Here is a 57,671-nt window from a genome sequence, read left to right on the forward strand (position 1 = left end):
GTCGGTGAGCGAGACGCCCTCTCCCCGAATCGTCACGGAGACGGTGTCTTCGACACCGATCGTTATTCGCGGTCGTGGCTCCTCGGCACCGTGCACCTGGATCGCCTCGGAGAAGAGGTGTTCGAACACCGATCCGAGCATCGGCGTGGCGAGCACCGGGACGTCACTGTCGAGACTGTCGAGCGTGAACGCCACCGACGGATGAGCGGCGGTATACCGATCGACTTCGGTTTCGAGGATAGCGTCGATGGATCGGGCCTCGAGGTCTTCCTCGGAGGTGCTTTCGATCAGCGAGACCACGTCCGCGGCCGCGTCGGCCAGTTCGACGACGATCTCGAGGGAGTGGATCAGTGACTCGGCGACGTCACGGTCGGTGGAGGCGCGGTCGGCGCCGCCGTCGTCCGTCAGTTCGCCGGCCCAGCCCATGGAGACGCTCATCTCCCGCTGGAGATCGTGGCCGATGATCCGCCCGAGCAGTGCCAGACGGCGGTTCGTCTCGAGCAGTTCGAGTTCGTGGCGCTTTCGCTCGATCGCGTAACGAATCGAGCGGCCGACGGTCTCGGCGTCGATCCGACCCTTGACGAGGTAGTCCTGAGCGCCCGCCTGAATGGTCTGTGTCCCGATGCGATTCCCGTCGTGGGACGTCAGGGCGATGATCGGGACCAGTGGCGCCTGACGGTTGAGCGCGGCGATGGTGTCGGCGCCGCGACTGTCCGGAACCATGAGATCGGAGACGATCACGTCGACGGACGCTCGATCCAGGACGGCGATGGCCCCCTCCAGGGTGTCGGCGTGGTGCCACTCGCCGACGTCGACGACGGCGTCCCCGCTGGCGGCCGACCCGGAGCCGCGAACGATTCGCTCGACGAGGGCCGCTTCCGTGGGCGTATCTTCGAGGAGGAGAACGTCGAGCGTTCCGGAGACGACCTCGTCTGCCGTGCTCACGCCACCTCACCCACCATCGCGGGACGGAACCGATTCGACGACTGCCCCACCGAACTGGTCAGTCTCACCCTCGACCCTTGTTCACAGGTGAAACTATCTCTTTCGCAGATTGACCCGTGGACACAGCGCGTCGACCGTTGCAGCCGAGAGCGGTACGTAAGTAGGGAGCCGAATCGGTAGCCCCACTGGTGCCGAAACCGACACCCTCGGTCGATCACGACGTCTCCACCTCGAAACGGGCACCGCCATCGCGGCCGACCGTCACCGCAACGGTCCAGCCGTGGGCTTCGACCACGTCGCGAACGATTGCGAGGCCGAACCCGGTTCCATCGGCGCTGGTGGTGTGGCCCCGCTCGAAAACGTGGGGACGGACGGCGTCGGAGATCCCGTCACCGTCGTCTTCAACGAAGAACCCAACCGGGGAGTCGACCGTCGTCCCGACCATCGTTCGAGTGACAACTGCACCGTCGGCAGTCGCGGTCGAACTACCGGTCACACCGTCGCCGGTAAGCGGTCCGACCCGGACGGTCACCGGCTCGTCGTTGTGAACGACGGCGTTGCGAAAGAGGTTCTCGAAGACGTGACGGAGCCGTTCGCCGTCGCCCTTGACCGTCCAGTCGGCAGGGAGGTCACACACGAGAGTCGACTCCCCAGTGGCGACCGCTTCCCAGGAGTCGAGCGCCACCGAGCGCAGCGAGACGGGTTCGGTCGCCGTGATGGTCGTCCCGGCCCGGGCCATCGTGAGAAAACGGTCGATCATCCGCTCCATCCGGTCGAGGACGTGCTCGACCATCCGGACGTCCTCGGGGTCCCCCGACTCCCTGGCCAGTCGGGCGTGCGTCCGCGCCAGCCCGATCGGGTTCTGCAGGTCGTGGCTGATGACGCCAGCGAACTCGTCGAGACGCTGGTTCGTCCGTTCGAGTTCCCGTTCACGCTCGTTCCGTTCGGTGACGTCCCGGAGACTGATGACGACGCCACCGACGATGTCGTTGTCGAGTAAGTCCGCGGAGACGCCCTCGAGACCGACCCAGGAACCATCGTGGTGGCGCCCCCGGTACTCGAAGCGGTTCTCGTCATTGGGGCCAGTCAGGAGGGCGTCGAACGACTCGACTGCACGCGGCCGGTCGTCGTCGTGGACGTACTCGAACACCGACGAGCCGACGACGTCGTCCGGACGGTAGCCGAGGACGGAACGAACGGATGGGCTGGCGTAGGTGATCTCGCCGGCAGCGGTCACGACCACGACGGCGTCGGAGACGTTCTCGATGAGCGCCTGGAACCGTCGTTCGGCCCGCCGCTGAGCGGTGACGTCCCGGAGCATCAACACCCACCCTTCCGCACGACCGTCGCTGGTGGTCGAGAGGGTGGATTCGCCCACGGCCGAGGAGGCATCGCCCACGGTCGAGGCGGTGGCGTCAACGACGGTCGTTCCCCGGGTTATCGTCTGCTCCTGTCGGTCACCGTCGAGCAGCGGCCGACATTCGGGCAGGACCTCCCGGATGGGATCGCCGACGGCCACCTCTCCGCCGAGGAGTGATCGAGCCGCGGGGTTGTAGTCGACGACGCGCCCTGCGTCGTCAATCACCAGGTAGCCGTCACGCATCTCGTCGACGACCCGGTTGCGCGCGATCGGAACGAGGTCGAGCCACCGGTAGCGGTAGAGCGCGATGGCGATGAGGATCCCGGTCGCGCCGAACGCCCAGACCGAGTAGTTCATCGAGGTCACCTGCCCGAACGCGAGGACGTTCGTCGCGCCAGGGATCAACGGCGCGAGCACGACCAGTCGCGACTGCTTGTGGTAGACGCCGCTGCCACGAGCGTCGACGTACTCGAGGAAAAAGAGGAAGATCCCCCCAGCGGAGAGCGACCAGTTCCAGAAGACGTAGAGCCAGTAGCCGGTGTTCTGGAACTCGACCACCGGTAACAGCACCTGGGTGTACTCCATGGGCTGGTGCATCCAGTGGTGGATCGGATCGGTCACGATGACGACGATCCAGGCGGCGGTCCCGAGGTAAACGAGGCCGAGCCGGCCTGGCCGGAGCCAGTCTGTTCGCCCCGTGTACGCCAGCGCGAAGTGAAAGAGCCCGGTCGCCATGATGACGGCCCCCGAATTGATGACGAGCGAGAGCGCGAGACCGACGGTCGGGTTGGTTTCGACGAGCAACCACCCCTGCGGGATCGTCCACAGCGAGATGCCAGCCAGAAATCCCGCCAGGGGGACGACGTCCTGTTCAGAGCGCGTCCGAAGAACCAGGACGGCCAGCCCCAGGTTCAAGAGACCGATCGCAACGAGCGAGGCTGCGTGCAGGGAGGTGTACGCATCGGCCATTGGTCATAGAGGGACCGTCGCTGGGAAATACGTTCGGGAGCACCTGTGTGATCGGACGGTCGCGGAAGACCGAGGAGGGCGAGCCGAAAACACAACTCGTCATCCACACACATTACGACTGGACAGACCCCGGTCAGAGCCACAAGCGGCGACGGCGTCTCGACTGACGTCGACACCCACCGCTCGTTCTGCGAGGCGAAGGCTGGTTTCGACCCGCTCTCGGATCCGGACGGCCGAGCTCGCCAGGCGAATCCAGATCCGGAGCGAACCGCGGCGCGATAGTCGTATGGAAAGCTATAGGACGGCGACGACTCCTAAAACGAGGTAAGAAATGAGCGACGAGGGATACGATCACGCGGCGGTCGAGCGGCGCTGGCAGGAGGCGTGGGACGAGGCCGAAGCCTACCGCACGCCCGACGACGTCGACGATCCGACGTACGTGCTGGGAATGTACCCGTATCCGTCCGGCAAGCTCCACATGGGGCACGTCCGCAACTACACGATCACGGACGCGTACGCCCGATACCGCCGGATGCGAGGCGACGACGTGCTTCACCCGATGGGGTGGGACGCCTTTGGCCTCCCCGCCGAGAACGCGGCCAAGGAACGCGACACCAACCCCCGCGACTGGACGTTCGAGTGTATCGAGACGATGCGCGGCCAGATGGAGGCGATGGGCTTTGGTTACGACTGGGATCGCGAGATCGCCACCTGCGTACCAGAGTACTACCAGTGGAACCAGTGGCTCTTTACCCGCTTTCACGAGGAAGGGCTGGTCGAGCGCCGCGACGCCGAGGTCAACTGGTGTCCCGAGTGCGAGACCGTCCTCGCAGACGAACAGGTCGAGGGCGAGGCCGAACTCTGCTGGCGCTGTGACACGGCCGTCGAGAGCCGCGAGTTAGAGCAGTGGTTCCTACGGATTACCGAGTACGCAGACGAGCTACTCGAGGGGATCGACGAGCTCGACGGATGGCCAAACTCGGTGCGCCAGATGCAGCGCAACTGGATCGGCCGCCAGGACGGCACTGAAGTCGAGTTCGGCATCTCGGGTCACGGATCGGTGACGGCGTTTACGACGCGTCTCGACACCATCCACGGCGCGACATTCTTCGCGCTCGCACCGGATCACCCGATCAGCCAGGAGGTGGCCGAGGAAGACGAGGACGTGCGTCACTTCGTCGACCACGTTGCCGACCCAGAGGGTGACGAGCCAAACGGCGTCGCGACCGATCTGACCGCGACGAACCCGGCGACCGGCGAGGAGATTCCCGTCTACGTCGCGGACTTCGTCCTCTCGGACGTCGGGACGGGCGCGCTGATGGCCGTCCCCGGCCACGACGAGCGCGACCACGCCTTCGCCGAGAAACACGACCTGCCGATCGAGGCCGTCGTCGCCCCCGAACCCGAGAGTTGGGACGGCGAGACGGCGCCCGAGGCGCCCGACGTTAGCGAGGCAGCGTTCACCGACGATGGCGTGCTCGTGAATTCCGGCGACTACTCCGGACTCGGCAGCGAGACGGCACGAGAACGGCTGACCGCAGATATCGAGAGCGCCAACACGGCCACCCAGTACCAGCTTCGTGACTGGGGGATCTCCCGACAACGCTACTGGGGAACCCCGATTCCGGTCGTCCACTGCCACGATGACTGTGGCGCCGTGATGGTTCCCGAGGAAAACCTCCCCGTCGAGTTGCCGGAGTTCATCAACACCACTGGGAACCCCCTCGATGCGGCCGAAGAGTGGAAACAGACAACCTGCCCCGCGTGTGGCGGCGAGGCCACCCGGGAGACGGACACGATGGACACCTTCGTCGACTCCTCGTGGTACTTCCTGCGGTACGTCTCCCCGGAGTTGGACGAGGCACCCTTCGAGACGGAGCGAGCGAACGACTGGATGCCCGTCGACCAGTACGTCGGCGGCATCGAGCACGCCGTGATGCACCTGCTCTATTCACGATTCTTCACGAAAGTGCTGGCAGACCACGAGGGACTCGAGCACCGTGAACCCTTCACGAATCTGCTCGCACAAGGCATGGTCCAGCTAGAGGGCGAGAAAATGTCGAAGTCGGTCGGCAACGTCGTCTCGCCCCAGCGCATCGTCGAAGAGTACGGCGCTGACACCGCCCGCCTCTTTATGATGCAGGCCGCTCAGCCCGAGCGCGACTTCGACTGGAGCGAGGAGGGCGTCCGGTCGACGAACGCCTTCCTGGGGCGACTCCAGGAGATGGTCACCGACGTCGTCGACGAGCCCCCGAAAGGTACAGACGACGCCGTCGCCAGCTACGTCGCGAGCGAGATCGACGCCACGGTCGCCATCGCAGGGTCGGAGTACGACGAGTTGCGATTTAACCGCGCGCTGCGAGAGACCCAGGACCTGGTCCGAACGCTCCGGCAGTACGCCGAGTACGCGGAACCCCACGCCGAGACCTACGAGCGGGGACTCGCAGCCGTCGTGCGGCTGCTGGCACCGGTCGCGCCACACCTCGCCGAGGAGCTTCACGAGGCACTGGGTGGCGAGGGGTTCGTCGTCGACGCCCCCTGGCCGACCGCGGAAGTCGACCGCGAGCACGTCACGAAACGGCGGCAGTTGGTCCGGAACACTCGCGAGGACGTCCGCGACATCGTCGAGGTCGCAGGCATCGAAGACCCGAAGCGAATCGAAGTCGTCGTTGCCCCCGACTGGAAGTACGACGCCTTAGAGATCGCCATCGAGAGCGACGCACCAAACCTGATCGGCGAGCTAATGGGTGAGAGTCACATTCGCGAACAGGGCGACGCCGCCGCGAGCTACGGCCAGGATCTCCAGGCCGAGCGCGAAGCCCTCGAAATGACGCTCGGTCCCGACGAGGAGTTCGCGGCGCTCGAGGCGGCCACCTGGCTGATCGAACGCGAGTTCGAAGCCGACGTCGACGTGGTGCGGGCGGCGGACGTCCCAGAGAGCGTCGTCCGGAAGGCCGAGCCGGGGCGGCCGGCGATCGAGATCGAAGAATAGGTCCGGCGGCCGTTCGGGTGGGCGCAAGCGCCCGAGATTTTTGACGGTTGCCGTGGTAGGAGGTCAAATCGATGAGACGTATCGTGTCGAATACCGGCTCACAGCGAACCGAGCGCAGACGGGGATCGAACGCTGCTCGAACGCGGTTTCCGCACGTACTCGCGATGACCTGGCGGTATGGGCTGTTCGCCCACTGGCCGGTCGAGCCGGCGGCACTCGCGCCCCATATTCCCGAGCCGCTGGACCTGGAGACCTGGGATGGCCGAGCCTGGATCAGCGTCCTCCCGTTCGCCCTCGCGGATGCAGGACTCAGGGGGTCGCCGCAGCTAACCCGGCTCTCGTTCCCGGAGGTGAACGTCCGGACGTACGTCAGCTACCGCGGCGATCCGGCCGTCTTCTTCTGCAGTATCGACCTCGGACAGCCGCTGCTGGCGGGGCTCGTCGGACGAACGACCAGACTCCCGGTCGCGGCTGCACGGATGCGTGTCCACCCGAACGGAGAGTCTGTCGCCTTCTCGAGTGAGCGAGACGGTGCCCGCTTCGAAGCGACCTACCAGCCGACAGGAGAGTCCACGGTCGCGAGGCCAGGCTCGTTCGCCTACTGGGCGACGGCGCGCCGACGGCTCTACGCGCCGGAGGAGGCGGGGGGCGTCTTAGGCGCGGAGATCGCCCACGAGCCATGGCCGCTCCAGCCCGCGACGGCGGAGATCCGCGAGAACACGCTGTTCGAGGCGAACGACCTTCCGGAGCCGATCGGGGAGCCGACGCTGCACTACTGTGACAAGCTGGGGATGACCGGATCGATCGCCCGGCGACTGCGGGAGTGAGCGCTCGATCGCCCGGCGACTGTGATCGACCCGACCCCCACTAGGGCTACCGACCCAGGCCGACCAGATCGATCGCCACGCCGTCACCGTGCTCTCGGGCGGTCTCGTAGACGACGCGGGCGGTGGCGACGTCCTGGATAGCGAGCCCCGTCGAATCGAAGACGGTGACGCCGGTTCCGTCGGTTCGACCCGGCTTCGCGTCGACGACGAGTTCGCCGATCTCGGCGTGGATATCTGCACCCGTGAGCGTCCCCTTGTCGTAAGGGACGTTGATCTCGCCGGAGTGGGTACACTGCTCGCGGTCGTCGATGACGACCGTTGCGTCGAGCAGGAGGTCATCGGCGAGTTCGTGCTTGCCCGGCGCGTCGGCACCGATGGCGTTAACGTGGGTGTGCTCGCCGACGTCCTCGGGGCCGACAATCGGCTCGGAGACGGGCGTCACCGTCGAGAGCACGTCGCAGTGTCCCGCCTCGGCGATCGAGCCGCTGTGGACGTCGAACTCGTCGCCGAACCGGTCGACGAACGCCTGGACGCGTGCCTCGTCTTTATCTGCCACGACGACTGTCTCGATCGGCCTGACCGCGGCGATCGCCTCAAGCTGGGCGGCCGATTGGACGCCGGCGCCGACGATACCGAGCGAGGAGGCGTCCGGAACCGCGAGGTGATCCGTGGCGACGGCGGCAGCCGCCCCTGTTCGCTGGAGTGTGAGCTCCGTCCCGTCCATAATTGCGAGTGGAAAGCCTGTCTCGGGATCGGAGTAGAGCATCATCCCCATCACCGTCGGTAGGTCACGGGCGTCGGGGTTGTCCGGGTGGACGTTCACCCACTTCAGACCCGCGGCGTCCCACTGGTCAGTCTGTAAATACGCCGGCATCGACCGGAAGTCGCCGTTGTACTGCGGAAGATCGATATAGGACTTCGAAGGCATGCGAACGTCGCCGCGCTCGTAGGCCGCGAAGGCGGCCTCGACGACGGCGATCACGTCGGCCGTCGTCGCGTGCTGTCTGACCGTCTCGCGGTCGCAGACGAGCGTCTCCATACGCGAGTGTTCGGTGTTCATATGCGACTGTTCGTGGGCGGCGTCTTAACGGTTGAAGTCGAGTCCGTTCTGTTGACTCAGTCCTCCTCGCTGAGTGCGACGACGTCGCCGCCGAAAGAGGCTGCGTAGACGGTACCGTCGACGATCACGGGCGAACTTCGGGTACCGGCGTAGACGCCGTCACTGAGATCAGTCCGATCGGGAAGCGCGTAGCGCCAGCGCTGGCTGCCGTCCGCGAGATCGAAACAATAGATGGCGTCGCCGGCGGCGACGAGACCGTCGTCGGCGACGGAGAGAGCGCCGAGGCCGTGTCGGTCTACCGACCACTGCTTCTCGCCCGTCTTGTCAAGGGCGACCAGAGAGTCGGCGGTCGGCACGTACACGCCTTCGGGGGACGCGGCGAGAGGCACTCTCACGTCGGAACCAACCCGGGTGCTCCAGCGCTCGTCGCCGTCGGATGCGTCGAGCGCGTACACCCGTCCGCTTCGCGAGGTAGCGTAGACGGTCTCCTCGACGACGGCCGGCGGAGTCCAGGCGCGATCGTCCGTCTCGTACTCCCAGATCGCGTCGCCGTCGGCGGCGTCGAGCGCGTACACTGCGGATTCGGAGCCCCCAGCGGCGAAGACAGTGCCGTCGGCGACGGCCGGCGTCGGGGCGTTTTCCCCGACCTCGAAGCGCCACCGCTCGCTTCCGTCGGCCGCGTCGAGAGCGATGACCTGGCTGCTGTTAATCGAGCCACCGACGTACACGGTCTCGCCCGCAAGCGTCGGAGCGGACGAGATATCCACGTCGGAGACGGCGCGCCAGTGCTCGCTGCCGTCCGCAAGGGAGAGTGCAGCGATACCGCGGTCGCCGGTCCCGTTCCAGGCGGTGACGTAAGCCGCCTCGCCGTCCAAGGCGGGCGGTGCGGCGATGTCGTGGCCGATATCCGCGTCCCACAGCTCCGCGCCGTCGGCGCGGTCGACGGCGAACAGCGTTCCACCCGCGGCGACGACGATCCGTTCGTCCCCGACGGCGAGGCCGCCGTCGACCGGCGAGAGGCGGGTTTCCCAGTCTGTTGTTGCGGAGTCGGGAACGGATCCGGGCGCAACGCCGGCGTTTCGGGCGCCGTACTGGAACTGGGTTTCGGGGCTCTCGTCGTCAGGGACGGAAGCGGTGCCATCCCAGGAGTCGCCAAGTGAGTCGGAGAGGAGGGCTTCAGCGTCGCTCAGACAGCCCGCGAGCGCGCCGAGGGCGGAGGCGGTTACGGAGGTGAGGGCGGTCCGTCGGTTCATAGACGAAGATACAGTTCCTTGACTGATATTTTTTCCCCGCGATTCAGCGCTGGTCGCGGTCTACAGATCCTTCCGGACGAACCACAGTTGGCTCGCGAGGACGAGGGCGACGGTCATCGCGACCAGGATCGCGGCGCCGGTCAGGTCGTAGGTGCTCTCGAGGAGCACGTCGTTGGGATCGAAGTAGCGCATGGGCGCTACCGCGCCGAGGGACTCGTAGTCGGTTCCCTCGATCACCGACTCGGCCAGAAAGAGCGCGAAGGTGACGCCGAGGGCGACCCGCTGGGCGATGCTGACGCGGTCGAAGACGACCGAGCAGACGATGCCGATCCCGGCACAGGCAAAGAGATACGGGATCGAGAGCAGGTGAACCGCGACGACGTCTGTGACGGGCAAGGACTCGTCGATCAGCCAGGCGGCGCCGAGGACGATCGGCGGAAGCAGGAGATTTACCGTGATGATCGGTACCCCGAGAGCGGCGAAACGCTCGGCAAGGAGTCGGGGACGAGAGACTGGCATCGCGAGCAGCGTGTCCATGCGTCCACGGTCGACATCGTCGGCGATCACGCCCGCAGCGCTGTAGGCGAAGTAGAGTCCGAGGAGAATGATCCAACCGAAGACGTACAGCTCGAAGGCGAGAAAGCCCTCGAGCGAACCCATCGTCTGGATGTCAAAGAGGGCGAGCATCTCATCCGGGTAGGCCTCGAGGAGTTCGTCCCCTTCGAAGGCGTCGCTAAACGAGGGCCAGATCCAGATGATCATCCCGGCCAGCACGGCCATTCCAGCCGAGAGATAGAGACTTCCCTTGAGGCGTCGCCGAGCGTCGTACCGGAGGAACTCAAACATCGTTCTCATCTCCGTAAAATCGCAGGAAGACGTCCTCAAGGGGTGCCTCCTCGATTGCGAGATCCAGCAGTTCGTACTGGGTGAGTCGGGGGAGGAGCGCATCGATGCTGCCGGTGTAGGTGAACGCGCACTCGGTGAACACCGTCGACTCGTCAGTGTTAGCGACGCCATCAGCAAGGCTCGTCTCCAGATCGTGGACACCCTCGAGGTCGAGTGCGTCGACGGGAATCGGTTCGGCGGCGTGAATTCGAACCGCCTTCCCGCTTCTGGTCAACAGTGTCTCGATCGGGTCGACAGTCACGAGCTCGCCCTGCCGGATGATGCCGACGCGGTCGCAGAGTCTGCGGACCTCACTCAATATGTGTGAGGAGAAAAAGACGGTTACACCGCGGTCGCGCTCCGCGCGAAGGAACTCGGCGAAGCGCTGTTTCATCAACGGGTCGAGCCCACTGGTCGGTTCGTCTAAGATCACGAGATCGGGCTCGTGCATGAACGTCGTCACAATCCCGAGCTTCTGGACGTTGCCCCGCGAGTAGTCTCGAACCCGGCGGTCGATCGGCGGATCGAACACCTCGAGGAGCTCCGCGCTGCGCTCGTCACCCTTGACCGAGGCGTGGAGGTCGACGATTTCGGCCCCGGTCGCTTCCTCGTCGAAGCCAGGTTCGTCGGAGAGGTAGCCAATCCGGCGTCTGGTGTCGACGAGCTCCCGGCGATCGTGGATATCGGTCCCGAGCACCCGAGCGGTGCCCGAGGTCGGCGAGATAAAGCCCAGAAGCATCCGGATCGTCGTCGTCTTCCCGGCGCCGTTTGGGCCGAGGTAGCCGAAGATCTCGCCGCGCTCGACGTCGAACGTCAGCGCGTCGTTGGCGAGAACGGCACCGTAGTCTTTCGTCAGTCCCTCGAGTTCGATGACGGCCATACGGTCCCCTTACGCAGGCGTCCCCTTTGATAGTATTGGGCAGGCAACCAGTTTTCGAGGGAAGCTAGCTGAGAGAGCGAACCGAAGAAACTGAAACGGCGATACGTTTGTCGAATGGGATGATACGTTCGTTGGAGGGAGTGGGGTCGGGTGTGGCCGAGCTTACATCATGCCGCCCATACCGCCGCCCATGCCGCCCATGCCGCCGCCCATTCCGCCTGGGCCGCCGGGGCCGCCGGGCATCTCCTCGTCGTCATCGTCGTCCGTGCTGCCGCCTTTGAGCTCGCCGGCGGCGATCACGTCGTCGATGCGAAGCAGCATGACGGCCGCCTCGGTGGCGGACTCGATGGCCTGGGTCTTGACTCGCAGGGGCTCGTAGACGCCTTCCTCGTCCATGCTGATCGTGTCGCCCGTGTGGGCGTCCAGCCCGGCGGCGGTGTCGCCGCCGTCGTGGGCGCTTCGCAGCTCCACGAGGGAGTCGATGGGGTCGAGGCCGGCGTTCTCGGCGAGCGTTCGTGGGATGACCTCGAGCGCGTCGGCGAAGGCCTCGACGGCGAGCTGTTCGCGGCCGCCGACGGAGTCGGCGTAATCTCGCAGCGCGAGCGAGAGCTCGACTTCGGGCGCACCGCCGCCGGCGAGCACCTGACCGTCCTCGATCGTTGTCTTGACGACGCCGAGTGAGTCCTCGATGGCGCGGTCGACCTCGTCGATGACGTGCTCGGTCCCACCACGCAGGATGAGGGTGACGGACTTTGCGTCCTCGACGTCCTCGACGAACAGGCGCTGGTCGCCGGCGATCTCCTTCTGGGCGACGCTGCCGGCGAAGCCGAGGTCGTCCTCGGTGATGTCGGTGGCGTTGGCGACGGGTTTGGCGCCGGTTGCGCGGGCGATACGGCCCGCGTCACTGGACTTGACGCGACGGGCCGCGATGATGCCTTCCTCGGCGAGGTAGTGCTGGGCCATGTCGTCGATGGCGCCGTCGACGAAGACGACGTCGGCACCGACGTCGGCGAGGTGGTCGACCATCTCCTTTAACTGGGCTTGCTCCTGATCTAAGAACTCCTGGAGCTGGTCAGGATCGGTGACGTTGACCTCGGCGTCGATCTCGGTCTCTTTGATCTCGAGAGCGCCGTCGACGACTGCGATGTCAGCGTCCTCGGCGAAGTACGGCATGTTCTCCGAGACGCGGCTCTTGTTGATGATGACGCCCTCGACGAGTTCGGAGTTCTCGATCGAACCGCCGACGACCTTCTCGACGGAGACGTTGTCGGTGTCGATCCCGTCCTCGTCAGCGACCTGCTGGACGGCGTTGACGACCAGTTCGGCCAGCAGGTCGCGGGCGTTCTCTGCGCCCTTGCCCGTCATCGCGGTGGCGGCGATCTGGTTGAGGATCTCCTCGTCGTCCTCGTCGACCTCGATGGCGATCTCCTCTAAGGCCTCGCGGGCCTCCTCTGCGGCCTGACGATAGCCCTGTGCGAGCGTCGTTGCGTGGATATCCTGCTCAAGAAGATCCTCGGCGCGCTTTAAGAGTTCACCCGCAACGACAACAGCACTCGTGGTGCCGTCGCCGACCTCGTCTTCCTGCGTCTCGGAGACCTCGACGATCATGTTGGCCGCCGGGTGGTCGATCTCCATCTCGGAGAGGATCGTGACGCCGTCGTTGGTGACGACGACTCCGCCCGTCGAGTCGACGAGCATCTTGTCCATCCCCTTCGGGCCGAGCGTGGTGCGGACGGACTCGGCGACTGCCTTGCCGGCCGTGATGTTCATCGACTGTGCGTCCTTGCCAGACGTGCGCTGGCTGTCGTCGGAAAGTACGATGAGGGGCTGGTTACCCATCTGCTGAGCCATAGTCAAGGGGAAGATTGATTGTTATTCTATATAAGTGTTTTCGTCTCGGTCGAGGGCGAATCGCCGGACTGAGTCGATGTCACACACCCTCAGCCGACGAGCAGTGAGGGTCAACAAAAGGGGAAACGACGGAAAGTTCGTGTGTAGCAATACCGCTCGCAGAGAGTCAGCTTTCGCCGCCGGGGAACCGGTGGTACTGCATCCCCTGGTGTTTCATCTCGTTGTGTCGCTCCTCTAAGAACGAGTAGACCGAGCCGTGGGGGGCGCCGTCTAGAAGCATCTCGGCTGCGGTCCTGGCGGCGTCGACTTCCGGGGGCGTCCCGATGATACCGAACGTCGAGCCATAGATGACGACCGAAGCGCCCGACAGCTCTTCCATCAGCTCTCGGGTTCGGCCGTTCTCGCCGATCAACCGTCCCTTCTTGCGTTTCATGTCGTTTGTGTTCCGGGCGGCGGCGTCGATATCGACGAGGTCGAACAGCATCATTTCGTCGTCTAACAGCCGGAGGGCGTCTTCGGGCGGGAAGCCGCGACCGATCGCGCGGACGACGTCAGGGCCTTTGAGGCCGAGTACCGGGTCGCCGACGGTTTCGATCGCGACCGACCCGTTCTCGGAGTCGATGTCGAGACGGACCTCGGCTTCCGCCTCGATCTTGCGCATCGTCTCGCCTCCTTCGCCGATGAGAACGCCGATGCGGTCCTGCGGAATCTTCACGTGCTGCATGTACATCCGTACTCCCCGCGGGGGCAAAAGCCCTTGGAACGGTGTGTAAGGAGTGTGCGAAGGGATCTCTGTCGAGACGATAACGGGCAGTAAATCAGCGAGGCGATGAGGGGGAAGCGAGAGTCAGTCGGCGACTGAACGAAATCGCACCGTCTCCGCGCGGGTGTCGAGGATCGCCACAGTTCGGTGTTCGTCGGGGACGGTACCGAAGTGGGCACCGGGATTGAGTAGCGTCGTCCGGCCGTCTTCTGTTAGTTCACGCTCGTGGTGGTGACCGAAGCAGACGTAGTCGAAGCTGTCAGCGGCCGCGAGCGCCTCGACCTCGGCGCGGGACTCGCCGTGGAGGACAGCCACCGAGAGGCCGTCGAACTCGAGGGCTGCAAAGCGGCCGTGGAGTTCGCTTCCCCGCCCAAGAGAGTCGAACGCGGCGTGGAGTCCCGCGATCTCGCCGTCGTTGTTTCCGAGGACGCCATGGAGTTCGAAGCCGTCGAACGCCGAGAGCAGCGGGGGCGCGACGAAGTCGCCACAGTGGATGACGACGGAGACGCCCGCCTCCGAAAACAGCTCTGCGGCGCGCTCGGCCGCCGCGACGTTGTCGTGGGTATCGGAAATGATGCCGGCGTGCATGGTTGACAGCGCGGGGGCGAGACAGAAATGTGTTCGGGGCTGCCAGGTTTTCGGTCGGTGAAAAGATAGCGCCGAATCCATACCCGATGAGGGGTCGCCGCGTTCGATTCGGTTCGGTTAGTCTCGCGACGGATCCGGCTCTGGATCCGTAACGAACTCAAGGAGGTCGTCTTCGGTCGTCTCGAGTCCCTGGCGAGAAAAGAAGGCCGCGACGTTCCGACAGTCTCGCTCCAGGAAGTCCCGACTGTTGGGGTGGTGGACCGTGACCGCCTGTCCGAGGTCGATGACGACGAGTTGGCCCTCGTCCTCGTCGAAGACGACGTTGTACTCACTCAGGTCTCCGTGGATGAGACCGGCCGCGTAGAGTCGGCGCATGTACTCGCGCATGACCTCGTAGGCGGTCTGTGGGTTCTCGATGTGAACCTCGCCGAGGCGCTTTGCGCGGCCATCGTCGCCGCCGATATACTCCATTACGAGGACGTTTCGCTCGGTTGCGATCGGCTCCGGAACCCGAACTCCGGCCGCTGCGGCCCGCCGAAGGTTCGCTAGCTCCTTTTTGGTCCACGCGAGGACGACGTCTTTCTTTTTGCCACCCAGCCCTTCGAAGCGTGGATCCCCCTCCAGATAGTCACGCATCTGCCGGAAGTTCGAGGCGTTAATCCGGTAGACCTTCACGGCGACCGTCGTCTCGTCCGGCCCCAGGGCCTGGTAGACGTTTGCCTCCTTGCCCGTCGAGAGGGGGCCGCCGAACGCCTCGACGTGGCCGTCCTGAACGAGTTTGTACAGCGCAGCGAGCGTCGCGTCGTCGAACACCGACTGCTCGACTTTGAACTGATCGGCGTCTTTGATCCGTTCTTCGAACTGCTCGAATTTGCGGTCGCGCTTGCGGGCGATCCGGTCGGCCTCGGTATCCGAGACGTCGATCTCTTCCCACTCGTCGCCCAGCGTGTCGACCTCCTCGGGGTCGACCAGATCGAACTCCGATACCTCGTCCATCTATCCTCCGTAGGGGTCCAAGGCGCTAAAGGGCTGGGTATCACTGACCGGCCCAGATCGACGCCGTAGCGCCCGAACCCGGCGGTCGCAGTTGCCGCCTCCAGCCTTTTGCCGTCGCGTTCCCTACCGACACCATGTCCGAATGGTTGACGCGAACGGCGACGAGGCTCGACCCATGACCCAGTATGACGTCACCCTGGAGTGGCCGGACGGCCGAACCGAGACGGTCGCGGTCGATCCGCGGGAAACGGTACTCGAGGTGGGGCTGCGAGAGGGGATCCGGTTGCCCTACGACTGTCGAAAGGGGACCTGCATCACCTGCGTCGGTCGGGTTCTCGCGGTCGGTGAGGACGATACCGGCGCGAGCGACGTGGTCGACACAGTCGACTCAAGCGCCGCAGTCAACGCCGCTGACGCATTCGACTACCGACGCCAGCCCAGAGCTCTCACGGAACGTGAGCGGAGGGACGGCTACGTCCTGTTGTGCATCGCGGTGCCACGAGCCGACTGTCACGTCCAGGTCGGTCCGATGGTTCGTGCCGAGGTCGGCGACAGTCCCTGGAGCTAGACCACACTTATCACGTGCGGGAAGGCGGCCACTCACTGCGCGACGACGGTAACGTTAACGGGACCGCACCGCAACCCTCGAGCAACGAATGTCTCTCGCCGACGAGGATGCGGACGACAATCCCTACCTCAGCGATCCGCCGACGACCTTCGAGCCGGTCGACGAACTCACGGAAGCCGAGGCTCGCGAACAGGTCGAGTTGCTCCGAGAAGCGATCCGCGAACACGACCGCCGATACTACGTCGAGAGCGATCCACTCATCGCCGATCGAACCTACGACGCGCTGTTCGCGCGCCTGCAGGAACTCGAGGACGCGTTCGAACTCACCCACCCAGACAGCCCGACCAGAAGCGTTGGCGGCGAGCCGATCGAGGCGTTCGAGACCGTCGAGCACGTCGCACCGATGCTCTCGATCCCGCAGTCGGGGGAGGCAGCGGACGTCCGAGAGTTCGATGAGCGTGTGTGTCGGGAGTTGGCGGCGAGCAACGAAGCGAACGGAACCGAGCTTCAGTACGTCTGCGAGCCAAAGTTCGACGGCATCTCGGTTGCGTTCGTCTACCAGGACGGCCGACTCGTGCGCGCTGTGACGCGCGGAGACGGTCGAGAAGGTGACGACGTCACGCGAAACGCGCGAACGATCGGCTCGGTCCCGCAGAAACTCCACGGAGAGTACCCCGAGTTCCTGACGGTCCGCGGCGAGGTCTACATGCCGAAAGACGCTTTCCAGGCGCACAACCGCGAGCGGATCGAACGAGGTGAGGAACCCTTCGCCAATCCGCGGAACGCGACCGCGGGGACGATCCGCCAGCTCGATCCGTCGGTCGTCGCACAGCGTCCACTCGAGGTCTTCTTCTTCGACGTGCTGGACGCGAGCGAGGTCGCGGAGAGCCACCGCGAGGCGTTAGCGCAGTTTCCCGACTGGGGGTTGCGGGTGACCGATCGCGTCGAGGTGGCCGCGTCGATCGACGAGGCGATCGCCTACCGGGACGACCTGCTCGACGCGCGCGACGACCTCCCCTACGAGATCGACGGCGTGGTGATCAAAGTCGACGATCGTGACGCCCGCGAGGAGCTGGGTCAGACCGCAAGACACGATCGCTGGGCGTTCGCCTACAAGTTCCCAGCCCGCGCAGAGGTGACGATGATTCAAGATGTGGCAGTACAGGTAGGTCGGACCGGCCGGCTTACGCCGGTTGCGCTGCTCGATCCGGTGGACGTCGGTGGGGTGACGGTTTCGCGGGCGAGCCTGCACAATCCCGCGGAGATCGCCGAAAAGGACGTCGGCGTCGGAGATACGGTTCGCGTCCAGCGGGCGGGTGACGTGATTCCGTACGTCGAGGAAGTGGTCGAGAAGGGAAGCGATGGCCACTACGAGCTACCGGCGACCTGCCCCATCTGTGAGAGTGCAATCGAGCGCGATGGCCCCCTCGCGTACTGTACGGGTGGACTGGCCTGTGACGCCCAGCTCCGCCGATCGGTCGAGTACTACGCGGGAGACGACGGCCTCGACCTCGAGGGAGTCGGCGAGCAGAGCGTCCGCCAGCTGGTCGACGCGGGACTCGTCTCCGAGGTGGCGGATCTCTACGAGCTGACCGAAGCGGAGCTAACTGCGCTCGAGGGGTGGGGTGAAACGAGCGCCGAAAACCTGCTCGCGGAGATCGAAGCCAGCCGGGAGCCCGATCTGGCCGACTTCCTCTCGGCGCTTGGCATTCCCCACGTCGGACCGGCGACGGCCCGCGAACTGGCCCGCGAGTTCGGGACGTTCGCGGCGTTTCGGGTGGTTGCAGAGGACGAGCCCGAGCAACTTGAGGGGGTCGACGATGTCGGCGAAACCGTCGCCGAGACGATCCACGACTTCTTCGCAAGCGAGGCCAACGCGGCGGCGGTCGACGCCGTGCTCGAACACGTCTCGCCCACGGAGGCGGAGACGGAACATGGCGGTGACGAACTCGACGGGCTGACGTTCGTCTTCACCGGCAGTCTGGAGGGAATGACGCGAGGGGAGGCCCAGGAACTCGTCGAGAGCCACGGTGCAAACGCCACGGGAAGCGTCTCGGGGAACACGGATTATCTGGTCGCTGGAGAGAGTCCGGGTACGACGAAACTCGAGGATGCCGAGGAAAACGGTGTGGCAATTCTGGAGGAGAGCGAATTTCGAGAGCTACTCACGGAAGCAGGGCTCGAGGCGGAATAAACCAATAGTGGCGAAACCGGACCCGAATGCCTAGAGGTCGACTCGGTCGAATCGGTAGAGCGCGATCGCGAGCGGGACGACGATCCACAGCAGTAGAATAATAAAGGAGAACCAGTCTTGGAGGTAGAACGGCACTTGGCCGTCCGGAAACCACACCTCGGGGTAGTTCGTGCCGAGCTCGTCCCCACCGGTGGAACTGAGGAATGCGAGTGTGTTCTGGAACGCATTCCCCGGATCGACCATATCGACGAACAAGGCCCAATCCGGGAGCCGCTCGTTTTGCAGTACCTCCGTCGTTCCGTCTGGAAGCTCGACTTCCTGGGTGTAAGCGACGCCGTCGATCGTCCCTCGGCCCATCAACATGTCCAGTGCCACCATGATTGCGTTCCAGACGATGTAAAACAGGACGAAGATGCCGAACATCGCGGCGCCGGCGATCGTCGTCGACTTCGTAAGGGAAGACAGCGAGACAGCAATGCTCGTGTACGCGACGGCGTAGAGGATCGACATCGCGAGAAGCGCGACGTAATCACCGATGTCGAATCCGCCGAGCACCACGGCGACGACGACGGCCGCGAGCACGAAGCCGATGACAAGCGAGAACGAAAGGACGGCCGATCGGCCGACGAGTTTACCGAGAATAACGTCCTTTCGGGAGTGAGGAAGCGAGAGTAACACTTTGATGCTTCCAGACTCTCGCTCGCCAGCGATCGCTTTCCAGCCGAGAATCAGTGCGATCAGTGGAATAACGAGCCGTGTGATCTGACTCACGAGAAGGACAAGCGCTTCCGTAGTGGCATCGGCTTGGACGAGATCATCTGCACCGAAATACGAGATCAAGCCCGTTATACCGGCAAGGAGCATGAAAAAGAAGATGCTTAGCCCCCAGAAGGTCCAGGAGCGAATGGCATCCTGAAAGTCCTTCTTTGCGATTGCACGAACGCTATCCAGATTGATCGAACTCGGCGCGGTGGATGACGAGGCGACACCGGTGTCGGATTCTGTACTCATGCACGCACCCCCGTGGTGTACGACTGGAAGACGTCGTCGAGAGAGGCTTCCTCCGTCCGGAAGTCACGGACTTCGAGTCCCTGTGACTCGATTTCGTTTAGAACTGCGGTCTTCGAACCGTTGCACTCGACGACGAGGGTGGGACCACTCTCGTCCGTACTGACGCTTCCCACCTCCGAGAGTTGTCGGACAGCGGTGGTGGCGTCATCGTCAAGTCGGTCGACACTGATTCGCAGTATCGTCCCGCCGCTCATCGAATCGCGAAGCCCTTCGACCGTATCGGTCGCGACCATCTCCCCGTCCCGAAGGATGCCGACGCGGTCACAGACGGCCTCGACTTGCTCCATGATGTGACTCGAGAAGAAAATGGTCGCGCCGCGGGCGTTCTCCTCGCGGACGATCTCGCGCATCTCGCGTGCGCCGTTGGGATCGAGGCCCGTCGAGGGCTCGTCTAGGATGAGCAACTCCGGCTCGCCGACCAGCGCCATCGCGAGGAGGAGTCGCTGGGACATCCCCTTCGAGTAGCCGCCGGCTTTTCGGTCGGCTGCGTCGGCGATACCGACGCGCTCGAGGAGCGCGTCTGGATCGTCGTCGACACCTTTCGAGTCGATCGTAAACTCGAGGTGCTGACGGCCAGTGAGGCGGTCGTAGGTTTCGGCACCCTCCGGAAGGACACCGGTTCGCTGACGGATCTCCCGGCTGTGCGTCTGGGCGTCGAGTCCGAGGACGCTCGCGTCGCCGGCAGTCGGTCGAGCGAAGTCGAGCAAAATGTTGATCGTCGTCGACTTGCCGGCGCCGTTGGGCCCCAAAAACCCGAACACCTCGCCCTCCTCGACTTGGAACGAGAGGTCGTCGAGCGCGAGCGTGTCCCCGAAGGACTTGGTCAGAGTAGTTGCCTCTATCGCGGTCATACTCGCCACCAGTCACTGTCACCAGATAAGGGTTTTCCACGAGTTTCTGGCCTGGAACAAAGTTGGGTGGTTAGGGAGCTTTCAGGTTGATTCCGGCGGAAAGAGTCTATCGAGCGTCCCGATGGCTGCTACAGTTCGTCGTCAGGATCGTACTGCTCGGCGGTCCGTTCGGCCTCCGTGGCGTACTGTTCGCGTGTGGACTCGTCGGGAACCGATTCGAGCTGGGCAGACTCGACGTCGACGGCTGCGGTCACCGGCGAACCGGTCTGTAACGACATCGCCGAGCGCTCGCGTTGTTGGTACTGCGAACCGTCCGGGGTGGCGTAGACGATCGTCACAAGATTGCGCGCGTCGAAGCTCCGTTCGACCAGCCAGCATCGAACCGTATCGTCGTCCATAGGTGGTGTTTCGGGTCGAACACCGAGAAAGTGTGGGCTGGTGATTTTGTGGGCTGGTGATCTGCGCGAAAGTGGGGCATGAACGCCAAGAGTCGACCCGAAACGAACCCCGCGGAAGCAACCCAAAACGAACCCTGAGGAGTCAACCTGAAACGCCTCGGCGCCGTAGGGCGGGCGATGAACGCCGACGCGGTTCGCGAGCGTGCCCGATCGGCACCGCAAGAGCCCGGCGTCTACCAGTTTCGGGCCGACGGGAGTACATTGTACGTGGGAAAGGCGGTCGACCTCCGAAGTCGACTACAATCGTACGCGAGCCCGCGAAGCGCGAGGATCGCCCGGATGGTCGATCGTGCCGAGACAGTCGAGATCGCGGTGACCGATACCGAGACACAGGCGCTACTTCTGGAAGCGAACCTGATCAAACGCCACCAGCCGCGGTACAACGTCCGGCTGAAAGACGACAAATCGTACCCGATGGTCCAGCTGACGGATCACGAGGCGCCACGAATCGAGGTGACGCGCGATCCCGCGGAGTCGGCGACGATTTTTGGACCGTACACGAGCAAGAAGCGAGTCGAGACGGTCGTGAAGGCGCTCCGAGAGACATACGGGGTTCGTGGGTGTTCGAACCACAAATACGCGGGACGAGATCGTCCCTGCCTCGACTACGAGATGGGACTGTGTACGGCGCCCTGTACGCATGAAATCGACCTCGACGAGTACGTGGCTGACGTCGCGGCCGTCGAAGGATTCCTCGAGGGCGAAACTGGGATTCTGGCAGATCCGCTGCGACAGGAGATGGAGGCAGCCGCAGCAAATCAGGAGTTCGAACGCGCTGCAAACCTGCGAGATCGGCTAGGGGCCGTACGCACGTTCCACGAAGGCGGTGGCGAGGCTGTCCAATCGACCGGCGAGGAACGAACGGTAGACGTGCTGGGTGTCGCAATCGAAGGCGAGAGCGCAACGGTAGCGCGACTTCGCTCGGAGGACGGCAAACTCGTCGAGCGCGATCGACACGTGGTCGAGGTACCAACCAACGAAGACAGATCTCAGGGGGCCGTTAGGGAGGTCCTTGCATCGTTTTTGGTCCAGTACTACGCCGAGCGTGATCTTCCGAGGGCGTTGTTGCTTCCCGAACACCACGGTGACGACGAAGTGTCGGAGTGGCTCGAGGCAGAGGGTGTCTCCGCGCGGGTCCCAGGTGCAGGGCGTGAGGCAACGCTCGTCGAACTCGCGCTGAAGAACGCACGCCGAAACGTCGGACAGAGAGACGAGTGTGGCGCACTCGCCGAGGCGCTCGATCTCGATGCGGCGAATCGTATCGAGGGATTCGACGTGAGCCACGCCCAGGGGACGGCGGCGGTCGGGAGCAACGTCGTCTTCGTCGACGGAAGCGCAGAGACGGCCGCTTATCGGCGAAAACGTCTCGACGATCAAAATGACGATTACGCGAACATGCGGTCGCTGGTCGCGTGGCGAGCTCGCCGAGCACTGACCGGACGCGACGAACGACCAGATCCCGACCTGCTCCTGATTGACGGCGGTTCGGGGCAGGTATCGGCCGCTTGCGACGCACTCGAAACGGAGGGATGGGACGTCCCAATCATCGGGTTAGCGAAGGCTGAAGAGCGCGTGGTGACTCCAACACGCGAGGTATCGTGGGCGTCGGATGCCCCACAGCTGCATCTATGCCAGCGGGTGCGAGATGAGGCACACCGGTTTGCCGTTCAGTACCACCAGACGCTGCGAGACGAGGTGAAAACGGTGTTAGACGACATTCCTGGGGTGGGTCCGGAAACCCGAAACCGTCTCCTCGGCCGGTTTGGAAGTGTAGCAAACGTTCGCGAGGCCACGCTCGAGGAACTCACGACTGTCCGTGGTGTCGGGGAAAAAACTGCCCAAACACTGCAACAGCGGCTATGACGGATAGGGTCGATACTGACTAAAACTCAACGGGTCGATACTGACTACAACCGGTGCAGTAGCTGCGGTATCTCGAGTTGAAATGAGGGGGTTTCCCTAGAGAATACTAGTGATACTAGTTCACAGGTAGAAAAATCATTACACGTACAACCGTCCACCATTACCATGGTCGGCAGACTCGTGGTGTGGCGAGACCGGCTGAATCAGTATTCGGTATCCTCACTCGAAACCGTAGAGAACACCCCCACCCCTTCGTTTCAAGTGGAGATGCCAGAGAGAGTAGGGCGCAAAAGAGCGAGAGTGGAGATAGATTCCGTGTCGAGCGATTAGAGAGAGGAGATACTGATAGTAGAGAACCGATAGCTGCTGATATCGGTACCTAGTAACTGAGTGTCGCTATAGCAAATAATCTAGTTAACTCTAGGGATAACCTAAACAACCCTAGTAACTAGTCTCTTTTGCTAGTGCTGCGGATATTGTTTCTACCCTATTCATATAAACCTTCCTGTCGTAAAAATCACCCCCTACCCCCTCCCCCTCCTCCACTGTTCCAGTGGAAACGAAGGGGTGGGGGGGTCACTCCAATTGTTCTTTTCGAGCAGGCATCTCTCAACTGGTCGTGATCTCTCATCTGATCAGTTCGTCCCAACCAAACAGCAGTTGATGATCTCTTTGCCCCGAGCTCGTAGTGTATTCTATCCTCTTTTCAACCTGTTCGCCTCGTTCTCCCGTAGTATCGTGTGTGCGGTTCCGTGGCCGTGTGGTGGCGCCACTCGCATGCCGTACGCGCTACGCGCAGGGTGAACTAGAATAAGAACTATAACTAAACTTCAACTGCAAACACTAAACCTCGCTTCAACTGCAAACACTAAACCTCGACTGCACAGACCAACTTCTATCAACCTAGTAGTAGCGACCGAATTATGATTATGCACCCACAGCACATACTACGATGGAACCCACCCTCCTTTTCGGGTCGAAATCGTGTAGCGAGAAGAGAAGAATTTAAGACCTAGGTATTCCTCTGGTTCGTTTGCATCAACTGGACTCTGGAATCGACACTCCAATCTCGGACCGGTGCCGCTGGCCATGAAACCGCCGAAATTGGCCGTTTGGTGTCTGCGTTCCAGGTGAAATGAGGGGGTATCTGTACGACGTATGTCTGACGAAAACTCACAGACGACGGGTTCGGGTCGAGACGCTGAACCGGACGGACCACACGGGTTCTCGACAGATCTCGTCGGATCTGGTATCACAGAGGAGGAATCGAACCAAGGGTTGTTCGACGATCTACTCAGCGGCGAACCCATCTTCGAGAACAAGGAAGTCCTTAGACCGTCGTACACACCTCACGAGCTCCCCCATCGAAATAATCAGATCAACAAAATGGCGACGATCCTTGTCGCTGCACTTCGAGGTGAAACACCCTCGAATATTCTCATCTACGGGAAGACCGGGACCGGCAAGACTGCGAGTGCAAAGTTCGTCTCGAAGGAACTCGAGAGCACGTCCTCGAAGTACAGCGTCCCCTGTGACGTCGAGTACATCAACTGTGAGGTGACAGACACCCAGTACCGCGTCCTCGCTCAGCTTGCTAACAAGTTCATCGAGGAGAACGAGCGCCGAATTACGGACCGTATTGCTGAACTCGAATCGCACCTCGACGAAATTGACTCGTTACCCTCTGACGCAGCCGATACGTCCGACGCAGAGACACCTCTCTCTGGCGACCTCGATTCACCTCATTCGGCTGGTTCGTCTGAACCGTCTCACGACGGGGAACCATCGGATCGAGGCACTGAGGGTACTGGTACTCCCGGGGAAACTGGGGCCGACGAGACCGGCTTCGAATTCAACGAATCTGCAACACAATCCACTACTTCTAATGCAGACGAATCTCCTTCGAAAGACGACAGATCGGCTAATTATGGGGGCTCCCCAGTAGAAACTGAGGGGGTTGAGAGGGCAGAAAATTCTCCTGATAGCTCGGGCTCCGATCTCACACATCCGCTTGCCTCAACGCCGTTCGATTCACGCGAGGACGTTGAGGCTCGAATCGACGAACTCGAAGCCGACCGGGACTCGTTCGAGGAGGTGCCGATGACCGGGTGGCCGACCGATCGCGTCTACAGCGTCTTTTTCGACGCCGTCGACTACTCGGAGCGTGTCGTCGTTATCATGTTAGACGAGATCGACAAACTCGTCGAAAAAAGCGGTGACGATACACTGTATAACCTCTCTCGGATGAACTCCGAACTCGAGAACTCGCGGGTGTCGATCATCGGTATCTCGAACGACCTGAAGTTCACCGACTTTCTCGATCCGCGTGTCAAATCGAGCCTCGGCGAGGAGGAAATCGTCTTCCCCCCCTACGACGCGAACCAGCTACGGGACATCTTGCAACACCGGTCGGAGGTATCGTTCAAACAGGGTGCCCTCTCGGACGATGTTATTCCACTCTGTGCGGCGTTCGCCGCCCAAGAGCACGGCGACGCCCGCCGAGCGCTCGACCTCCTGCGAACAGCAGGCGAACTCGCCGAACGCTCCCAGTCCGAGACGGTTGTCGAGGAACACGTCAGACAGGCACAGGACAAGATCGAACTCGACCGCGTCGTCGAGGTCGTCCGGACGCTTCCGACACAGAGCAAACTCGTCCTCTTCGCGATCATCCTCCTCGAGAAAAACGGCGTTCACAGCATCAATACCGGCGAGGTGTTCAACATTTACAAGCGCCTCTGTGAGGAGATCAACGCCGACGTCCTCACCCAGCGACGCGTCACCGACCTCATCAGCGAACTTGACATGCTCGGCATCGTCAACGCGGTCGTCGTCTCGAAGGGCCGCTACGGCCGAACAAAGGAGATCAGCCTCTCGGTCCCCCTGGAGGACACCGAGGCCGTATTGATCTCTGACTCCCGACTCAGCGACATCGACGACGTTCAGCCGTTTGTACAGGCACGGTTCGAGAACTAAGACTTTCTAACGGCTAGTCGGCGACAGGAACCAGTCGTCGGTGACCTGTGATCGGAGCCGCTGAACTATACCGCTGCAGTCGAACGCTGCTGTGCAGTCAAACTCTGTTACTGTCGTCACAATTTGTTGCTGCAGTCGAAATAGACAGCTGCAGTCGGGCTGTATTCGACGGAGTAGTACCGGAGTATTCAACCCCGTTGTCCGACTGCGACCGTCGTCGCACCTGCGACACTCGCCGTTCCAACCGACGCAATCCCACTACCGACAACGTGTACGGCTTCTCCACCGAGGAACGGCTCTGTCGCCCCGTTCCACAGTCGATCCTGTTCGAGCAAGCTCTCACCGATGCCGCCGAATACGCTGCCGGTGAGCAGCAGTTCGTCGAACATGAGCCGGACGTATCCGAGATACGGGACTCTCACCATCGCTTTCCCGGTGACCCACTCCGGCCTGACGATACCACTGTCCGTTCCGAAGCCAACCTGATCGTAGCCGCGGTTCGCATCACCCTTCGTCACGAATCCGTCGTACGGAGCCGGACAGGTCGTCACCTGATCACACGTTGCGTCCCCGAGGTAATCGGGGTTCGCCTGCTCGTCGATCCAGTTGTCCCCCTCTTCGACCCAGTAATGTGCCCGGTGTATCACCGGGTTGCCGTCTCCGCCGGGTCTGAAGATGACCACGTCACCGTCTTTCCCGAACTGATTGTGATCGTTCGCGTCCGCGAGCGGGACGATACCCGTTCCTGCAGCCGGCTCGTCGCCGACGAATCGCTCTTCGTCGGCGACGAAGACCATATCTCCGCGGTGCATGTTCGGCTCCATACTTCCGCTTTCGATCGCGACAAGCGGTGGCCATACGCCGCTGATTCCGAACAGTACGAGCCCGATTACGGCCACGATGGCGACGCTTGTGAGCACGTCCCTGACGACGACGACCGTTCCCTCTTCGCTTCGGAAGAACCACCGCAACACGCCGTCGTCTTCGATTGTGACGCGGTCGTCCGACGGTCGTGCCCGGCCGCTCGAAGCAGGACCCCTTTCACCCTGGGATCGTCCGTTAGTCTCTGGTCCTGATCTATCCGCGGATGGCTGTCGATCGCTCGTGGTCGTTCGCCGAGCGTCGTCCGGTAAGCGCTCGGATTTCCCGTCTGTGGTTCGTTCGTCCGTCACCTCATTGTCTGGCCCCTCTGTCACCTCGTCGTCAGAACTATCACTCGCGCGAGACGGAGGGACGTGTGGTTCCGGATCGCGCTCGTCGTCGTCCGGGCCGGGAGCTCCCATTTCCCTCCACTTTGCTAAGGGACGCAATCAACCTTCTGCTCGGTGGCGTCTGCTGTTCGGGACCGGCCGGCTGTCGAAGCCCCGCTGTGGTGTGTCGCCGGCATCGGTCGATTCGCTATCCTTTTCTCTCTGACCTCGCATACGATGAGTGTGCCACTCGAGGGCCACACCCGGATCGTTCGCGAGCTCACCACCCGTGGATACAACGCCGAGCGGGAGGCGGTCACACTTATAGCGACCGCTGACGATCCAGCGGCGACCCTCGAACGCGTCGTCGACGATCTTTCCGACGATACGCTCGTAATCACTCAACACCACGTTCGATCGACCCTCGATTCTGAACCAGCAGCCGACAAATCGACCACCGTTTCATCTGCATCCGATACGGGAACAAATCACACGACTGAAACTGATAGTCCAGTCGAAACGAAGGGGTCTCCTTCGGACGCTCTCACTACTGCAGACGCTCCTGTTGGAGACACACCATCCAGTCATGCGCCTGCTGAAGAGACTGCGTCAACTGAGTCTCAGCAAGCGCGGACGTCTGAGTCTCAACAAGCGCGGACGTCTGTCGATGAGGACCGATTCGACCGAGCGCAAGATCCGGCGCTTCGCTCGCTCGACATCGCGGGCGACATGACCGGTGAGAGCACTGGCACGGGCGAGTACTCGGATTTCGTCGCCGTCTTTCGGGACCGGCTCGAGCGGCTGGGGTCGAAGCTCCGCGGTCGGGTCAATCACCGCCCTGCGAGCGCAATTGGGAGCATGCCTGGTGGCAGCGAGGCCGCGATGGTCGGGCTGGTCAACGACGTCCGGTCGACCGCCAGCGGCCACTGGCTGATCGAACTGGAGGATGCGTCCGGAACCTTCCCCTGGCTGGTGATGAAAGACCGCGAGTACGTCGACCTCGTCGACGAACTACTCTACGACGAGGTGATCGCGATGGAGGGGACGCTCGCCGACGACGCCGGGATCGCGTTCGTCGACTCGATGTACTTCCCGGACGTCCCCCGCACCCACGAGCCGTCGACGGCGGACCGCCACGTACAGGCGGCGCTCATCAGCGACGTCCACGTCGGCAGCCAGGAGTTCATGGAAGACGCCTGGAACCGCTTTACAGACTGGCTCCACACGCCCGCGGCCCAACACGTCGAGTACCTGTTGATCGCCGGCGACATGGTTGAGGGCGTCGGCGTCTACCCAAACCAGGACGAAGAACTCGACGTCGTCGACATCTACGACCAGTACGCGGCGTTCAGCGAGCACCTGAAGTCTGTTCCCGGTGACATGGAGATCGTCATGATCCCGGGCAATCACGACGCGGTCCGACTCGCCGAACCGCAGCCCGGATTCTCCGAGGAGCTCCGAGAGATCATGTCGGCCCACGACGCCCGCATCGTCAGCAATCCGTCGACGGTCACGATCGAGGGTGTCACCGTGCTCATGTACCACGGCGTCTCGCTGGACGAGGTAATCGCCGAACTACCCGAAGAGAAGGCGAGTTACGACGATCCCCACAAGGCGATGTACCAGCTGTTAAAGAAGCGCCACGTCGCCCCGCAGTTCGGCGGCCACACTCGCCTCGCCCCCGAGGAGAAAGACTACCTCACCATCGACGAGGTGCCCGACATCTTCCATACGGGCCACGTCCACAAGCTCGGCTTCGGCAAGTACCACAACGTCCTCGCGATCAACTCCGGCTGCTGGCAGGCCCAGACGGACTTCCAGCGCAGCGTCAACATCGACCCCGACTCCGGGTTCGCCCCGATCGTCGACCTCGATACGTTAGACGTGACGGTCCAGAAGTTCAGCTGAGCCCGCGTCACGTGGTCGAGCCGTCCCCCTTCGTTGAGTCCGTGTCGCTCCCCCAGCCGCTCGCTGTCTACACACTGTGCTACGGTTCCAGTCGAAACTTCTCGGTCTGGGAGCCGTCGAACTGTGGCCCGCTTCCGCAGTGTCGAAAGCCCAACTGCTCTACTGCAGTACTGACCGCCTCGTTGTCGGGCGAGACGAGGAGTTCGACGCTCATTCCCTCGCTCTCTGCGAACCGGACCGGCTCGGCGAGCAGGCGCTGGCACGCCTGATCGGTGCCGCCGATCTGCGTGATGTGGACGGTGTCACCCCTCGCGTCGAAGCTCACGAAGCCCAGAATGTCTTCCGGTTGCGAGCCGCCGTATCGGGGTTCGCTGCCCGAGACGTCCGCGTTCGGATCTCGAACGCCGTCTTCGGCGATCCGCACTGTCCGATCGTGGACGAGGTTTCGCATCACGTCGGTCGGCGAGTTGGCGATCGCCGCGATGGCGTCGGCGTCGGCCTCGAGCGCGTCCCGTACGTTCATCGTCCCGTGGTAATGATGTGCACGAACATAAATCCCGCCCGCGGAGACAGGTAGACCAACCCAAGTCGGTGTGACTGTCTCGAGTAACTGAATATCCAGCTGGATCGACTTGGATGACGAACAGTTACGCCTGCGATGGGACACAGTTATCTGCCCCCTCTGGTAAAGGAGTGGCACATGACCATCACTCACACCGTCTCTCAGGATGGGGTGTTCGTATGCGCGTTCTAGCCAAGTTCGGCGGTACGAGCCTCGGCAGCGGCGATCGGATCAACCGCGCCGCCGATTCCGTCGCTGCGGCCGTCGAGGACGGCCACGAGATCGCCGTCGTCGCCAGCGCGATGGGGTCGACGACCGACGATCTTCTCGACGAGATCACCTTCGACACCAGCGATCAGGACCGCGCACAGATCGTGAGCATGGGCGAGCGGACCTCGGTCCGCATGCTTAAAGCCGCTCTCTCCTCGCGGGGCATCGACGCGATGTTCTTGGAGCCCGGCAGCGAGTACTGGCCGGTTATCACCGACGAGCACGGCGAGGTCGACGTCGAGCGAACGCGCGAGCGCGCGACTGAGCTCGCTGCCAAGTTAGACGGCGTCGTTCCCGTCATCACCGGCTTCCTCGCCGAAGGAATCGACGGCTCGGTTACCACCCTCGGTCGCGGAGGTAGTGACACCACGGCCGTCATGCTCGGCAACTACATGGAAGCCGACGAGGTCGTCATCGTCACCGACGTCGAAGGCGTCATGACCGGCGACCCGAACGTCGTCGAGGGCGCCCGAAACGTCGGCGAGATATCCGTCGACGAGCTGCGAAATCTCTCGTTCCGCGGCGCTGAGGTCGTCGCTCCCTCCGCGCTATCGTACAAAGACCGGGGTCTCGACGTCCGCGTCGTCCACTACCAGCACGGTGATCTTCTCTCCGGTGGGACGAGCATCGAGGGTCAGTTCGAGAGTCTCGTCGATCTGCGCGAACAGCCACTTGCCTGTCTGACTGTCGCGGGACGGGCGATTCGCAACCAGTCGGGCATCTTTCAGTCGCTTGCGGACGCCTTAGGTGATAACGAGGTCAACATCGACGCCGTCGCCAGCGGCGCAGACACCGTCACCTTCTACATCGACGAGGACGAGGCCGAGCGCGCCGAGAACATCCTCCACCGCGAGGTCGTCACGAGCGATACACTCTCGAGTGTCACCGTCGACTCCCCGATTGCGGCGATCCGCGTCACCGGCGGCGAGCTCCCAAATCAGCCGGGTATCGTCAGCGAGATCGTCAACCCGATCGCCGACGCCCGAATCAACCTCCAGGACATCATCACCAGCGCCACCTCCGTCGCGCTGTTCGTCGACTGGGAAGACCGCGAGAAGACCCTCGAGCTCACGCAGGACCTGTTCTGAGACCGCTTCGTTACTCATATCGACTCTGCCAGAGCTGGCCACTCTCTCGGTAACGACTCCCTACTAGATTCGTTCGGCGCATTCAGGCTCAACCCCTTTTTGTCGCCGTCGCCTCGATCGAACCATGCTAGAACTTGCACTCGCGTTCTTCATCATCGCAATCATCGCCGCCGCGTTCGGTGCGACCGGCGTCGCTGGCGTTACGATGGCCGCCGCGAAGTGGATCGTGGGGCTGTTCTTGCTGCTGGCGGTCCTCTCGATGTTGCTGTAGTGAGTCCCCGGCTGTCATCCAGCGACACGCACTAGCAGCTTCGGTCACTCCAGCAGCGCTGCACCCTCTTCGACGTCCATCACACCCTGTGAGACGGCCGTGAGGATGCGGACGACCTCCGGATTCGGCTCGGAGCCGTCGTCGTTGTCGGCGGCCTCCGCGAGCGTCACCTTCGTCGAGTCGCCGACGAACTCCGCGACGTCGGTTCCCTCGGCGATAGCGGTCTCCTTTTTCACCCGGTAGTTCCCGCCGTCGGTGACGTGCAGATCGCCCGGGTGGAAGAAGTACCAGTCTTCGCGGTCGAATCGGACGCCGATGCGGGGCTTCGCGCCGAAGTTCTGTGCGAAGTAGATCAACGCCTCGACTTCCTCGCCGGTCAGGTAGATCGGCTTCCCCGAACTCGACTTCGCTTCGATGGCGTAGAATCGCTCGCCGTCGCCAGCCAGGACGTCGGGAAGTTCGCGTTCCGTGGCGGCGCCGCTTGCCGGCGCGCGCATCACCGCGAATCCCGAGTCGTCGAGGAGGTTCACGAGTTCCCGCTCGCGGCGGTCACCCTTCGCCTGAGACATGCTCCTATCTCACCGACGCGAATACATAAACGGGCCGGAGGTGACCCGGTCGCGGCCGCTCCAGCGCGACGTATCGTCTCGAACTCACCCCAGGACGACCAACACGTCGACGACCGCACCCGCCATCTCTTCACCCTCCTCGAACCCGTAGATCATCGCGACGTACAGCAGCGCCCAGTTGAACGCGTTGTAGACGGCGTGGATGATGATCGGGACGACGAGGTTCTCGGTTACGACGTAGGCGTATCCCATCACGAGCCCGCCGAAGAAGAGGACGATGAGTGGGATCACGACGGCGACCGTCGACTCCGCCAGCAGGGCGTAGACGGGGAAGTGAACCAGCGAGAAGATCGCGCTCGCGACGACGACGGCCGTCGTCCGATCGAAGGCGTCGTAGAGGCGTTTCTGGATGACGTTTCGAAAGAGGAACTCCTCGGCCGGCGAGTTGAAGAGAAACGCGATCGCGATCAGGATGAGTATCATCGCCTCGTCGCCGCCGATGTACTCCGTGATGCCCGAGCTGGCAACCGGCGCGTCGAGTAGTGTGACTACGATGTTCGTCAGGACGTAAAAGGCGATGACGGCGACGGTGCCCCCGAGTGCGTACACCCAGCCACGCTTATCGGGCACCGAGAGATCGACGTAGTCCCAGCCTCGGTTCGTATAGGCCAGATAGATCGCTCCCGCAGCGGCCATTCCGACGAAGTTCAACACGAAAAACGCCGTCCGAACCCCGAGTGACGTCTGGCCGGGTTCGTCGATAAGCATCGGCTCGTAGAGGAACGCGGGCAGCGTGAACAGTTCAGCGGTGAGGATCCCAAAGAGCGTGAGCCCGAACGCGACGAGAACCGCGCGGAGGGGACGACCGCGGACGGTTTCGACTGCACTCGTCGATTGGTCTTCCATATTGGCTCGTATGTCCGTGAGGCCTTGGGCGTTCCTCTCTCGCTCGCAACTCCGTGTCGTGGTGCGACCTACCGGTTCACGTTCCGTGGTCCCAGCTCCCCATGTAGTCTCGCTGGGTGTCGGTCAGCGCATCGAACTCGACGCCTTCGGCCTCGAGTTTGATCTCGGCGATCTCCTGATCTAACTCGTCGGGCACGTCGTGAACGCCGGCCTCGTAGGCGTCGCTTGTTCGCGGCTCGTCGCCGCTCACATCTGCGGAGCGTGGCTCCGCACTCTCGACTAACTCGCGCACACAGGCGGCTTGCACACCGAATGACTGGTCCATGACCTCGACAGGATGGCCCAGCGAAATGGGCGCGGCGAGGTTGACGAGCCGTCCCTCCGCGACGACGTTGAGTCGGCGGCCGTCTCCCATCTCGTAGGCCTCGACACCGTCTCGCGCTTCGTAGCGGTCGACCGCGAGCTCGCCCAACGCGTCGAGATCAATCTCGATGTCGAAGTGGCCCGCGTTGGCGAGCAGGACCCCGTCTTGCATCTTCTCGAAGTGCTCGCGGACGATGACGTCACGGTTCCCGGTCGTGGTGAGGAAGACGTCGCCTACTTCGGCTGCCTCGGCCATCGGCATGACATCGTAGCCTTCCATGTGGGCCTCGAGCGCACGTCGGGGCTCGACCTCGGTGACGATGACGTTCGCGTTCTGGCCCGAGGCCTTCCGGGCGACGCCCTTGCCACAGTAACCAAAGCCGGCGACGACCACGTTCTTGCCGGCCCACGAGAGGTTCGTGGTCATCGCGATGCTCGCAAGCGAGGACTCGCCGGTGCCGTGAACGTTGTCGAACAGGCGCTTCATCGGCGTGTCGTTGACGGCGAAGACCGGATACTCGAGCGCGCCGTCCTCGTCCATCGCGCGCAGGCGGTGAACGCCGGTCGTGGTCTCCTCGGCGCCCCCGATGATGCCGTCGATCAGTTCGGGGTAGTCCTCGTGAATCGCGGCGACGAGGTCCATCCCGTCGTCGACCGTGACGGTGGGTTCGTGGGCGATGACGGCCTCGATGGCGTCGTAGTACTCCTCGTCGTCGACGCCGCGTTTGGCGTAGCTCGTGATCGATTCGTGGGCGTCGAGCGCCGCCGAGACGTCGTCGTGGGTCGACAGCGGGTTGCAGCCGGTGACGGCCACCTCTGCGCCGCCCTCCGCGAGGGTCTCGACTAAAATCGCCGTCTTCGCTTCCACGTGCATCGCCATCGCAATGCGCTCGCCCGCGAAGGGCTGGTCCTCGACGAACTCAGCACGGACGGACTCGAGAATCGGCATGTGCTGGGCGGCCCAGTCCATCTTCCGGCGGCCCTCGGCTCGAGCCTCTTCTATATCGTCTAACTGCTCGCTGATCGGTGCGTACGCGGTCATAGAGTGAACTGAGTGGGACCGGAGGGAAAACGCTACCGAACCGACGCGTTTGGTTGGGAGGTGGCGCCATTCGGATGCGTCTCTCACCGGTGTTCTCTCGTCCGGTCGTAGGCGTACTCGACAGCCTCCTCGAGCGATCCGGGACCGTCGTAGCTCGCCGAAAACAGCGCCATGAACCGGCGCCCCAGTTTCAGACACCGCTCGACGGTTAGCACGCTCCGGACGGTCGTCGTCTCCGAGATATCGAGCCCAGGATAGCTGACTGCCGTCAGCGTGTAGCCGGGGTGGTCGTCGCCGTCGAGCGATGCCGGAGCAATCCGGAGACGCAAGTCCCCGGATTCGTGGCGATAGGTTCGATACTGGAGCTCCCGATCGGACTCCGCGGGGGTATACTGCCGACGCTCCTCTACGTTCCAGTCCGGTGGGACCTCGATATTCATGTCCACTTCTACCGGGGCAGCGGCTACCTTCGTATCGTCTTACGCAATATTCTCGAATAGCTCCACCATCGTGAGATAATCGGCCATTCTTTGCCCACTATCTGGTTATATTCTGGCCGATTGAATCGATACTGCCGGAGAAATCGGCTATGCTTCACTCGGCGTCGTGGACACTGCAGCTGGAGCGTGCGCCACCCCAGCCGCGTCCATCATCTTTCATCCACCACTCCGCGTCGATTATCCTTCGCCCGCCACTCCGCGTCGATTATCCTTCGTCCGCCACTCCACGTCTCTCACTCCTCGGTGGATTCGCCGCGCTCGCTACCCCGGTCTGTCTCCCGGCTCTCCGTCCGCTGTCCGACGTCCTCCTCGGCGTCGATCTCCGCGTTGGACTCGCCTATCACCTCGTTCGGGTCGATGTCGACGTCCTCGCGCGTCCCCGACTCCGTCGCCGGATCCTCTGTGGCACCGCCCTCGCCGATCCCCTCGAGCGGGTCCGTCGTCGGATCGGCACGCCGCTCTCCATCGCCGTCGATCTCGCTGGCGGCGTCTGTCAGCCCGGCGTCCGCTGTCTCCTCTTCGATTCCAGGATCGCTACCGTCGAAGTCGTCCAGCTCGGGGTCCGTCTCGTCGAGATCAGCTGGCTCCGGATCGGTTTCGTCTTGCCGTCCGGCTCCCGCCTGGCTCTCGGTGCCACTAGTCGTCTTGCCCTCTGGCTCAGTGTCGGTCTCGTCTTGCCGGAACTCTCGTCTCCCTTCGGCGTCGGTTTCGGTCTCGTCCATCTCCCCCATCTCGTCGTGTTCCTCGGAGAACTCGCCGCCGAGTCGGACCGCGTCGGCGGTGATCTCGGCGATCGACGCGCTCGCGAGAGGCACCATCCCCCCAGACGTATTCCCCCAGTCCAGGGCGGCCCGCGTCGAGTCGGCGACGTCCGGATCGAGGTCGACGTACGCTGTCTCTCCCTCGACGTCGGCGACGGTGCCGACGGGCTCTCCAGTGGCGGTCTCGACGAGCTTGTCGATGTCGTCGTCGGTGACGGATGGACTCATGACTCGGCGCACTCCCGGTCTCCAGAAGCCGTCCGTGCCTGCAAGTTACGGGTGTCCGGACTCGGACGTTCCGTCCTTGCCGCCGGGGCTGACGCTTCCCGTCTGATAGCCGTGGAGATCGAGTGTGACGTGATCGAAGCCAATCTCCGAGAGGGCCTCACGAGCAGCGTCGGCGAACGCCGGATCCAGCGCCCGTTCGAGTTCGTCGGGGGCGACCTCGATGCGAGCCAGACCGTCGTGGTCGCGCACGCGGAACTGCTCGAAGCCCCACTGCCGCAGCAGCGCCTCGGCGCGTTCGACCCGCGTCAGCCGTTCCTCGGTGACCTCGAGTCCCGTCGGAATCCGCGAGGAGAGACAGGCCATCTGTGGCTTGTCGGCCACCGAGAGATCGTAGCGATCGGCGATTTCGCGGACCTCTGCCTTCGAGATGCCGTGGTCGAGCAGCGGTGAGTAGACGTCGAGTTCGTCGACGGCCTGGAGGCCTGGCCGGTGGCCTGCGCCCGGATCGTCGGCGTTGGTGCCGTCACAGACGGTCTCGATCCCCAGCTCGCGGGCAGCTTCGAACATCTCGCCTAAGCGCATCGTTCGGCAGTGATAACAGCGGTCTGCGTCGTTTTCGACGAACGCGTCGCTCTCGAGTTCCGAAAAGGAGACGATCTCGTGGCGGATGCCGATCTCCTCGGCGACCCGCTTTGCGTCCTCGAGTTCGGCCTCGGGAAGCGTCTCGGAGGCTGCGGTACAGGCCACGGCGTTCTCGCCGAGCGCGTCGGCAGCCAGCGCGGCCACGACGCTCGAGTCGACCCCGCCGGAGAACGCCACCAACGCACCGTCGTGACTCGCCAGCGAGTCTCGGGCCGCCTCGAGTTTTGCCTCCACCGTCGTCATGGACCTCCGTTTGCTGCGGACGGGCAAAAGGGCGTTGTCGTTGTTTCACCTCGAACGGTATCGGGGACAGTGGCCTCTCGCTACCCGGAGCGTTGCAGAGGCGCGCCCGACCGTTAACTCGCCGACCGTCGTACCTGTTTCCACGATGGCCCTATCCGATCAGCTCCGACGGTTTCGATCGACGGCAGAATCTGCGGAATCCACCACCGAAACCTCTCCAGACGGCACCTCCCGACTGGAACACACCGCCTCGGCGTCCGCCCGCGGGATCCAGGCGGGGTTCGTCGCCACGATCATCATGACGGCGTTCCGGCTACCGATTCTGCGATCGCTCCCGCCGTCGGCGGACTTCTGGGCGCAGTACGTTCGCGGTGGCGACCCCGACGACTACCCTCTCGCTGGCTTGCTCTTGCACCTGCTCTACGGCACCAGCGCGGGGGCAGCCTTCGGCGGCCTGTTCGCGCTCCAGTCGGCCGAGCGCTCGATCGAGTCCGAACAGCGCGGGCTGGTCTGGGGGTCGGTGTTCGGGATGGTGTTGTCGGCGTTTGGCTCCCAGATCATGTTAGAGGAGGTCCTCGACGTTCGCCTCGACGCAGACGAACTCGCGCTGTTTCACGCCTCTCACCTCGTCTACGGGATCGCTCTCGGCGCCTGGGTCGGCTCGCGGACCGAAGGTGTCGACGACCCGACGACGGAGTACGGCTACGACGACTGAGAAGGTACGGCGACGACTGAGAAGGTACGGCGACGACTGAGAAGGTACGGCGACGACTGAGAATGCACGGCTATGACGACTGAAACGACGCTTCTCGTCGACAGGAAGTGCCGGTACTGGCGTCTCCCCGCCTCCCCTTAGCTCGCCCGCGTCTCGGGCGCCCGATCCCCGCGGAAGAACTTCAACACGCCGTGGGCTGCCATCCCGAGTAGGGCCCACTTCCAGGCGACAATTCCGACCGCGAACAGCAGTCCTGCCCGGGCGTAGTTTCCACGGCTGATCGCCCGCTTGGCATCTGCGGCTACCGACAGCACGGTCAGTGACCGGGTCGCCCGCGATCCGAGCAGTTTCTTGAGTACCATGGGGTCCCTCGCTGTCCGAGCGGTAAAACGCCCCGCCCGGAGCGCGCAAGCGCCAGCGAAGCCGCTACTCCTCCTCGTCTGTGGAGTCGTCTGACGCCGATTCGTCTCCCTCCCCCTCTGCGACCTCGGCGGCGACCTCCTCGTCGACTCGTACTGCTCCCGGCTCGGCGGGCGTCTCCTGGGCGTCCGTCTCGGCCATCTCGTCGATCTCTTCGTCCGATCGGTCCTCGTTTAGATCGACGCTGAGTGCTGCCTCGTCTGTCGATTCCGATCTTGCACTCTCCGTCGCGTCTCCGTCCTCGCCTTCCGGTTCCGCGTCGTCTTCGTCGCCCTCCCCGGGACTCCCGATCGGGATCTTCTGTGCCTGCTCGAGCGTGGCTTCCTCCGCTCGCTCGATCGCGTCGGGAACGTCGATCGAGTCGTCCGACTGATCGCGTCGCCAGCGGCCCAGGAGATACGCGACTGCGACGACGCCGAGCGCTGCCAGCAGGGCGTATGCCACCCGACCCGCCCCATCTCTCGCGCTCCCGTCATCGCCCGATCGACCGCCGTCCGCTGCATTTCGTGCCTGTGAGAGGCGACCCATAGGCGGTGTACCGCTTCGATCAGGAAGTTCGTTGGGGGTGCACTCGCCGGATTGGGTCGACGGATCCATCGTCGGGGCGAGGGATTTTTCTCCACGCGCTCTGATACGCCGGTCGATGACGATGGATCTCGAGGCGATTCCGGGCGTCGGCGAGAAGACCGCCCGCGCGCTGTCGGCACTCGACGACCCCGAACGGGCCTTACGGACCGGCGACGTCGCGACGCTCGCCGCGGCGCCGGGGATCAGCCAGGGACGGGCCGCTCGGATCGCCCGCGGTGCGATCCGTAGCGAGCACGACGATCCCGGCGGCTTCCTCGCGACCGACCGTGCCCGCGAGGTCTACCGCGAACTCCTCTCGCTGTGCCAGGAGCGGGCGGTGACCCGCTATGCGGCCCAGCGCCTCGAGACGATCTACCCGAGCGCGCGGCGCTCTCGGATCGAGGAGGTCCGGGCGTTCGCCGAACGGGCCGTCGAGCGCGAGCCAGACCCTGCGGTTCGCGAGGCGCTGTCTGGCCTCGAACCGCTCGAAGAGCCCGGCGACGTGCAGGTTCGCGAGCGGTGTCTGGCCACCGCGGACGCCGAGCGCTACGCCGAGGCTCGGGAGGCGGTACCCGAGCTCTCCGTCGAGGTCGTCGACGACGCCCAGGGACTGGCCGAACTGGCTCGGGGGTACGCGACGGTGATCGCCTTAGACGAGCAGTTCGCCGGGATCGCCGTCGACGGCGACGTGCAGGTGCGCCCCGACGCTCTCGAGAATCCCGCCGAGATCGTCCCGGAGCGCCCGCTGGCCTTTTTCGCGCGCAATCGCGACCGCATCCGGGCCGCAGTCGCCGTCCACCGCGCGGCAGCGATGGACGCCCCTTGTGACCTCGCGGCGCTCGAAGACGGGCTCTCTCGCCTCGACGCGGACGGGACGGTCGCGGGCGACGACGAACTCGACCGACTGACGGTAGCCGTCGACGATCTGGACGCGGCCGCCTCGGCGGCCGAGAGCGTCGCCAACGACCGACTACGCGAGGCGATCCGCGAACAGGACGTCACCATCGAGGGCGCTGACCTACTCTCACTGGTCGAGCGCGGCGCGGGCGTCGATTCGTTACTCTCCCGGGAGCTGGCCGACGAGCACGCTGCCGCCGTCGGGGCTGCCCGCGAGCACCTGATCGACACCCTCGATCTGGACGCCGGCGAGAGCGAACTCGCCCGCCGGGTCTTCGACGACGAGCCGACGTTTCCAGTCGAGCGCGAGGAGAGTGCCCTCTCTCGGCTCCGCGAGGAGCTGACGGCGGCCAAAGAGCGCCGGGCCGCCCGGCTCAAGCGCGAGCTGGCCGCGGAGCTGGCCGACCGGCGAGAGGGAGCCGAGGCGTTGGTCCGCGACGCGCTCGAACTCGACGTGGAGCTCGCAATTTCCCGCTTCGCCCGCGATTTCGACTGCACGATGCCGGAGTTCGTCTGGGACGACGGGGAGGGAGATAACGGGGTGGGGAACGACGGAGATGTCGGTGACCGGACGGCGACCGCCGTGACACAGGCAGACGGCGGCCTCTCCGCGACGGGATTCGCTATCGAGGGCGGGCGCTCGCCGCTGCTCGCCGAACCGCCCGAGGAAATCGACCCCGTCGACTACGAGGTCTCCGGCGTGGCTCTCCTCTCGGGGGTCAACAGCGGCGGGAAGACCTCGACGCTGGATCTGGTCGCGAGCGTCGTCGTTTTGGCGCACATGGGGCTGCCCGTGCCCGCGGACCGGGTCCGGCTGCGCCGATTCGACGGGCTGCACTACCACGCGAAGACCCAGGGAACTCTCGATGCGGGCGCCTTCGAGTCGACGATCCGAGAGTTCGCCGACCTCGCGTCGGGCGGCTCTGGCGCGCTCGTCCTCGTCGACGAACTCGAGAGCATCACCGAGCCGGGTGCCTCCGCGACGATCATCGCGGGCATCCTAGAGGCGCTGACCGAGAACGGCGCGACCGCCGTCTTCGTCTCCCACCTCGCAGGCGAGATTCGAGAGGAAACCGCCGTCGACGTCACTGTCGACGGCATCGAGGCGGTCGGGCTGGTCGACGGCGAGCTCGAGGTCAACCGGTCGCCGGTGAAAAACCGGCTGGCGCGCTCGACGCCCGAACTCATCGTCGAGAAGTTACACGACGAGCACGACGCCACGTTCTACGACCGCCTGCTAACGAAGTTCGAGTGACGTAGCTCGCTCACCGGCGGAAATGACGAGCGACTCCCTCCTTTTCTGTGTCTATACGTTCGCCTGTGGAACCGATACGGCGACTGTCTGTGTCGCTCAGCTCCAATCTGGAGAAAAACTACCAGATCAGTACACAAATATTATTTCTGATTATTGTAGTGGTTGTGGCTATTTTCCAACTACTCAGGGGTTGTCATATCTGGCTGGAAGCCAGAACCAGATCGGAGTCAGAGTGAGTTATGCGGGGCGACATGGTGTTCCAAATTCCTGATAACAAGGAACGACAGCATACCTCTTCTGCCTTCTCTAACGCGTGTATGGTGCGTCTGAAGCCAGTATAACGCACTCACTCTGATCCCGGTACTGTGCTGAAACCCTATTTTGACGCTCCCCGTTTCTTACCGACACCTCTCTTTCGTCTCGAGAGCGGCGATCCCTCAAACCAGATCGTGAGATAGAATAAATCTATGCACTACATATAACTCTCGTGTCTTTACGCACAAAATATTTTAAATTTGGTAGTTCTCTCTCCTCGAAGCAGAACGGCAAAGATCTACTCGACCCATCGCCCCACAGAACGATCTCTCCATCTCCAAAGACTGACCGAAATCGACGCACCATCTGGCGAATGGGGGCCGTTACTCGCTCTCAACGACGTGTACATTCTCTCGCATATTGTTGGGGTCGGGAGCACAGACGTAGTACCGCATTTCGGCGGTTGGTTCGACGCCACCGAGCGTTTGCTCGTCGTCGGTCGTTATTTCCGTTTCGTCGTCATCACCCCTTTCATTGTCACCGTTTCCACCATCCTCACCATTTCTGATATCGTCGCCTGCATAGCCTGCGAGGAGAGCGATGGAACCGGTTCCACCAGCGACCGTTATTAATTCTCGCCGTGATATATAATCATCTATTATCATGTGATGCCTGATAGATGAGTTTGAATTTTTTGCTGCCTGTCACATCGGTGCTTACCTTCTTTTCGTCCGTCGTCCGCGGCCTGTGTAGAGTCCGGTACAGGATGCTGACGGCGGGGTTGAAGCTGATTCAGATCTCAATAAATTACAACTATAGGTGTGTAATTCTTCTCGTGATACCGTCTGCACTCGACGAGGGGTTCCTCGAGTTCTCAACGCCGGTTCTGACAGCTCCCTTCTGGCACTCTGCTCAGCTCACGACGACATGCTCCTCTCTGCCACTTTTACTGATAGGCTTGAATGAAATTACGCTCTGTTTGAATGAGTCACCACTCTAACATATACATCAGATCATGTTTATTGTCTGTAGCATGTCGTCGACTGAGATGAGCGATGACGAACCGACAGCAGACGAAACAGCGAGTTCCAGGCGGCGGTTTCTACAGGACGCCGATGGGTGAGGGGACGATACCGTGGCCCGGAATCCCCGACGGGAGTGGTGGACCGATGACAGGGCCCGTCTATCGGCACGACGAGGAGTTTGCGGAGACGGCGCTTCCCGAGTATTACGACGGCAAGCACGTGATCATGGACTACCACGATAACTGGAGTCTCATCGCCAACTACGATGACGCCGACGAGGCGATGACGGTCCACGGATTCCTCCCCGAGCAACTCCAGTTAGGATCCCCGTTCAAGGCCGAGATCGGACCCGACGGACATCTGTACGTCATCGAATACGGTGTCGGCGGATTCGGTCCGACCACCGATTCTCACATCTACCGGATCGAGCACCATCCGAACGGCCAGTAACGCGTACCACGACCCACTTACCGTCTTCCGATATCCGTCCCCGATGATATCAACAGGAAGACAAAAATATAATTATTCGACGGAGAACCTATCCAAACGATGACTCTACGGGAAATACGACGCCGGTCTCTGCTACAGTCTGCGGTGGTGGCCGGAGAGGCGACCCTCCTTCCGACCGGTTCGCTATCGGCAGCTCCCGACCGGCGTATCATATCCCGCCCCGAGACGGAGGAGTACGAACAAACGTTCGAGTTCGACGCCTACATCGATCGGTGGGCGTGTACGTACCCGCCCGAGTTGGCGGGAACCGATAACCCGACGCTCCGACTCGAACCCGGATCCGTTTATCGAATTATCTTCACCGTCAGTCCCGAAGGCAGCGAGCACGACGTTACGCTCGACAGCGTCGAGACGGCGTCGAGTCAGGACGAGTTCTTGATGCAGACGGATTCCGTTCACGACGCCGGTGAGACCCAGGAGTTGGTGTTCGAAGCGACCGAAGAACTGTTTTCGTACTACTCGACCGTCAATCCGTCTCGACAGCGCGGATTTATCGATGTGGCGGGCGTCCAGAATGATCGCGTTCGGTTCCGTCACCTTACGCTCCAATCCGATCGCTGGGTCGGCACTGCCCCGGCTGCAATAGACAGCGTCGAGAACCCGACGCTCGAACTCGACGCCGGCTCCGAGTACCGTGTCGTTCTGACGTCCGACGTTGACGAAGACCATCACTTCGTAATCGAGGACGCGTCCGGTGATGCCGTTCCGGTTCAGACGATGACCGATAACGGACAGGTTACGGAGGTTGCGTTCGAGGCGACGACCGAGATGGCCGCCTACGCGTCCGAGACGGGTCAGGCACAAGCACGGGGCGAAATCGAGGTCGACAGTTCTGACCTCAGAGCGCAGCGATTGGCACACCTGGAAGCGGCATGCGATATCGTCCTCGAAAGCGACGAGGACGGCTGGCGGGGGCTCGCTCCCGACTCCCTCCAGCACGAACTGAATCCGACGCTCGAACTCGACGCTGGCGAGGAGTATACGATCGGCTGGCTCAACGGTGATGGTGGGGCACACAGCCTCGTCGTCGAAGAGGCAAACGACGTGACCGTCGCCGAAACGCCCGTCGGTGACCGCGAGGCGGAGTACCAGACGCTCTCGTTCGAGGCCACCGAGACGATCGACGCCTACCGGTGCCCTTCCCACTCAGCGGAGATGGCTGGCTCGATTTCCGTGACTGGTTCGGAGTCGTCGGACTCACTCGCGGAAACGGACGACAGGAACGGCGAGGAAAGTGACGAGGCGGCCGATGAGACACCAGGATTCGGAATCGTCGCCTCCCTCGCCGGAATCAGCGCCGGTGTTGCAACGGTCGCAGCTAGGTGGCACAACGGTGGCGAGTAGGACGGTAGTGTGGCCCCTCCACGACCTTTTCGGATCCATTCGCTCCGTTGGTGATTCGGCTGGGTCACGTTGTCTTGTTGCCCTCGAACGTCCGAATATTGAGTGTGACGGCGGAAACGGACGAGTCAGGCGAACGAATTTGGGTCCTCAGAGAAACCGACACCTCGGCTCCGGGAAGCCGTCACCAGAGCAAAGGAAGCGCTATCAGAAAGGCTCGAATAATCGCTTCCCACGGGGTTTTCGAAGGAGTGTTAGTCAACGATCCGGACGGAAGCAGTACTCGGTACGTCGCTAACTCTGATGGAACATTTGACTAACTGTCCACAGCAGGCGACTGAGCGTCTACCGGCGCGCTCAGAGGATGCCTGGGGGAACTCGTTCATAGATCACTCATAGTACTCGATCATGTGGATACCACCGTTCCCGATATCTGAGTAGTCCATCATGAACAGCCGCCCCTGGGGGCCGTACTTCATCTCGGTCGGGTCCTGCCACGGGTGATCGGGGAGGAACTCGTTGACCTCGACGGTGCCGTCCTCCTCGTAGGTGAGATAGCCGACCCAGCTGTCGGGTGCAAATGGCGCCATGAGGAACTGTTTCCCCTCAAAGTGGGGATCCAGTGCCCCCTCGCTAAACGCCTCTGAATACCGGTAGGCCGGCCCAGCGTTCGCGGAGCCGAGCTCCGAGACGCCCGGCCAGGTCACCTCTCCGGGTTGGGGCATATCGACCCACGGTGCCGCCTCGACGTAGCTGTCCCAGTCTTGAGCCTGCCAGACGGTCGCCGGCGTGACGTTCGGGATGTCCTCGATACCGGTGTTGTTCTGGGAGTCATTCCGGAGGTTGTCGGGCCAGTAGGGTTGGCCGGGCTGGTCGCTCTCGAAGTCCCAGCGGCGGTAGGGGTAGTAGCCCTTGAAAAAAGGCCAGCCGGCATTGGCCGGCTCGCAGATCGCGTGCCACGTTGCCAGCCCAACTGGACCGATATCTGTGTCCCAGCCCCCGCCGGGGGCATAGTCGCCGACGAAGATCGAAGCGGTGTGCTCGTCGACTGAAATGATAAACGGATTCCGAAAGCCCATCGCGTAGATTTCCGGTCGGAACTCCGCTTCGGTATATGAGTCACCCGTCTCGCTTTCCCAGGCTTCCTTGAGGTTCCCCTCTGGAATTGAGTACCCATCATTTTCGGGAACGATCCGGAGGACTTTCCCACGCAAATCAGCTGTGTTGCCAGACGTACGGCGACCGTCGAAGTTCGGGTGCGCTGTTTCGCTATCATCGAGTGGCCCCCACGTCGATCCAATGGCGTTGGCGTCGTCACCGGTCGTGACATAGAGGTGCCCCTCGGGCCCAAACTGGAGGTTCCCGCCGCGGTGACAGCAGTAGTCGTGTTGCTCGTGAATGCGAAGAAGCTCCACTTCCGAAGTCGGATCGATCCGGTCGTTTAACGTCTCGAATTGTGAGACAACCATGTACCCGAAGTCGACCTCGCCGTCGTACCACTCTGCGTAGGGGCTTTGGACGTCATCGCGCTCGTCGGCCGGCGGCGTGTAGTAGACGTAGACGTAGCCGTTGTCCTCGAAATCGGGATCCAGCGCGATAGCCTGTCCACCGAGTTCCCGCGCCTCAACGTGCTCGTCAGGTTCTTCAAGTGCCCCTACCTGCACATCGAGTTCGATCGCAATCTCGTGGTTGCCGGTATCCGGGTCGATCCAACCAATTTCGGACGTTCCGTGTTCGAGCGTCACGAATGGAGCTCCTCGTGTGATATACCACACTCGTCCATCGGGCGAGATGTCGATCGACATCAGGTTGTCGACCGCCAACAGCTCGGTGATCTCGTAGTTGTCCCAGTCGGTGGCAGCGTCGGGATCCGGCTCACCCCAGGCAGGATCGTGGTCACGGTGCCAGGTTTCCTCAACCCCATTGGTTTTCTCTCCGTTCCCACCGGTTTCCTCGCCGTTTCCGTTCTCGTCTCCGTTTCCACCATCATCTCCAGTATCGCTTGCGGGACCGTCAGTACCGTCGAGACAGCCCGACAACCCGATCGCCCCTAAACCACCAACACGACAGAGCAACCGATTTCGTTTACCGGTTGCTCTGTCGTTTTCGCTACCCTCGTGTTCGGTCATGCCATAATATTACTATAAACTAATAAGTGTGTTACGGCGGATCTCCCATCCAATTATATGATCTTAACTCCTGACTTGGGAACGCCGCCCTAACTCATAGCGCGATCTGTTTCGCTAGTGTCTGTACGCTTGATCTTGTCGCCGTTTCCCCCTTCAGTCTCTACATTGTGTTGGTCTGTCTCAGGACAGTTTCGCAGGGTACGATGATTCGTAGCCATCCCCGACAGATAATCTCTCCAAATAATATGGATGAAAAGAATAATATGATGTCTGTTATATTGTCTCACTGCTATGGGGTCCAAATCAAATACACGGATCGAGCGGTATAGGCGTCGCTTCTTGGAGGGAATGGGAACAGTCGGGATAGCCGGTGTGCTGGCTGGCTGTTTGGGCGACGACGACGCAAACGGCGATGATGCAAACGGTGACGATGCAAACGGCGACGATACAAATGGTTCCGGTGACGAACCGTCGTCTTTCGAAGTGGATGAACTGTTACCCGGTGATGAGACGGTAGAACGCGGAGGGGGTATCGACGTCAGTGCTGAACTTACGAACAGTGGCGATGACGAGGGGACTCAGGAGGTCGAGTTACTCTTTGATGGTGACAGCGAGGCTACTGAGAGCCTGACGCTGACCGGCGGCGAGACCCAGAACGTGTACTTCGCAGAGATTGAGACTACAGCCCTCGACGTCGGCGAGTACGAGTATGAGCTGGTCACCGAGGACGACAGTGTGAGTGCGACCCTCGACGTCGACGGTGTGTTAGATGACGACCCGCTGCTTACGCTTGACGAAGACGAGGTTGGACAGGGCGAACAAACCCTCTCAGGAACGATCAGCAATCCATATCCAGTACCGCTTGAGGACGGCGAAATCGACCTTGGCGTTCCCGATGGATGGGAACTCACTGATCCCGACGGGACTACGTTCGACGAGTTAGCAGCGCTTGGTTCTCAAGACGTCACGTGGACGTTGACTGTCCCTGCCGATGCCGAGGGCGAGCACGAATTGACTGCGTCGGCCAGCTATACGTCCGCCAACGAGTCCGCCGACGGATCGGCGAGCTTCCCGGTTGCGATCGACCTCTGGGATGGGATCGAATTCGTGGAATCGACCCACTTCGAGGACATCTTCGAGGGGCCGGACGATCGCTGCATCGAATGGGACGGAGATAACCCTGCCTGTGGTTGGGGGCCGTACGAAATCGACCTGAGCGATTTCCTCCCCGCCGAGAACGTCCAGTTGCTGTTCGAGGACCCGTACACCGACGACGGCTACGGGGTGTCGCTGTTAGAGATGACCGTCCGAGCCGACGGCGAGGAGATCCACGTCATAGACGGCGATTCGGAGACGGAAGTAGAGGAGTACCTCGTCGAGGAGTCCGGATCTAACACCAACGAGGGGGACACGTCGTCCTGGCGGTTTGCCGATGGCGAGGCCTGGTGGATCTACGAGTTCGACGTCCCCGAGGGAGCCGAGGAACTGACGGTCGAGTTCGAGATGCGAAACGGGTGGCAGATTTCGACTCGAACGATTCCGGCGAGCGACGTCGAGGATCCGGAGACGGATCCGTCGGTGCTCGCCGACTTCGTGGTCACGGACCTCGAACCAGGGGATACCACCGTCGAACACGGGGAGGTGGTTTCCGTCGACGCCACCATCCTCAACAACAGCCAGGCAGAGGGAACCCGGGACGTCGAGTTTACCGTCGGTGGACAGAGCGACGTGGTAGAGCTCAGCCTCGACGGTGACGAAACTGAAGACCTCTCGTTCGAAGTCGACACCGGCGACCTCTTCGGCGACGAGTACGAGTACGAACTCGACACCGGCGATCATACGGCGAGCGCCACACTGACCGTCGAGGGCGACGATCGCGAGTTCGAGGAGGTGTTCCACTTTGAGGATGTCTTCGACGGGCCGGACGACCGCTGTCTGGAGTGGGACGCGGACGATCCAGCCTGCGGCTGGGGTCCGTACGAGGCTGACCTGAGCGAACTCTTGCCCGCCGACCAGATTCAGCTCCGATTCGAAGATTCGTACCCAGACGACGGGTTCGGCGTCGCGCTCAACCAGCTGACGATGCTCGCTGACGGCGAGCTGGCTCACACCTTCGACGTCCCCACCGAGGACGAGGCGTACTTGGTCGAAGACAACTCCAGCGGGGCCGATCCTGAAAGCCACCGATGGGCCGACGGCGAGGACTACTGGACCTACCAGTTTGAGATCCCCGAGGATGCGGACGAACTGACAGTCGAGTTCTGGATGCGCAACGGGTGGCTCATTTCGGGCCGCTAATCCTCTTGAACGACGGCACCTAGTAGTTGATTGGGTGTCTCTCACCCATCGCCTGTTCCACAAAACAGGAGATCCACTGTCGTCTGTCAATTCACCCTCTTACGAGATACTGTGAATGCGGGCCGAGTGCAGGCAGGCTCGACGTGGATGGAAATATAACCAATCTCTCAGATCTATATTTTATTCTCTTAGCAGACATATCTCCCAACATACTCATCCCCGTCGTGCTCAAGAGAGAGGCCGAGATCTGAATCGCTGTGATGTAGCCGTCAGCGGGTGACCGTCATCGACGAGAATCATGGTTTTTTAGGTCACAGATCGTGTGGACTCTCGAGAAATTCCGGCAGTTATCGAAACGCTTTGCCCTCGAGTTTCTCATGACCGTTCCGAAGAAATTGCCACGCCAATGTCCCTACAGGCGCCGAAAGACCGTCTCTGAACAATCGAACGGTGTCTGAATCGACGGCAGCGTACAGCCAGACTGCTGTCCATTGATTCGACCATCGTCTCGTTGAGAGCCACGTGATCTGGACAACATTGCTGGCTGGCTGTAGACTACCCTGTTGTACCCAGTTGTGAACGGCTTTCCGTACTCGGTTGACGTCATATGTCTCTACCTTTCGAATTGTATATGAAAGCGATAACTTGGTGAGATACTTCCGGACACTGAGGTCCACCAGCTGACGCGGTGTCCGCTCTCGCGCCACAGAGTCTCCTTCGATCTAGGTGCGACAATATTTGAGGCAGATGCTTTTCACTCTATTCTTGCTGAAAACCCCTCTGGCGTATCCGTCAGCGTTACCGACACGTGACCGACTCCCGCCAGCAAACAACTAAGTGGGTTCGACAGCCTGGTGAAAGTAATGACCGAGGATCCCGACGGGGGGATGCTCTCGTGGGACGAATCCGTGTTCCGCAACGAACACGTCTTCGAGATCGACTACGTTCCCGAGACGTTCAAACACCGCGAGTCTCAGACCAAGAGCCTGACGTACGCGCTTCGGCCGGCAGTTCGGGGCTCGCGTCCGCTGAACGCGCTCGTTCGCGGCCCGCCAGGGACCGGGAAGACGACGGCCATCCAGAAACTCTTCGACGAGGTCGGCGCCCAGACGCGAGACGTCAGGACGATCCGGGTCAACTGTCAGGTCAACGCGACCCGCTACTCCGTCTTCTCGCGGCTATTCGAGGGAACCTTCGACTACGAGCCGCCCTCGTCGGGAATCTCCTTCAAGAAGCTGTTCGGCCAGATCGCCGAGAAACTCGTCGACGAGGACCGGGTGCTCGTCGTCGCTCTAGACGACGTGAACTATCTCTTCTACGAGAACGAGGCCTCGGACACGCTGTACTCTCTGCTTCGGGCCCACGAGGAGTACCCTGGGGCCAAGATCGGCGTCATCGTCGTCTCCTCTGATCCCTCGCTCGAAGTGATCGACGAACTCGACTCGCGGGTCCAGAGCGTCTTCCGTCCCGAAGAGGTATACTTTCCCGTCTACGACGGCCCGGAGATCGTCGACATCTTAGACGAGCGCGTCCGCCGAGGGTTTCACGACGGCGTCATCGCCCGCGAGACCCTGGAGTACGTCGCCGAGTTGACCGCCGACAGCGGTGACCTTCGGGTCGGAATCGACCTGCTTCGGCGGGCCGGACTCAACGCCGAGATGCGCGCGAGCCGCACCGTCGAGCGCGAGGACGTCGAGTCGGCCTACGAGAAGTCCAAGTACGTCAGCCTCTCGCGGAGCCTCTCGGGGCTCACCGACAACGAGCGCGCCCTGCTTCAGGTGCTCGCCGAGCGCGACGGCGAACAGGCCGGCGAAGTCTACGAGCGCTTCCACGAGGAGACCGATCTGGGCTACACGCGGTACTCCGAGATCGTCAACAAGTTAGACCAGCTCGGCCTAATCGAAGCCGACTACGCCGACATCGAGGGCCGCGGGCGCTCGCGCTCGCTCTCGCTCGCCTACGAGCAGTCGGCCGTGCTCGATCGGCTCGAGTAGCCTCCTGTCTGCAACATCTCGACTGCGCCTATCCCGATCGGTTGGATCGCCTCACTTCAGCCGTTTACCCACTCTCTGGCTTCGGACTCGCTTTCGAACACGTGGGTGTCGAGTTCGTCCAGCGAACTGTCGAATGCCATCCCTTTGACTCGCTGTGTGACTACGATCGCCCACCGATCGATTCCGGATTGTTCGGCCATCGCTGCGCCGCGTTTGACCTCATCGAAGACGCCCGAACTCAGTGGGTTCTCGACATTCAACAACGTCAGTACTGCATCCGTCGACGGCTTCGCGACCGCCTCCGCAAACTCGTCGTTGATTTGCTTTCCGGTTTCCCCGGTCAACTCGAGTCCTTTCGGCAAGTCGACGACAACCATGTTCCCCTCCACTCGTACCTGATATCGATCTCGATTGCGCATCGTTCCTATTTGTGTGGTTTTCAGGGAGGGTAAGGAACGATGTGGCTTACCTGTTAGGTAACAGAATAGTTAGGAAAAACGTATTTCTGCCGGCGACCGGCTATTTTTCGCGTCACTGGCACGTTCTCACCGAGGTAGAAGCGATACACTCTTCTGGCATCCGACAGCACCGCAACGCTCTCTTGATTCCTTTCTCAGGTGCTCTGGATCTGTTCGCGGTAGGATTCGGCGGTTTTCACTGCCTCTTCGAGCGTCGACGCGGCCTCGCCGTCGGCCCGCTCGCGGAGCTGGCGTAGCTCGTTCAACCGCCCATCGAGGACCGCGTGATCCGGCTCCCGATCCTGCTTGACCAGCTCTTCGAACCCTGCGGCACCGTCCCGGATGTCGGCGGCGAGGTCGCCATCAGCGGTCGTTTCGGACGCTTCCACGAGCTTCGCGCGGACGGTCTCGAGTTCGTCTGCCATACTGGCTCCACCACAACCCGACGCAAAGAGCTTGGGTGCACGTCGGTCGTCTGAGATGCCGACGCCCCGCTATCTCGATTCGGGACGTTCGGTATCCGCAGATCCGCGTTTGACAGCCGATTTCGTGCCGCCACCGAAGATACACATATATACTTCTTCGACTCCATCCCTCTCTCATAGTGACAGTTCCGGACCGTTCCGATCTCTCCCGCCGTGAGTACGTCCGCCTCGCCGTCGCAGCCGGCGGTCTCGCTGCTCTCGGTGCCTGTCTTGAGGCGGACGGCGAGGACGACGTGCCGTCCGGAACTGACCCCACCACCCTTCCCGATCGCCAACACGCCTGGAACGAGTATCTCGAAACCGACGACGACGGCAACGTCCGCCCGCCCGAACACCACGTTCTCCTCGCACTCTCGCTGACTCCCGACGTCGAGGCAGATGGGGAACCCGGGCCGGATGAAGACGCGGCTGAGACCGTCGAGGCGGCGCTGCGAACGCTCGAGCGGGCCTACGAGTGGAGCAACGAGGGGCTGCTGTTCACGCTTGGGTACACGCCCACCTACTTCGAGCGCTTCGACGGCTCGCTTCCCGACGCGGTCGACCTGCCGGCGCCCGAGCCATTGACCGACCGCGAGAGCCCCGACACCCTCGAGTTCGACGAGTTCGACGCCGTGCTCCACCTCGCCAGCGATCGCGCTGCGGTCGTGCTCGCCGCCGAGGAGGCGCTGTTCGGCGAACTCGACGACGTCAACGGGGAGCCCGTCGAAACCGATCTCTCCGGCGTCTTTGCTCGCCACGACGACCGCCGACGGACCGGATTCGTCGGTCCGGGGCTGCCCGCCGAGAAGATCGACGTCAGCGGCGTCCCCGAGTCGGTTCCCGAGGACGCCCCCTTCTTCATGGGCTTTCGGTCCGGCTTTCGGGAGAGCCAGGCCACGGAAGGCCGTGTAACGATCGAGTCCGGTCCGTTTGCCGGCGGTACGACCCAGCACGTCTCCTCCATGGCGATCCAGCTCGACCAGTGGTTCGACCAGGAGAGCCACGCCCAGCGCGTCATGAAGACGTTTAGCCCACACCACAACGATGCGGACCTGATTTCGGGAGTCGGGGACTCCCTTGGCTCCTCGAGCGCGCTGACAGACGACTGGATCGACGCCACAGACGAGGATGCCCGGAACCGCGGGGTCGTCGGCCACGCCCAGAAGGCTGCCCGAGCCCGAGAGGACGGCGACCCGCTCCTCCTGCGACGGGATTTCAACACCGTCGACGGTGATCGCCCAGGCTTGCACTTTCTCTCGCTGCAACGCGAGATTGCGGACTTCGTCCGCGTTCGCGAGGCGATGACCGGCGCGGACCTGCCGATCGGACAGCCACAGAATCACGGTATTCTTGGCTACATCTTCGTCGACCGACGCGGCAACTACCTCGTTCCACCGCGCTCCCGACGTGCGCTTCCACACCCCGACCCTGAATGATGTCGACTTCACTTCCACCGATCACACCATGACCGACCACACGACGCGACGAACGTACCTCAAGACGGCCGCTGCGACCGGCGTCTCCGCCTCCCTCGCGGCGATCGCCGGCTGTCTCGACGGCGCATCGGACGACGAGAACGGCGACGACAGTGACGATCCGGACGAGCCACCGCTCCCGGAGTTTCCGATGGTCGAGGACCCCCCGGACGCGGTCTACCTCCCGACGCACCGCGAATCAATGCGGATGCTCGACCCCATCGAGGCCGGCGACTACACCCTCGCGCCGATGCTCTCCTATCCACACCCCTTCTGGGTCGTCGCCGACGAGGAACTCTCAGAAGAGCAGCCCGAGGACGGAACCGGTGTTCACCTGATGTTCACCGTCTGGGACGCCGAAACGGGCGTCGTGCTTCCGGTCGCCGAGGGATCTGAACTCCGCGTCATGCAGGACGGTGAGGAGGTCGGCTCGCCCCGGATTCCGTGGTCGATGCTCTCCCAGGAGATGGGCTTTCACTTCGGCGACAACGTCTCGCTTCCCGGTGATGGTACCTACACCGTGGAGGTCACGCTTCCTGCACTCGACGTGCAGCTGACGGGCGACCTCGAGGGCACGTTTCAGGAGTCCGAGACGGCGAGCTTCGAGTTCGAGTACGACGACGAGTTCCGCCAGGACGTCGTCGGTGGCGTCGAGTACCTAGACGAAGACGAGTGGGGTGAACCCGGCGCACTCGAACCGATGGACCACGGCGGCCACGATCACGGAGATCACGAGGGCCACGACGATGATGGTGGCCACAGTGGCGACGATAGCCACGGCGATCATGACGGAGACGGTCACAGTGACGATGGCCACGGTGATCATGACGGAGACGGTCACAGTGACGATAGCCACGGCGATCATGGTGACCATGACGGAGCCGATGACCACGGTGAGCATAACGGGGACGACCACCACGGCGACCACGACCACCACGTCCCTTACTCCGAACTGCCGCCCGCCGACCACTATCCGGGAACGCACCTCGAGCCCGACGCGGAGTCGGTCTCCGAGGACGACGAGCTTGCCGAGAGCGGCGACGCCCGGTTCGTGGTCACGCTGTTCGAGTCCGGATCGCGGTTCGTCGACGACGATGAGCGCTACCTCCTCGTCTCGCCGCGAACACCGTACAACCGCGTTCCGCTGCCGGACATGTCTCTGACCGGGGTCGTCGAACGCGACGGCGAGGCGGTCTCCGAGGTCGATCTCGTCCAGACGATCGACGGCGAGTACGATCTCCACTACGGGACCGCCCTCGAGGACGTCGAGGCGGGCGATACGGTCCGGATCGAGATCGACTCGTTCCCGCAGGTGGCTCGCCACCAGGGCTACGAGACTGCGTTCCTCGAAATGCCCGCCGTCGAACTGACCGTTCCTGGAGGTGAGTAATGCCGGGGAGTCGACGCCAGCCGCTTGCACTCCTTGCCGTCGCTCTCTTGGCACTCGCGATCGCGCTCACCGCCATCACTGCACCCGTCGCAGCGGGTGATAATGCTGCCGTGTACACGTTTGATCCGGATGACGTCGAGGCCGAACCTGGCGAGCAGTTCGACGTCGATATCATCTTCTCGAGCCACGGTGACTACGGCGGAGAGGGTGTCGTCGATCTCGCTACGACGGTCGAGTACGACGATGAGGTACTCTCGGTCGTTGGCGTCGAACAGGGTGCATGGCTCGCCGGCGAGGACGCGTCGTCGTCCGGCGCTGAGGGCGATGTCGAGACGACCGTCGAGACCGACTCGGGCACGGTGTCGATCGAGCAGGAGCGTCTCGACGCCCAAGCAGGTGTGACTGGGACTGCGCCGGTCGCGACCCTCACGGTCCAGATCGAGGAGAGTGCTGAGGAGGGCGAGACGACTCTCGAGTTTACCGATAGCGAGGCACACACGACGGCGGGTCAGCAGTTTATCTTTCCCCGGTCGGGGACCGTCGAAATAACTGACGAGTCTGACAGTCTGACCGATTCGGTCCCTGCACTCGGCGCCGCAGCCGCGATCGCCGCGCTTCTTCTCCTCGCGGTGGCGGCCCGGACTACCTCGGCGAAGCGCTAACGAGAGCGTCCTATCCGCGGCTGCTCGACCGCTCTGCACCCGACTGTTGGGCGCGTTCACCCGTCAAGCGCACCGGTCAAGTGCCTCCAGTTCCTATCCGGGATACCGTGAGCGACACTCGAGGCCCTCTCCAGCCGGACCGTCCAGATGTCGACCACCCCTTCGAGGTCGACGCTCCATTCGAGCCCGCCGGCGACCAGCCCGAGGCGATCGAGCAGCTGGCCGACGGCTTCGCCTCGGAGGCTGACAAACAGACTCTGCTCGGCGTGACCGGGTCGGGCAAGACCAACACCGTCTCTTGGGTGCTCGAGGAGGTCCAGAAGCCGACGCTGGTCATCGCCCACAACAAGACGCTGGCGGCCCAGCTCTACGAGGAGTTCCGGAATCTCTTTCCAGACAACGCCGTCGAATACTTCGTCTCCTACTACGACTACTACCAGCCAGAGGCCTACGTCGAGCAGTCGGACACCTACATCGACAAGGACGCCTCGATCAACGACGAGATCGATCGTCTCCGACACTCGGCGACGCGCTCGCTGCTGACCCGCGAGGACGTGATCGTCGTCGCTTCCGTGTCGGCAATCTACGGGCTGGGTGACCCGCGTAACTACGTCGAGATGGCGCTCCGTCTCGAGGTCGGCGAGGATATTGGCCGCGACGAGCTGTTGGCCCAGCTCGTCGACCTGAACTACGAACGCAACGACGTCGACTTCACGCAGGGCACCTTCCGCGTCCGTGGTGACACGATCGAGATATACCCGATGTACGGCCGCTACGCCGTCCGGGTCGAACTCTGGGGTGACGAGATCGATCGTATGGTCAAAGTCGATCCGCTCGAGGGCGAAGCCAAAGGCGAGCAGCAGGCAGTCCTGGTCCACCCAGCAGAGCACTACTCGATCCCCGAGCAAACGCTCGAGGACGCGATGGCCGAGATCCGCTCCGATCTCGACTCCAGGATCTCGTATTTCGAGCGAACGGGCGACCTGCTCGCCGCCCAGCGCATCGAGGAGCGCACCACGTTCGACCTGGAGATGATGGCCGAGACGGGCTACTGTTCGGGCATCGAGAACTACTCCGTCTACCTCTCGGATCGCGAGTCCGGCGAGGCCCCCTACACCCTGCTCGATTACTTCCCCGACGACTTCCTGACCGTCGTCGACGAATCCCACGTCACCTTACCCCAGATCCGGGGGCAGTTCGCCGGCGACAAGTCCCGAAAAGATTCGCTCGTCGAGAACGGCTTTCGCCTCCCGACGGCCTACGACAACCGACCGCTTACGTTCGAGGAGTTCGAGGAGAAGACCGACCAGACGCTGTACGTGTCGGCCACGCCGGGTGACTACGAGCGCGAGGAGTCAGACCGGATCGTCGAGCAGATCGTCCGCCCCACTCACCTCGTCGATCCCGAAATTTCGGTCTCGCCGGCCACCGGGCAGGTCGACGACCTCATGGACCGCATCGACAACCGGATCGAGCGCGACGAGCGCACGCTCGTCACAACGCTCACCAAGCGGATGGCCGAAGACCTCACCGAGTTCCTGGAGGAAGCCGGCGTCGACGTCGCCTACATGCACGACGAGACCGATACTCTGGAGCGCCACGAGATCATCCGGTCGCTCCGACTCGGAGAAATCGACGTCCTCGTCGGCATCAATCTCCTGCGCGAAGGACTCGACATCCCCGAGGTGAGTCTGGTGGCGATTCTAGACGCCGATCAGGAGGGATTCCTCCGGAGCGAGACGACACTCGTCCAGACGATGGGGCGCGCAGCCAGAAACGTCAACGGCGAGGTAATCCTCTACGCCGACGAGCCGTCGTCGGCGATGGAGTCCGCTATTGACGAAACCCGTCGACGCCGGGAGATTCAGCAGGCGTACAACGACGAGCACGGTCTGGAGCCGACGACGATCGAGAAGGAAGTCGGCGAGACGAACCTTCCTGGATCGAAGACCGACACCAGCGAGGTCTCCGGGCACTCGCTCGAAGACGAAGACGAGGCCGCCAGGTACGTCGACGAGCTCGAAACGCGTATGGAGGAGGCCGCGAGCAACCTCGAGTTCGAACTCGCCGCCGACATCCGCGACCGTATCCGCGAAGTCCGAGAGGAGTTCGAGCTGGCTGGCGGTGACGAGGAGGGAGTCGCGCCGCCGACCGAGGAGTTCTGATACCGGATCGACGATCGGCAGGGGCCGACGATCAACAGCGACTCGTTTCTAGCGAGACTCTCTGCCCTACCAGTCGAGACTGCCGCCGCTCTGGTACTCCGTCACCTGCGTCTCGAAGAAGTTCTTCTCCTTGTTTAGGTCGACCTGCTCGGACATCCACGGGAACGGGTTTTCCGTCCCGTACTGGTCCGGGAGGTCGAGTTGTCCGAGTCGCCGGTCTGCGATGTGTTCGACGTATTCGGCGAACTGCCCGGCGCTCATTCCGAGGATATCGTCGGGACACGCCTCGTAGGCGTAGATCTTCTCTAACTCGACGGCCTCGGTGATCAGATCGACCACTTCGTCACCGAACTCGTCGGTCCACACGCCGGGATTCTCCGTCCGAATCTGGTTGATCAGATCGACACCAAAGCCGAGGTGGAGCGACTCGTCGCGCATGATGTACTCGAACTGTTGGCCGACGCCGACCATCTTGTTCTGGCGTTTCAGCCCGAGCATCATGGCGAACCCGGCGTAGAAGAAAATCCCCTCCATGATGACGTAGAAGCCGACGAGGTCGCGGAGGAAGTTCCGCAGGTCCTCGTCGGTCTCGATGCTGAACTCGTCTTTGTCGATTACCCGCGTCAGGTCGACTACGAACTCGTCTTTCTCCTTAATGGAGGGGACGCGGTCGTACATCCCGTAGAGATACTCCGGCTCGAATCCAAGCGAGTCACAGCAGTAAATGAACGTGTCCGTGTGAATCGCCTCCTCGTAGGCCTGTCTGAGGAGGTACTGGCGACACTCGGGCGCCGTGACGTGGTCGTACACCGCCAGAACGATGTTGTTCGCTGTCAGGGACTCGGCCGTCGAGAAGAACCCGAGATTCCACTCGACCAGCTGGCGCTCGGCCTTGGAGAGGGCGTCACCGTTCCACTGGGTGACGTCGTCTTGCATCGCGATCTCCTCGGGAACCCAGTTGTTGTTGACACCGGCTTCGTAGTACTCTCGAGCCCAGTCGTAGTCGATCGGCAGGATCTTGTTCGGATCGTGTTCGGCGTCGGTGTTGATGATCGGCATCGTTGGTATGAGTGAGTGAGCGTTGTTTTGCGCGTTATTGACAGGCGTCGCACGTCGGATCCTCGACTTTGCAGAGATCGCCCTCGTCGGCGGGACGACCGCCATCGGATTTGATCGTCTCCGACGCCGACCCGTCTCGATGCTGTGTCTTGCCGTACTCGGACATGTCCAGCGTTGACTTCTCGATCTGGGACGCGCCGAGGGTCCGGAGGTAGTACGTCGTCTTCAGCCCCAGCTCCCAGGCGGTCTCGTAGACGTCCGTCAGGAGCGAGCCGTCGGTCGACGGGAAGAAGACGTTGTGCGAGACGGACTGGTCGATCCACGTCTGTCGGTGTGCGGTCAGTCGAATCTGGTGGCGCGGATCGATCTCGAACGCCCCGCGGTAGCGGCGTTTTAGCTCGTCCGGAACGATGCCGATCTCCTGAATCGACCCGTCGTGGTACTTGATGCGGTCGATCATCTCGTCATCCCAGAGATCCCGTTTCCGCAGATCCTCGACGAGCTGGTCGTTGATAATCGTGAAATCTCCCGACATGTTCGACTTCACGTAGAGGTTCGAGTACAGGGGCTCGATCGACGGCGTCGTCCCGTTGATCGTCGAGACGGTCGCCGTCGGGGCGATCGCCATCGTGTTCGAGTTCCGCATGCCGTGTTCCGCGACGTATTCGCGGACGACGTACCAGTCGAGCGTCTCCTCGCGTT

At 62.6% G+C, this 57,671-nt stretch carries 48 protein-coding genes and 1 pseudogene (2 of these 49 only partly in view); 19 read left to right on the forward strand and 30 right to left on the reverse strand.

Features of this window, described 5'->3' with window-relative positions; translation table 11 throughout:
* On the reverse strand, window positions 1–945 hold the 5' portion of the coding sequence (locus tag OB905_08555; GenBank protein ID MCU4926035.1) for a response regulator. It extends 174 nt beyond the left edge of the window; 945 of the gene's 1,119 nt are visible here — the first part of the coding sequence; the start codon lies at window positions 943–945; the stop codon falls past the left edge of the window.
* A gap of 214 nt (window positions 946–1,159) precedes the next feature.
* Entirely contained in the window at window positions 1,160–3,274 is a 2,115-nt protein-coding gene (locus OB905_08560; protein ID MCU4926036.1) for a PAS domain S-box protein, read from the reverse strand.
* Between the two features lie 331 nt (window positions 3,275–3,605).
* On the opposite strand from OB905_08560, the gene leuS reads away from it, so the two are divergent.
* Together leuS and OB905_08570 are read left to right on the forward strand one after the other, a co-directional pair.
* Window positions 3,606–6,266, forward strand: coding sequence for a leucine--tRNA ligase (leuS, locus tag OB905_08565; protein MCU4926037.1), 2,661 nt, complete (start codon window positions 3,606–3,608; stop codon window positions 6,264–6,266).
* Between the two features lie 71 nt (window positions 6,267–6,337).
* Complete coding sequence (locus OB905_08570) at window positions 6,338–7,093, forward strand: DUF2071 domain-containing protein (protein MCU4926038.1); 756 nt, start codon at window positions 6,338–6,340, stop codon at window positions 7,091–7,093.
* 46 nt (window positions 7,094–7,139) lie between these two features.
* Here the strand turns inward: OB905_08570 and OB905_08575 are convergent, their stop codons facing one another.
* The 8 genes from OB905_08575 to OB905_08610 all read right to left on the reverse strand — a co-directional run bounded on the left by OB905_08575 (window position 7,140) and on the right by OB905_08610 (window position 15,369).
* Window positions 7,140–8,132, reverse strand: a complete 993-nt coding sequence (locus OB905_08575; protein MCU4926039.1) for an ornithine cyclodeaminase family protein — start codon at window positions 8,130–8,132, stop codon at window positions 7,140–7,142.
* Between the two features lie 77 nt (window positions 8,133–8,209).
* A complete protein-coding gene (locus OB905_08580) occupies window positions 8,210–9,406 on the reverse strand; it encodes a PQQ-binding-like beta-propeller repeat protein (GenBank protein MCU4926040.1) in 1,197 nt (398 codons plus the stop codon).
* 60 nt (window positions 9,407–9,466) lie between these two features.
* On the reverse strand, window positions 9,467–10,252 hold the full coding sequence (locus OB905_08585; protein MCU4926041.1) for an ABC transporter permease: 786 nt from the start codon (window positions 10,250–10,252) through the stop codon (window positions 9,467–9,469).
* Entirely contained in the window at window positions 10,245–11,171 is a 927-nt protein-coding gene (locus OB905_08590) for an ABC transporter ATP-binding protein (GenBank protein MCU4926042.1), read from the reverse strand. The genes OB905_08585 and OB905_08590 overlap by 8 nt, the downstream gene beginning before the upstream one ends.
* A gap of 162 nt (window positions 11,172–11,333) precedes the next feature.
* Window positions 11,334–13,010 carry a thermosome subunit alpha gene (thsA, locus tag OB905_08595; GenBank protein ID MCU4926043.1) on the reverse strand — a complete coding sequence of 559 codons (1,677 nt, stop codon included), beginning with the start codon at window positions 13,008–13,010 and terminating at the stop codon, window positions 11,334–11,336.
* Window positions 13,011–13,188: 178 nt separating this feature from the next.
* Window positions 13,189–13,746 (reverse strand): KH domain-containing protein, encoded by a 558-nt coding sequence (locus OB905_08600; protein ID MCU4926044.1) that lies wholly within the window; start codon window positions 13,744–13,746, stop codon window positions 13,189–13,191.
* Window positions 13,747–13,869: 123 nt separating this feature from the next.
* Window positions 13,870–14,373: a metallophosphoesterase gene (locus OB905_08605; protein MCU4926045.1), complete on the reverse strand. Its 504-nt coding sequence runs from the start codon at window positions 14,371–14,373 to the stop codon at window positions 13,870–13,872.
* Window positions 14,374–14,490: 117 nt separating this feature from the next.
* A complete protein-coding gene (locus OB905_08610; GenBank protein ID MCU4926046.1) occupies window positions 14,491–15,369 on the reverse strand; it encodes a serine protein kinase RIO in 879 nt (292 codons plus the stop codon).
* A gap of 175 nt (window positions 15,370–15,544) precedes the next feature.
* On the opposite strand from OB905_08610, the gene OB905_08615 reads away from it, so the two are divergent.
* Both OB905_08615 and ligA read left to right on the forward strand, forming a co-directional pair.
* A complete protein-coding gene (locus tag OB905_08615; GenBank protein ID MCU4926047.1) occupies window positions 15,545–15,937 on the forward strand; it encodes a 2Fe-2S iron-sulfur cluster-binding protein in 393 nt (130 codons plus the stop codon).
* An 88-nt stretch (window positions 15,938–16,025) separates the two neighbouring features.
* On the forward strand, window positions 16,026–18,131 hold the full coding sequence (ligA, locus tag OB905_08620) for an NAD-dependent DNA ligase LigA (GenBank protein MCU4926048.1): 2,106 nt from the start codon (window positions 16,026–16,028) through the stop codon (window positions 18,129–18,131).
* A 30-nt stretch (window positions 18,132–18,161) separates the two neighbouring features.
* Here the strand turns inward: ligA and OB905_08625 are convergent, their stop codons facing one another.
* The 3 genes from OB905_08625 to OB905_08635 form a co-directional block, all read right to left on the reverse strand.
* The gene (locus OB905_08625; protein MCU4926049.1) at window positions 18,162–19,142 is read right to left on the reverse strand and encodes an ABC transporter permease; all 981 of its coding nucleotides are present in this window, start codon (window positions 19,140–19,142) and stop codon (window positions 18,162–18,164) included.
* Entirely contained in the window at window positions 19,139–20,053 is a 915-nt protein-coding gene (locus OB905_08630) for an ABC transporter ATP-binding protein (protein ID MCU4926050.1), read from the reverse strand. The genes OB905_08625 and OB905_08630 overlap by 4 nt, the downstream gene beginning before the upstream one ends.
* A gap of 128 nt (window positions 20,054–20,181) precedes the next feature.
* The gene (locus OB905_08635) at window positions 20,182–20,451 is read right to left on the reverse strand and encodes a hypothetical protein (GenBank protein ID MCU4926051.1); all 270 of its coding nucleotides are present in this window, start codon (window positions 20,449–20,451) and stop codon (window positions 20,182–20,184) included.
* Between the two features lie 177 nt (window positions 20,452–20,628).
* Here OB905_08635 and OB905_08640 point away from each other — a divergent pair, with 177 nt between their 5' ends.
* Together OB905_08640 and OB905_08645 are read left to right on the forward strand one after the other, a co-directional pair.
* Window positions 20,629–22,374 carry an excinuclease ABC subunit C gene (locus OB905_08640; GenBank protein MCU4926052.1) on the forward strand — a complete coding sequence of 582 codons (1,746 nt, stop codon included), beginning with the start codon at window positions 20,629–20,631 and terminating at the stop codon, window positions 22,372–22,374.
* Between the two features lie 1,158 nt (window positions 22,375–23,532).
* Window positions 23,533–25,347, forward strand: coding sequence for an ORC1-type DNA replication protein (locus OB905_08645; protein MCU4926053.1), 1,815 nt, complete (start codon window positions 23,533–23,535; stop codon window positions 25,345–25,347).
* 188 nt (window positions 25,348–25,535) lie between these two features.
* On the opposite strand, the gene OB905_08650 is transcribed toward OB905_08645, so the two are convergent.
* Window positions 25,536–26,630, reverse strand: coding sequence for a S26 family signal peptidase (locus OB905_08650; protein ID MCU4926054.1), 1,095 nt, complete (start codon window positions 26,628–26,630; stop codon window positions 25,536–25,538).
* 150 nt (window positions 26,631–26,780) lie between these two features.
* On the opposite strand from OB905_08650, the gene OB905_08655 reads away from it, so the two are divergent.
* Window positions 26,781–28,445, forward strand: coding sequence for a DNA-directed DNA polymerase II small subunit (locus OB905_08655; GenBank protein ID MCU4926055.1), 1,665 nt, complete (start codon window positions 26,781–26,783; stop codon window positions 28,443–28,445).
* A gap of 79 nt (window positions 28,446–28,524) precedes the next feature.
* Here OB905_08655 and OB905_08660 read toward each other — a convergent pair whose 3' ends face one another.
* A complete protein-coding gene (locus tag OB905_08660; protein ID MCU4926056.1) occupies window positions 28,525–28,968 on the reverse strand; it encodes a hypothetical protein in 444 nt (147 codons plus the stop codon).
* Window positions 28,969–29,186: 218 nt separating this feature from the next.
* On the opposite strand from OB905_08660, the gene OB905_08665 reads away from it, so the two are divergent.
* Window positions 29,187–30,365, forward strand: coding sequence for an aspartate kinase (locus OB905_08665; protein MCU4926057.1), 1,179 nt, complete (start codon window positions 29,187–29,189; stop codon window positions 30,363–30,365).
* A 124-nt stretch (window positions 30,366–30,489) separates the two neighbouring features.
* Window positions 30,490–30,636, forward strand: a complete 147-nt coding sequence (locus OB905_08670; GenBank protein MCU4926058.1) for a DUF1328 domain-containing protein — start codon at window positions 30,490–30,492, stop codon at window positions 30,634–30,636.
* 44 nt (window positions 30,637–30,680) lie between these two features.
* Here the strand turns inward: OB905_08670 and hjc are convergent, their stop codons facing one another.
* From hjc to larE, 6 genes are all read right to left on the reverse strand, one after another.
* The gene (hjc, locus tag OB905_08675; GenBank protein ID MCU4926059.1) at window positions 30,681–31,205 is read right to left on the reverse strand and encodes a Holliday junction resolvase Hjc; all 525 of its coding nucleotides are present in this window, start codon (window positions 31,203–31,205) and stop codon (window positions 30,681–30,683) included.
* Between the two features lie 84 nt (window positions 31,206–31,289).
* A complete protein-coding gene (locus OB905_08680; GenBank protein ID MCU4926060.1) occupies window positions 31,290–32,111 on the reverse strand; it encodes a CPBP family intramembrane metalloprotease in 822 nt (273 codons plus the stop codon).
* Between the two features lie 76 nt (window positions 32,112–32,187).
* Entirely contained in the window at window positions 32,188–33,516 is a 1,329-nt protein-coding gene (locus tag OB905_08685; protein MCU4926061.1) for an adenosylhomocysteinase, read from the reverse strand.
* An 83-nt stretch (window positions 33,517–33,599) separates the two neighbouring features.
* Complete coding sequence (locus OB905_08690) at window positions 33,600–33,956, reverse strand: hypothetical protein (GenBank protein MCU4926062.1); 357 nt, start codon at window positions 33,954–33,956, stop codon at window positions 33,600–33,602.
* A 293-nt stretch (window positions 33,957–34,249) separates the two neighbouring features.
* Window positions 34,250–35,005, reverse strand: a complete 756-nt coding sequence (locus tag OB905_08695; protein MCU4926063.1) for a hypothetical protein — start codon at window positions 35,003–35,005, stop codon at window positions 34,250–34,252.
* 45 nt (window positions 35,006–35,050) lie between these two features.
* Window positions 35,051–35,890 (reverse strand): ATP-dependent sacrificial sulfur transferase LarE, encoded by an 840-nt coding sequence (gene larE / locus OB905_08700; GenBank protein MCU4926064.1) that lies wholly within the window; start codon window positions 35,888–35,890, stop codon window positions 35,051–35,053.
* A gap of 145 nt (window positions 35,891–36,035) precedes the next feature.
* Between larE and OB905_08705 the strand changes: the two genes are divergently transcribed.
* A complete protein-coding gene (locus OB905_08705; protein ID MCU4926065.1) occupies window positions 36,036–36,605 on the forward strand; it encodes a hypothetical protein in 570 nt (189 codons plus the stop codon).
* Between the two features lie 137 nt (window positions 36,606–36,742).
* Here the strand turns inward: OB905_08705 and OB905_08710 are convergent, their stop codons facing one another.
* Complete coding sequence (locus OB905_08710; protein ID MCU4926066.1) at window positions 36,743–36,967, reverse strand: hypothetical protein; 225 nt, start codon at window positions 36,965–36,967, stop codon at window positions 36,743–36,745.
* A 64-nt stretch (window positions 36,968–37,031) separates the two neighbouring features.
* Entirely contained in the window at window positions 37,032–37,553 is a 522-nt protein-coding gene (locus OB905_08715) for a hypothetical protein (protein ID MCU4926067.1), read from the reverse strand.
* Window positions 37,554–37,674: 121 nt separating this feature from the next.
* On the opposite strand from OB905_08715, the gene OB905_08720 reads away from it, so the two are divergent.
* On the forward strand, window positions 37,675–39,744 hold the full coding sequence (locus OB905_08720; GenBank protein MCU4926068.1) for a helix-hairpin-helix domain-containing protein: 2,070 nt from the start codon (window positions 37,675–37,677) through the stop codon (window positions 39,742–39,744).
* Between the two features lie 638 nt (window positions 39,745–40,382).
* Here the strand turns inward: OB905_08720 and OB905_08725 are convergent.
* On the reverse strand, window positions 40,383–40,664 hold the full coding sequence (locus OB905_08725) for a hypothetical protein (GenBank protein MCU4926069.1): 282 nt from the start codon (window positions 40,662–40,664) through the stop codon (window positions 40,383–40,385).
* A 504-nt stretch (window positions 40,665–41,168) separates the two neighbouring features.
* On the opposite strand from OB905_08725, the gene OB905_08730 reads away from it, so the two are divergent.
* Window positions 41,169–41,474, forward strand: a complete 306-nt coding sequence (locus OB905_08730; GenBank protein MCU4926070.1) for a hypothetical protein — start codon at window positions 41,169–41,171, stop codon at window positions 41,472–41,474.
* 99 nt (window positions 41,475–41,573) lie between these two features.
* Entirely contained in the window at window positions 41,574–42,878 is a 1,305-nt protein-coding gene (locus tag OB905_08735) for a hypothetical protein (GenBank protein MCU4926071.1), read from the forward strand.
* Window positions 42,879–43,264: 386 nt separating this feature from the next.
* Here the strand turns inward: OB905_08735 and OB905_08740 are convergent, their stop codons facing one another.
* Window positions 43,265–45,004: a PQQ-dependent sugar dehydrogenase gene (locus OB905_08740; protein MCU4926072.1), complete on the reverse strand. Its 1,740-nt coding sequence runs from the start codon at window positions 45,002–45,004 to the stop codon at window positions 43,265–43,267.
* Between the two features lie 372 nt (window positions 45,005–45,376).
* On the opposite strand from OB905_08740, the gene OB905_08745 reads away from it, so the two are divergent.
* A complete protein-coding gene (locus tag OB905_08745; protein MCU4926073.1) occupies window positions 45,377–47,302 on the forward strand; it encodes an NEW3 domain-containing protein in 1,926 nt (641 codons plus the stop codon).
* Window positions 47,303–47,751: 449 nt separating this feature from the next.
* On the opposite strand, the pseudogene OB905_08750 reads toward OB905_08745, so the two are convergent.
* Window positions 47,752–48,024 (reverse strand): annotated as a pseudogene (locus OB905_08750) (IS6 family transposase).
* A gap of 141 nt (window positions 48,025–48,165) precedes the next feature.
* Between OB905_08750 and OB905_08755 the strand changes: the two are divergent.
* A complete protein-coding gene (locus OB905_08755) occupies window positions 48,166–49,296 on the forward strand; it encodes an ORC1-type DNA replication protein (protein ID MCU4926074.1) in 1,131 nt (376 codons plus the stop codon).
* Window positions 49,297–49,352: 56 nt separating this feature from the next.
* Here OB905_08755 and OB905_08760 read toward each other — a convergent pair whose 3' ends face one another.
* Entirely contained in the window at window positions 49,353–49,673 is a 321-nt protein-coding gene (locus tag OB905_08760; protein ID MCU4926075.1) for a hypothetical protein, read from the reverse strand.
* A gap of 236 nt (window positions 49,674–49,909) precedes the next feature.
* Window positions 49,910–50,179: a hypothetical protein gene (locus tag OB905_08765; GenBank protein ID MCU4926076.1), complete on the reverse strand. Its 270-nt coding sequence runs from the start codon at window positions 50,177–50,179 to the stop codon at window positions 49,910–49,912.
* A 179-nt stretch (window positions 50,180–50,358) separates the two neighbouring features.
* Here OB905_08765 and OB905_08770 point away from each other — a divergent pair, with 179 nt between their 5' ends.
* From OB905_08770 to uvrB, 4 genes are all read left to right on the forward strand, one after another.
* The gene (locus tag OB905_08770; GenBank protein ID MCU4926077.1) at window positions 50,359–51,654 is read left to right on the forward strand and encodes a Tat pathway signal protein; all 1,296 of its coding nucleotides are present in this window, start codon (window positions 50,359–50,361) and stop codon (window positions 51,652–51,654) included.
* A 28-nt stretch (window positions 51,655–51,682) separates the two neighbouring features.
* On the forward strand, window positions 51,683–53,083 hold the full coding sequence (locus OB905_08775) for a hypothetical protein (protein ID MCU4926078.1): 1,401 nt from the start codon (window positions 51,683–51,685) through the stop codon (window positions 53,081–53,083).
* Complete coding sequence (locus OB905_08780) at window positions 53,083–53,745, forward strand: cohesin domain-containing protein (GenBank protein MCU4926079.1); 663 nt, start codon at window positions 53,083–53,085, stop codon at window positions 53,743–53,745. Before OB905_08775 ends, OB905_08780 begins: the two co-directional genes overlap by 1 nt.
* Window positions 53,746–53,852: 107 nt before the next feature.
* Window positions 53,853–55,910: an excinuclease ABC subunit UvrB gene (gene uvrB, locus OB905_08785; protein MCU4926080.1), complete on the forward strand. Its 2,058-nt coding sequence runs from the start codon at window positions 53,853–53,855 to the stop codon at window positions 55,908–55,910.
* A gap of 66 nt (window positions 55,911–55,976) precedes the next feature.
* Here the strand turns inward: uvrB and OB905_08790 are convergent, their stop codons facing one another.
* Both OB905_08790 and OB905_08795 read right to left on the reverse strand, forming a co-directional pair.
* Window positions 55,977–56,969, reverse strand: a complete 993-nt coding sequence (locus tag OB905_08790; protein ID MCU4926081.1) for a ribonucleotide-diphosphate reductase subunit beta — start codon at window positions 56,967–56,969, stop codon at window positions 55,977–55,979.
* A 34-nt stretch (window positions 56,970–57,003) separates the two neighbouring features.
* Window positions 57,004–57,671 carry the final stretch of a ribonucleoside-diphosphate reductase subunit alpha gene (locus OB905_08795; protein MCU4926082.1) on the reverse strand. The gene runs 1,822 nt beyond the window's last position, so 668 of the gene's 2,490 nt are visible here — the last part of the coding sequence; its start codon lies beyond the right edge, outside the window — the gene reads right to left on this strand; the stop codon is at window positions 57,004–57,006.

Source organism: Halobacteria archaeon AArc-dxtr1 (assembly GCA_025517425.1).
Taxonomy (GTDB): Archaea; Halobacteriota; Halobacteria; order Halobacteriales; family Natrialbaceae; genus Halostagnicola.

Bases quoted from the DNA above. Each gene is read 5' to 3' on its own strand.
- OB905_08560 (MCU4926036.1), bottom strand. From the start codon at position 3,274: ATGGCCGATGCGTACACCTCCCTGCACGCAGCCTCGCTCGTTGCGATC.
- leuS (MCU4926037.1), top strand. From the start codon at position 3,606: ATGAGCGACGAGGGATACGATCACGCGGCGGTCGAGCGGCGCTGGCAG.
- OB905_08570 (MCU4926038.1), top strand. From the start codon at position 6,338: ATGAGACGTATCGTGTCGAATACCGGCTCACAGCGAACCGAGCGCAGA.
- OB905_08575 (MCU4926039.1), bottom strand. From the start codon at position 8,132: ATGGAGACGCTCGTCTGCGACCGCGAGACGGTCAGACAGCACGCGACG.
- OB905_08580 (MCU4926040.1), bottom strand. From the start codon at position 9,406: ATGAACCGACGGACCGCCCTCACCTCCGTAACCGCCTCCGCCCTCGGC.
- OB905_08585 (MCU4926041.1), bottom strand. From the start codon at position 10,252: ATGTTTGAGTTCCTCCGGTACGACGCTCGGCGACGCCTCAAGGGAAGT.
- OB905_08590 (MCU4926042.1), bottom strand. From the start codon at position 11,171: ATGGCCGTCATCGAACTCGAGGGACTGACGAAAGACTACGGTGCCGTT.
- thsA (MCU4926043.1), bottom strand. From the start codon at position 13,010: ATGGGTAACCAGCCCCTCATCGTACTTTCCGACGACAGCCAGCGCACG.
- OB905_08600 (MCU4926044.1), bottom strand. From the start codon at position 13,746: ATGCAGCACGTGAAGATTCCGCAGGACCGCATCGGCGTTCTCATCGGC.
- OB905_08605 (MCU4926045.1), bottom strand. From the start codon at position 14,373: ATGCACGCCGGCATCATTTCCGATACCCACGACAACGTCGCGGCGGCC.
- OB905_08610 (MCU4926046.1), bottom strand. From the start codon at position 15,369: ATGGACGAGGTATCGGAGTTCGATCTGGTCGACCCCGAGGAGGTCGAC.
- OB905_08615 (MCU4926047.1), top strand. From the start codon at position 15,545: ATGACCCAGTATGACGTCACCCTGGAGTGGCCGGACGGCCGAACCGAG.
- ligA (MCU4926048.1), top strand. From the start codon at position 16,026: ATGTCTCTCGCCGACGAGGATGCGGACGACAATCCCTACCTCAGCGAT.
- OB905_08625 (MCU4926049.1), bottom strand. From the start codon at position 19,142: ATGAGTACAGAATCCGACACCGGTGTCGCCTCGTCATCCACCGCGCCG.
- OB905_08630 (MCU4926050.1), bottom strand. From the start codon at position 20,053: ATGACCGCGATAGAGGCAACTACTCTGACCAAGTCCTTCGGGGACACG.
- OB905_08635 (MCU4926051.1), bottom strand. From the start codon at position 20,451: ATGGACGACGATACGGTTCGATGCTGGCTGGTCGAACGGAGCTTCGAC.
- OB905_08640 (MCU4926052.1), top strand. From the start codon at position 20,629: ATGAACGCCGACGCGGTTCGCGAGCGTGCCCGATCGGCACCGCAAGAG.
- OB905_08645 (MCU4926053.1), top strand. From the start codon at position 23,533: ATGTCTGACGAAAACTCACAGACGACGGGTTCGGGTCGAGACGCTGAA.
- OB905_08650 (MCU4926054.1), bottom strand. From the start codon at position 26,630: ATGGGAGCTCCCGGCCCGGACGACGACGAGCGCGATCCGGAACCACAC.
- OB905_08660 (MCU4926056.1), bottom strand. From the start codon at position 28,968: ATGAACGTACGGGACGCGCTCGAGGCCGACGCCGACGCCATCGCGGCG.
- OB905_08665 (MCU4926057.1), top strand. From the start codon at position 29,187: ATGCGCGTTCTAGCCAAGTTCGGCGGTACGAGCCTCGGCAGCGGCGAT.
- OB905_08670 (MCU4926058.1), top strand. From the start codon at position 30,490: ATGCTAGAACTTGCACTCGCGTTCTTCATCATCGCAATCATCGCCGCC.
- hjc (MCU4926059.1), bottom strand. From the start codon at position 31,205: ATGTCTCAGGCGAAGGGTGACCGCCGCGAGCGGGAACTCGTGAACCTC.
- OB905_08680 (MCU4926060.1), bottom strand. From the start codon at position 32,111: ATGGAAGACCAATCGACGAGTGCAGTCGAAACCGTCCGCGGTCGTCCC.
- OB905_08685 (MCU4926061.1), bottom strand. From the start codon at position 33,516: ATGACCGCGTACGCACCGATCAGCGAGCAGTTAGACGATATAGAAGAG.
- OB905_08690 (MCU4926062.1), bottom strand. From the start codon at position 33,956: ATGAATATCGAGGTCCCACCGGACTGGAACGTAGAGGAGCGTCGGCAG.
- OB905_08695 (MCU4926063.1), bottom strand. From the start codon at position 35,005: ATGAGTCCATCCGTCACCGACGACGACATCGACAAGCTCGTCGAGACC.
- larE (MCU4926064.1), bottom strand. From the start codon at position 35,890: ATGACGACGGTGGAGGCAAAACTCGAGGCGGCCCGAGACTCGCTGGCG.
- OB905_08705 (MCU4926065.1), top strand. From the start codon at position 36,036: ATGGCCCTATCCGATCAGCTCCGACGGTTTCGATCGACGGCAGAATCT.
- OB905_08710 (MCU4926066.1), bottom strand. From the start codon at position 36,967: ATGGTACTCAAGAAACTGCTCGGATCGCGGGCGACCCGGTCACTGACC.
- OB905_08715 (MCU4926067.1), bottom strand. From the start codon at position 37,553: ATGGGTCGCCTCTCACAGGCACGAAATGCAGCGGACGGCGGTCGATCG.
- OB905_08720 (MCU4926068.1), top strand. From the start codon at position 37,675: ATGGATCTCGAGGCGATTCCGGGCGTCGGCGAGAAGACCGCCCGCGCG.
- OB905_08725 (MCU4926069.1), bottom strand. From the start codon at position 40,664: ATGATAATAGATGATTATATATCACGGCGAGAATTAATAACGGTCGCT.
- OB905_08730 (MCU4926070.1), top strand. From the start codon at position 41,169: ATGACAGGGCCCGTCTATCGGCACGACGAGGAGTTTGCGGAGACGGCG.
- OB905_08735 (MCU4926071.1), top strand. From the start codon at position 41,574: ATGACTCTACGGGAAATACGACGCCGGTCTCTGCTACAGTCTGCGGTG.
- OB905_08740 (MCU4926072.1), bottom strand. From the start codon at position 45,004: ATGACCGAACACGAGGGTAGCGAAAACGACAGAGCAACCGGTAAACGA.
- OB905_08755 (MCU4926074.1), top strand. From the start codon at position 48,166: ATGACCGAGGATCCCGACGGGGGGATGCTCTCGTGGGACGAATCCGTG.
- OB905_08760 (MCU4926075.1), bottom strand. From the start codon at position 49,673: ATGGTTGTCGTCGACTTGCCGAAAGGACTCGAGTTGACCGGGGAAACC.
- OB905_08765 (MCU4926076.1), bottom strand. From the start codon at position 50,179: ATGGCAGACGAACTCGAGACCGTCCGCGCGAAGCTCGTGGAAGCGTCC.
- OB905_08775 (MCU4926078.1), top strand. From the start codon at position 51,683: ATGACCGACCACACGACGCGACGAACGTACCTCAAGACGGCCGCTGCG.
- OB905_08780 (MCU4926079.1), top strand. From the start codon at position 53,083: ATGCCGGGGAGTCGACGCCAGCCGCTTGCACTCCTTGCCGTCGCTCTC.
- OB905_08790 (MCU4926081.1), bottom strand. From the start codon at position 56,969: ATGCCGATCATCAACACCGACGCCGAACACGATCCGAACAAGATCCTG.